Source organism: Streptomyces albipurpureus, assembly GCF_023701525.1.
GTDB classification, from domain to species: domain Bacteria; phylum Actinomycetota; class Actinomycetes; order Streptomycetales; family Streptomycetaceae; genus Streptomyces; species Streptomyces albipurpureus.
The window spans coordinates 460,830-507,830 of sequence record NZ_JAMQAW010000010.1; the positions used below are offsets into that span (position 1 = coordinate 460,830).

General features: G+C 68.7%; 26 protein-coding genes and 1 pseudogene (1 of these 27 cut by a window edge). 9 read left to right on the forward strand and 18 right to left on the reverse strand.

Annotated features, from left to right (window positions below):
* From NBG84_RS14080 to guaA, 3 genes are all read right to left on the reverse strand, one after another.
* Window positions 1-219: the start of a DoxX family protein gene (locus NBG84_RS14080; protein WP_250919723.1), read on the reverse strand. The gene continues 291 nt to the left of window position 1, outside the view; the window shows 219 of its 510 coding nt (coding positions 1-219); the start codon lies at window positions 217-219; its stop codon lies beyond the left edge, outside the window.
* A 173-nt stretch (window positions 220-392) separates the two neighbouring features.
* On the reverse strand, window positions 393-1,016 hold the full coding sequence (locus NBG84_RS14085; RefSeq protein ID WP_250919724.1) for a Uma2 family endonuclease: 624 nt from the start codon (window positions 1,014-1,016) through the stop codon (window positions 393-395).
* A 135-nt stretch (window positions 1,017-1,151) separates the two neighbouring features.
* Window positions 1,152-2,738 (reverse strand): glutamine-hydrolyzing GMP synthase, encoded by a 1,587-nt coding sequence (gene guaA / locus NBG84_RS14090; protein WP_250919725.1) that lies wholly within the window; start codon window positions 2,736-2,738, stop codon window positions 1,152-1,154.
* A 341-nt stretch (window positions 2,739-3,079) separates the two neighbouring features.
* On the opposite strand from guaA, the gene NBG84_RS14095 reads away from it, so the two are divergent.
* Window positions 3,080-3,376, forward strand: coding sequence for a chorismate mutase (locus NBG84_RS14095; protein ID WP_250919726.1), 297 nt, complete (start codon window positions 3,080-3,082; stop codon window positions 3,374-3,376).
* A 571-nt stretch (window positions 3,377-3,947) separates the two neighbouring features.
* Here the strand turns inward: NBG84_RS14095 and NBG84_RS14100 are convergent.
* The 3 genes from NBG84_RS14100 to NBG84_RS41100 all read right to left on the reverse strand — a co-directional run bounded on the left by NBG84_RS14100 (window position 3,948) and on the right by NBG84_RS41100 (window position 15,987).
* Window positions 3,948-4,541, reverse strand: a complete 594-nt coding sequence (locus NBG84_RS14100) for an SMI1/KNR4 family protein (RefSeq protein WP_250919727.1) — start codon at window positions 4,539-4,541, stop codon at window positions 3,948-3,950.
* 13 nt (window positions 4,542-4,554) lie between these two features.
* Window positions 4,555-14,895 carry a LamG-like jellyroll fold domain-containing protein gene (locus tag NBG84_RS40625; protein WP_425608635.1) on the reverse strand — a complete coding sequence of 3,447 codons (10,341 nt, stop codon included), beginning with the start codon at window positions 14,893-14,895 and terminating at the stop codon, window positions 4,555-4,557.
* Window positions 14,896-15,480: 585 nt separating this feature from the next.
* Window positions 15,481-15,987: a hypothetical protein gene (locus NBG84_RS41100; RefSeq protein WP_308312062.1), complete on the reverse strand. Its 507-nt coding sequence runs from the start codon at window positions 15,985-15,987 to the stop codon at window positions 15,481-15,483.
* On the opposite strand from NBG84_RS41100, the gene NBG84_RS41105 reads away from it, so the two are divergent.
* On the forward strand, window positions 15,962-16,549 hold the full coding sequence (locus NBG84_RS41105; protein ID WP_308312063.1) for an LPXTG cell wall anchor domain-containing protein: 588 nt from the start codon (window positions 15,962-15,964) through the stop codon (window positions 16,547-16,549). The genes NBG84_RS41100 and NBG84_RS41105 overlap by 26 nt on opposite strands.
* Window positions 16,550-16,915: 366 nt before the next feature.
* Here the strand turns inward: NBG84_RS41105 and NBG84_RS14120 are convergent, their stop codons facing one another.
* From NBG84_RS14120 to NBG84_RS14150, 7 genes are all read right to left on the reverse strand, one after another.
* Window positions 16,916-18,775 (reverse strand): GMC family oxidoreductase N-terminal domain-containing protein, encoded by a 1,860-nt coding sequence (locus NBG84_RS14120; RefSeq protein ID WP_250919729.1) that lies wholly within the window; start codon window positions 18,773-18,775, stop codon window positions 16,916-16,918.
* A gap of 71 nt (window positions 18,776-18,846) precedes the next feature.
* Complete coding sequence (locus NBG84_RS14125; protein WP_250919730.1) at window positions 18,847-20,451, reverse strand: succinic semialdehyde dehydrogenase; 1,605 nt, start codon at window positions 20,449-20,451, stop codon at window positions 18,847-18,849.
* Window positions 20,452-20,660: 209 nt separating this feature from the next.
* Window positions 20,661-22,430, reverse strand: coding sequence for a serine/threonine-protein kinase (locus NBG84_RS14130; protein WP_250919731.1), 1,770 nt, complete (start codon window positions 22,428-22,430; stop codon window positions 20,661-20,663).
* A 102-nt stretch (window positions 22,431-22,532) separates the two neighbouring features.
* A complete protein-coding gene (locus tag NBG84_RS14135) occupies window positions 22,533-24,362 on the reverse strand; it encodes a serine/threonine-protein kinase (protein ID WP_308312064.1) in 1,830 nt (609 codons plus the stop codon).
* Between the two features lie 199 nt (window positions 24,363-24,561).
* Entirely contained in the window at window positions 24,562-27,639 is a 3,078-nt protein-coding gene (locus NBG84_RS14140; protein WP_250919732.1) for a protein kinase, read from the reverse strand.
* A gap of 171 nt (window positions 27,640-27,810) precedes the next feature.
* Window positions 27,811-30,639, reverse strand: a complete 2,829-nt coding sequence (locus NBG84_RS14145; RefSeq protein WP_250919733.1) for a protein kinase domain-containing protein — start codon at window positions 30,637-30,639, stop codon at window positions 27,811-27,813.
* Window positions 30,640-30,899: 260 nt separating this feature from the next.
* Window positions 30,900-32,606: a glycerol-3-phosphate dehydrogenase/oxidase gene (locus NBG84_RS14150; RefSeq protein ID WP_250919734.1), complete on the reverse strand. Its 1,707-nt coding sequence runs from the start codon at window positions 32,604-32,606 to the stop codon at window positions 30,900-30,902.
* A gap of 460 nt (window positions 32,607-33,066) precedes the next feature.
* Here NBG84_RS14150 and NBG84_RS14155 point away from each other — a divergent pair, with 460 nt between their 5' ends.
* Complete coding sequence (locus tag NBG84_RS14155) at window positions 33,067-34,308, forward strand: nucleotide sugar dehydrogenase (RefSeq protein WP_250919735.1); 1,242 nt, start codon at window positions 33,067-33,069, stop codon at window positions 34,306-34,308.
* A gap of 220 nt (window positions 34,309-34,528) precedes the next feature.
* Here NBG84_RS14155 and NBG84_RS14160 read toward each other — a convergent pair whose 3' ends face one another.
* The 4 genes from NBG84_RS14160 to NBG84_RS14175 all read right to left on the reverse strand — a co-directional run bounded on the left by NBG84_RS14160 (window position 34,529) and on the right by NBG84_RS14175 (window position 39,260).
* A complete protein-coding gene (locus NBG84_RS14160; protein ID WP_250919736.1) occupies window positions 34,529-35,653 on the reverse strand; it encodes a GuaB3 family IMP dehydrogenase-related protein in 1,125 nt (374 codons plus the stop codon).
* Window positions 35,654-35,829: 176 nt separating this feature from the next.
* A complete protein-coding gene (gene guaB, locus NBG84_RS14165; protein WP_250919737.1) occupies window positions 35,830-37,332 on the reverse strand; it encodes an IMP dehydrogenase in 1,503 nt (500 codons plus the stop codon).
* Window positions 37,333-37,820: 488 nt separating this feature from the next.
* A complete protein-coding gene (locus NBG84_RS14170) occupies window positions 37,821-38,396 on the reverse strand; it encodes a sigma-70 family RNA polymerase sigma factor (RefSeq protein ID WP_250919738.1) in 576 nt (191 codons plus the stop codon).
* 252 nt (window positions 38,397-38,648) lie between these two features.
* Window positions 38,649-39,260: a response regulator transcription factor gene (locus NBG84_RS14175; protein ID WP_003948568.1), complete on the reverse strand. Its 612-nt coding sequence runs from the start codon at window positions 39,258-39,260 to the stop codon at window positions 38,649-38,651.
* Between the two features lie 429 nt (window positions 39,261-39,689).
* On the opposite strand from NBG84_RS14175, the pseudogene NBG84_RS14180 reads away from it, so the two are divergent.
* Window positions 39,690-40,019 (forward strand): annotated as a pseudogene (locus NBG84_RS14180) (WhiB family transcriptional regulator); the annotation flags it as partial.
* A 423-nt stretch (window positions 40,020-40,442) separates the two neighbouring features.
* On the opposite strand, the gene NBG84_RS14185 reads toward NBG84_RS14180, so the two are convergent.
* Window positions 40,443-41,366 carry a LysR family transcriptional regulator gene (locus NBG84_RS14185; RefSeq protein ID WP_250919739.1) on the reverse strand — a complete coding sequence of 308 codons (924 nt, stop codon included), beginning with the start codon at window positions 41,364-41,366 and terminating at the stop codon, window positions 40,443-40,445.
* Window positions 41,367-41,446: 80 nt separating this feature from the next.
* Between NBG84_RS14185 and NBG84_RS14190 the strand changes: the two genes are divergently transcribed.
* From NBG84_RS14190 to NBG84_RS14210, 5 genes are all read left to right on the forward strand, one after another.
* Window positions 41,447-42,139 carry an MOSC domain-containing protein gene (locus NBG84_RS14190; RefSeq protein ID WP_250919740.1) on the forward strand — a complete coding sequence of 231 codons (693 nt, stop codon included), beginning with the start codon at window positions 41,447-41,449 and terminating at the stop codon, window positions 42,137-42,139.
* Window positions 42,140-42,409: 270 nt separating this feature from the next.
* Window positions 42,410-43,921, forward strand: coding sequence for a multicopper oxidase family protein (locus NBG84_RS14195; protein ID WP_250919741.1), 1,512 nt, complete (start codon window positions 42,410-42,412; stop codon window positions 43,919-43,921).
* A gap of 9 nt (window positions 43,922-43,930) precedes the next feature.
* Entirely contained in the window at window positions 43,931-44,704 is a 774-nt protein-coding gene (locus NBG84_RS14200; protein WP_250919742.1) for an SDR family NAD(P)-dependent oxidoreductase, read from the forward strand.
* 195 nt (window positions 44,705-44,899) lie between these two features.
* Window positions 44,900-45,928 (forward strand): hydroxyacid dehydrogenase, encoded by a 1,029-nt coding sequence (locus NBG84_RS14205; protein WP_250919743.1) that lies wholly within the window; start codon window positions 44,900-44,902, stop codon window positions 45,926-45,928.
* Window positions 45,929-46,053: 125 nt separating this feature from the next.
* Window positions 46,054-46,935, forward strand: a complete 882-nt coding sequence (locus NBG84_RS14210) for a sigma-70 family RNA polymerase sigma factor (protein ID WP_250919744.1) — start codon at window positions 46,054-46,056, stop codon at window positions 46,933-46,935.
* The last annotated feature ends 66 nt before the right edge of the window (window positions 46,936-47,001 follow it).

Consider the following 47,001-nt stretch of genomic DNA (forward strand, 5'->3'; position numbering starts at 1 on the left):
GGGCACGGCAGAGGTGTCCCGGACGTTGCGCATCAGGTCACCGATGGAGCCGGTACCGCTGTCGGCGAGGAACCGACTGTCGGTGAGCTTGTCCAGCCCGGCGTAGACAAAGGTGACCCCGAGGAAGATCCGCAACGGCAGCAGGGCGTACTGGTTCGCCCGCCCCCGCCACCCTTCAGGGGCGCCGTAGCCGGCTGTCGTCCGATGGCTCGCCCTCATGGCTGACTCCACCTCCCGTTGACCCGTCACCTGACATTACGTTCACCCGGGCGGAAAAGCTCACCAGGCGTTCGATTTACGTCGAGAGTTCGGGTGTACGGGTGGGGCGGCGCCGAAGGCGATCCAGCTGGGCGGGTACGGCTTGGACCATGACGTCACCGGACCCGTACCGACTACAGGTGGTCGATCTCGGTGAGGTCGATGTCGACGGTGAAGGGGACCGAGAGCTTGAGCCGGTCGTGGTGGATGCCGGTGAGGGCGTAGGTCCGGGTCACCTCGGAGCGCTCGAAGACCCGGACGACCGGGTGGTGGTCCGCTCCGCCCATCTCCACCAGCCAGAAGTGCGGGATTCCGGCGGCGGCGTACTTGCGCGGCTTGGTGTCGCGGTCCCGGTACTCCGAGTCCGGGGAGACCACCTCGACGGCGAGCACCACATCGGCGACCGAGTAGGAGGTCACCTGGCGACCGGTGACCGCCTCCGAACGGATCACGGAGACATCCGGCTCGGGGGCATTGCCCTTATCGATCACCACGGTCATGTCGCGGGTCGCTCTCAGCTCAGGGGGAGCCGTACGGCGCAGACCGCTCACCAGCACGTCGACCGCAACGCTGTGGAACGAGCTCTGCGGACTGGCGAAGACCAGACCCCCGTCGATCAACTCGGTGCGGGGTGGGAGGCCGGGCAGCGTCAGCAGGTCGTCCACGGTCCAGCCTTCCCGAGGCGGCACCGGCCAACGGGCACCTGACTCCACCGGTCCCGTCGACGGCGTCGACCCGGCGATCGGTTCCGCGGTCATGGTTCCTCCCATGCACGGCATCCTGGTCTGCAATCGAGCTTGGCGAGGCCACACGGCAATGCCGTCGCCCAAAGGAATGAGCGACGGCATCGGGGTTGACCGCGGGGAGGCTCGAAGAGCCTCAGCGGTGGGAGATCACTCCCACTCGATGGTGCCCGGCGGCTTGCTGGTCACATCCAGCACCACCCGGTTGACGTCGGCGACCTCATTGGTGATCCGGGTGGAGATCTTCGCCAGCACGTCGTACGGCATCCGCGTCCAGTCCGCGGTCATCGCGTCCTCGGACGAGACCGGGCGCAGCACGATGGGGTGCCCGTAGGTGCGTCCATCGCCCTGGACACCGACGCTGCGGACATCGGCGAGCAGTACCACCGGGCACTGCCAGATCTCGCGGTCGAGGCCGGCCGCGGTCAGTTCCTCGCGGGCGATGGCATCGGCATGGCGCAGCAGGTCAAGGCGCTCGCGCGTGACGTCGCCGACGATGCGGATGCCGAGGCCCGGGCCGGGGAACGGTTGGCGCTGGACGATCTCGTCGGGCAGGCCCAGCTCTTGGCCGACCATCCGGACCTCGTCCTTGAACAGCTTGCGCAGCGGTTCCACCAGCGCGAACTCAAGGTCCTCGGGGAGGCCGCCCACATTGTGGTGGGACTTGATGTTGGCGGTGCCGCTGCCGCCGCCGGACTCGACGACGTCCGGGTAGAGGGTGCCCTGGACGAGGAAGGCGACGTCCTCGCCGTCAGCCGCGCCCTCGGCCACGATCTCGGCCTGTGCCTGCTCGAAGACGCGGATGAACTCACGACCGATGATCTTGCGCTTCTGCTCGGGGTCGGAGACTCCGGCGAGTGCGTCCAGGAACCGGTCCTGGGCGTCGACCACCTTGAGCTGGACGCCGGTGGCGGCGACGAAGTCCTTCTCGACCTGCTCGGTCTCGCCCTGACGCATCAGCCCGTGATCGACATAGACACAGGTCAGCTGGGAGCCGATGGCCTTCTGGACGAGGGCGGCGGCGACCGCGGAGTCCACTCCACCGGAGAGACCGCAGATGGCCCGCTTGGTGCCGACCTGCTCGCGGATGATCGCGATCTGCTCCTCGATGACATTGCCGGTCGTCCAGACCGGATCGATGCCCGCACCTCGGTAGAGGAAGTGCTCAAGGACCTGCTGGCCGTGCGTGGAGTGCATGACCTCGGGGTGGTACTGGACGCCGTACAGCTTCTTCTCGTCGTTCTCGAAGGCGGCGACCGGTACGACGTCGGTGGACGCGGTGACGGTGAAGCCTTCGGGCGCGGCCGAGCAGGCGTCGCCGTGGGACATCCACACCGGCTGCTCGGCCGGGGTGCCCTCGAAGAGGGTCGAGCCCGGCTTGCTGACGTGCAGCGGCGTCCGTCCGTACTCACGCGAGCCCGTGTTGTCGACGGTGCCGCCGAGGGCGGTCGCCATCAGCTGGAAGCCGTAGCACATGCCGAAGACGGGAACCCCGGCCTCGAAGATGGCGCGGTCCAGGCTGGGTGCGCCCTCGGCGTAGACGGATGAGGGGCCGCCGGAGAGGATGATCCCCTTGGGGTTCTTGGCCAGCATCTCGGCGACGGGCATCGTCGACGGGACGATCTCGCTGTAGACCCGTGCCTCACGGACGCGGCGGGCGATGAGCTGGGCGTACTGCGCGCCGAAGTCGACTACGAGTACGACATCGGGCTCGGCAGCGGGAGACGCTGATGACACTGGCGGCCTTCCGGCGGAACGGGTTTCGGTTCTGCCGATTCTACCGGGGCGCGGAGGGCCGTCCGGCGTCCTCCCACGTTACGGAGGCTCTCGCTCCGTCTCACCATCCGAACCCGGCGTTGGCCTCGCCCTGACGCCGGTCCATACTGTTTTCATGCTTCAGCAGCTGACCTCCGTCTTTACCTATGGCACCGGCCCGTCCGGCTGCCATGGTCGTGCTGTTTGAGCTAGTGACAAACGACTTCCGAGGCGCCCCGGGCCGATATGGCTCGGGGCGTTCTGTCATTCCCGGGCCATTGCCGCCCCGGGGCAGCCCCCTTTCATCAGAGGAGCCCCGCACGATGACCACCACGGCGAAGACGATCACGGAGCAGACCGGCGCCCGCACCGAGGAGGCGGCCGGACTGATCACCGACGCACGGGAGCGGATCGACGCGCTCGACGACCGGATCATCGGTCTCGTTCAGGAACGGATGGCGGTGTCGGCGGTGATCCAGGAGGCTCGGATCACCTCGGGCGGGCGACGGGTGAACCTGTCGCGCGAGATGGAGGTACTGGGCCACTTCCGGGACGCGCTCGGCAAGCCGGGGACGGCACTGGCGATGACGCTCCTTGAACTGTGTCGAGGCCGCGTCTGAGAAGGCCGGCTGCTGCCCGGCAAGGTGGCGTGGCGTATCTGAGTTCGGGTCCGCTCTCACCCGTACGGCGCGTGACCAGTGCCGAGCGGGCTTCGTTTTAACCGGTGTCCGTGCCATCCAGGGGCGGGCCTGGAAGGAAAACCACGCGTGGCTCCGCTGGAGCGTGTGACGTACCGATGGTACGTCGTGGGACCTCGCACCAGCACACGTGACCGGTCGGCAGGGGACAGCAGCCCGGTCACCCCTAGGCGGTCGGCTCCGAGGACGCTCGGGGCCGACCGCAATCCGGTCCAAACGGTTGCGCAAGCCGCACTCCGTACACCACGATGCCAAAAGAAGCGCAACCCACCTCTGCGCAACCCTCCCGCGCGCCCCCACTGCGCCGGGCATCAGACCTTCCTCCCTGCGGCGCACCCCCCGGCGCCGCACCGTCGGCACCGCCGCCGCGCTGACGCCGGCGCCGACGAACAAGGGCCCCGCGGACAGTGTCCGCGGGGCCCTTGGTGCCGTACCGGACTCATTCGTCCAGCACGTTCCACATCACCGTCCGATAATTACACGGACTCACCCATCAGCCGAAGGACATTCCGGCGTAGGGATCAGGCTCTCCTGTCCACGGGTCCAGACCGAGAGCGCGCAGACGCGTTTCCTCACGATCACCCAGGTACATTACCGGCGCGGAATCCCATATGTCGTTTCCACTGAGCGGTGATTCCGCAAGCTCGCCGGAAATGACCGCTCGGAGAAACTCAACCATTCCGCAATCGTAGGTGGCCCAGTGCGGTGAAGAGTGCCTGCCCCAGACCACCACCGGCCATTTATCCGGGTCTTCCCCAGAGATGAGCCAACAGAGAATGTCTCCATCGCTGTCCACGCCCCAGGCGATCACGTCACCATCGGTGCGCAAAGGCTCGGAACCACGGGCGTTCTCGGTCTCCTCCTCCATGGCATCGATCAAGCCGCCAGCTTGGTCGACTTGAGGGCTGAGGACCCGGAGGTACTTCACAAATACACCCGTTCCGTATCTGTGCAGAAAATCGACATAGTCCGCTGGAAAGCGAACCCCCCACTTCTGGCAGGCTGCCGACCAATCCACCGCGTCTCCACCAACCCCAGCAGGAGCGATCAGACCATGGAGCGCTTCAGCTCCGGACGATTGGCTCATCTCCTCATTCCACCTATCTCATGCCACCGACTGGAACGGGCCCAATGTTGGGTGGCCGATCGCTGGTTACCATGCCGATATTCTTCCAGACCCCCGCAGAGCTCAGGAGAGAATTCGGCACGACTTCATTGACGATGGAGAGGCCGGGCCTTCCATCAGCGGTCACTCCGTGAGCGTTCATCAGGAAGGCGACGGGTGCTGTTCGCGCTCCGTTGTACTGTGGCGTGACTCGATAGTGGACGATCTCACCAGCGTCGGTGGCGTCCTTCACCTGTTCCTCGAAGAACACCATGCTCTCGTCGATCCGGCCGGGACCCCTCGCATTGGTGTTGGCCTGCCGGGTGCAGGTGGCCAGATTGTCAAGGTCTGTACCGGAACCACCCAACTGCTTTCCGATCAGATGGCAGTTGTTGATTGCTCGATCCGGGGACAATCCGAGGAATCCGGCATAGCGTCCCGCCCATTCGTACCCCGGAGGCCGGATGTGGCTTTCCGTCTTCGAACCGGGGTTGTCCGCTATGTAGGCACTGTCCAAGCAGGCTTCCCCCTCCACAGCCCTACTGCCGTTGCCGGAGTCCCTGGGCGTCAGATCGATCCACCCTCGACCATCCCGGCGGCAGTCCCGACGGCGTTGGTCGTCATTCCCCTGCCCCGATCCCGGGTCCACACCCGGTGCGGGGTGTGTTTCCGGAGCCTGGGCGGGGTTGAAGTCCAGCCCGTCGATGAGGTCCAGCATCTCCAGCGCACCGACGACCATCTTGAGACCGTCGCCGGGCTGCCAGCCGCCGCCCTTCGGATTCCAGTCCGGCCTCGGGGCCGGACGCACCGGAGCAGGGATCGGGCTACGGCCGTTGTTGGGGTTCTGGTCGATCACCGGGCGGGGCGGGCGGACCGCGGCGCGGACGGACTGGGCGATGCCGCTGCCGGTGCCGGGCCGGGTGAAGACCCGCGGTTGCGAGACGCTCCCGCCATTGCCGCCACCACGTCCGGTCGACTTACTGGTGGAACTGCTGCTACTGCTACTCGCCCCCTTGCTCAGGGCGTTGACCTGGGCCTGGATAAGGCTGGCCACCGCACTGGTCCCCAGCGCGCCGCTGAGGGGGTAGGCGGCATCGGGGGACGAAGAGGGTTCGTAACTGTTCTCCTTGTAGGCCTGGTAAGCCTTGTCTGCCTCTGTCAGGACATAGCCGGCCCCGGCCGTTATGGCTACCCCGGCGCCGACCGCCTTCCAGGCTGCCGCCGCCCCGATGACCACTGGAACGAAGACGATGTGCCCACTGGGGTCAGTCCCGTTCATCGGCGAACCGCCCGCGTACGAATAGCGGTTGGACTGCTGGGTGACCGGGTCCAACTGCCAGGTGTCCCTCGATGCGAACCCGCCCGTGCCCGGCTGGTACCAGCGGGAGGCCATGTTCACATCGCCCGACGCCGGGTCCGTCCAGCCCGACTGGTAGCCCAGCGAGCTTCCCGTACCCGAGGAGGCCGTCACCTCGCCGAAGGGCGAGTAGGCGGTGGAGTTGGTGACGGTGAGGCCGTTCGGTGTCAGGCCCGCCACCAGGTCGGTGTGGTTGTCCGTGACGGACCACCGCTTCGTGGTGCCGGTCTCCATCGCCTGGAGACCGCCCCCGGGCTTGCGGGTGAAGTGGTTGGTGCCGTCGCTCATCAGGTTGTTGGAGCCGCCGTCGTAGGAGAACGACGTCGAGCCGTGCCCGCGCACCCGGTCCAGCGAGTCATAGGCGAAGGACGCCGACCCGTCGCTGATCTTGCGCTCAAAGGCGTCGAAGGTCAGATTGCGGGCCGGTGATCCGGTCGCGGTGACCGAGGAGAGGGTGCCGCGAGGGCTGTAGCTGTAGGTCGATGTGCCGTCCGTCAGCAGCCGGTTGCGCTCGTCGTAGGTGGCGGTCGAGGTGCCTTCCTTGGTTCGGTTGCCGGCCGCGTCCCACTCGTAGGCCGTGGCCGTCGTCCCCTTGGTCCAGGACGTCATCCGGCCGGCCTTGTCATAGGCGTAGGCGTTGGTGCCGGCTCCGGCGGTGCCCGCGGTGTTCTTCTGGGTCACCCGGTCTTCGTGGTCGTAGCCGTAGGTGGTGGACGCCTTCTCCACCAGTTCGGCGGCGTCGGTGATCCGGTCGGTGGTGAGTCGGCCGAGGTCGTCGTAGCCGTACTTCCTGCGCGCCTCCGAGGTCCAGCCCTGGGCGCCGCCGAGGTTGGTGGCGTACTGCTCGATCAGCGGTCGGCCGGCGGCGTCGAAGTCGTGCCAGACCTGTCCGCCGGTGATCGAGTCCCAGGTGTGGTCCAGGCGTCCGGCGGCGTCATAGCCGAAGGTCGCCTGCTTGCCGCCGGAGTCGCGGCTGGTCATCAGGGAGTCGCCGTTGTAGGCGTAGGCCGAACTGCCGCTGGGGCCGGTGCTGGAGAGCAGTTGTCCCCGGTCGTTGTAGCTGTACACATTGCGGCCGGTGGTGCCGTCGGTCCCGGCGGCGGTCATCCGGCCGGCGAGGTCGTACTCCAGCTTGCGCGCCGTGGTCGCGGCCGCTGAGCCGGTGCCGGTCTCGCCGGTGAGCTTGCCGAGCGCGTTGTACGTGCGGTCGCGCCGCACCCCGCCCGGCAGCAGGTCGGCCACGCTCTGGCCGGCCGCGTCGTACGCGGTCTGCCAGGTGCGGTCGGCCGCGTTCGGATGGGCCGTGGTCGCCGGTTCGATGGTGGAGTCGGGCAGTTCCCAGGCGGTGAAGGTGTAGGAGGTGGACTTGCCCCGACCGTCCGTCAGCCGGGTCCGGCTGCCCAGGGCGTTGTAGCCGGATGCGGTGGTGATGGTCGAGGTCGCCGTCACGGGTTCGACCATCTGGGTCACCCGGCCGAGGGCGTCGACCGTGTACTCGGTACGGCTGCCCGACGCCGAGACGGAGGCCGTCTTGTGGCCGTCCGCGTTGTACTCGGCGGAGACCGAGCGGTGTGCGGTCGAGCCGGTGCCGAAGTCGCTCCCTCCGGTCAGATTGCCCAGTGCGTCGTAGCTCATCGTCGAGGTACGGCCGGTGGCGTCGGTGGTCTCGATCTTGCGGCCGAGGCCGTCGTACACGGTCCGGCTGATCCCGCCCAGCGGGTCGGTCACCGCCTTGACCTCGCCCACCGCGTTGTGCTGGGCGGTGGTGGTGTGTCCGCCGGGAGTGGTCGAAGCCGTCTGGTGGCTCGCGTCGTCCCAGACATAGCGGGTGATCAGGTTCTGGAGCGTGGGATGGCGCTCGACCGCGGTCGTGGACACCTGACGGCCCAGTTCGTCGTAGGTGGCCTCCGTCTTGGCCCCGATCTGGTCGGTCACCGAGAGCTGGAGCCCGGTGGGCGTCCAGGTGTGGCGGGTCACTCCCGCGCCGTCCAGATTGACCTGTGCGGTGTTCAGCGGGTTGGGGGCCCGCAGGCCGGGGCCGGCCAGCAGGGGTGTCGTGAGCGGGTCGGTCTTGGTGAGGAGGTTGCCGAGTTGGTCGTAGACGAAGCTGGTCCTGCGACCCAGCGGGTCGACCGACGCCTTGACCTGGCCCGCCTTGTCGTACTCGGTACGGGCCACCGCGTTGATCATGGTGCCACCGGGTGGGACGTATCCCGGCAGGTGGACCGCGGTGGGACGGCCGGTCTTGTCGTACTCGGTACGGGTCAGCTTGCCGCGTGCGTTGCGGACATAGGTCGGCTCGCCGGCGTTGTTGTAGCCGGTGAGGGTGGTGGGCCGAACGGTCTCCGCCGTACCGCCTACCTCCTCGGTCACCACCGGGGGCTCCTTGGTCTCCACCAGGCGGCCCAACGCGTCGAAGCGCTGGCTGGTGGTGAAGGCGGCCGCGTCGGCGCCGGCGACATTGCCGCGCGGGCTGACGGTGGTGAGCCGAAGGCCCCGGTCGTCATAGGTGCTGGTGGTGACCCGCGGGGAGCCGGTGCCATCGGTCAGCGACGCCCGGGTGGGGTTGCCCGCCAGGTCGTACTCGGTGGTGGTGGTGAGCTTCTTGCCCGCGCTGTCGATGGACCGGGTCGACTCGGTCACCAGGTCATCGGCGTTGTAGGCGAAGGTGGAGACGCGGTTGACACCGGCCGGATCGACGACCGTGCGCGTGGTGCGTCCGGTGGCGTCGATGGTGTGGACGGCCGTGGTGCGACCCCCGCCCGTCACCTGCTGGGTCAGATGCCCGGCCGGGTCATAGGAGTTGGACTCCAGGACGATGTTCCGTTTGGTCGCGTCGGCCTGGGTGATCTGGCGGGCCGTCCTGGTCGCCAGGAGGCCGTCGTCGTAGTAGGTGAACGCGGTGGTCGCTCCCATCGCGTCGGTGGAGGAGGCGAGCCGGCCCGCCGGGTCATAGGCGTTGGAGGTGACGACCAGATCACGCGGGGTGCCCGAGGGGTCCCCGGTCCAGTTCTTCAGTGTGGTCTCGGCGAGCTTGCCGAGGGTGGTGAAGCGGTGGGTGAAGTTGGTGCCCACCTCGTTGGTCTCGCTGATCACCCGGCCGAATCCGTCGTAGACGGTGGCGATGGTGCCGCCCTCGGGGTCGGTGACCAGGTTCTGTCGACCGAACGCGTCATATCCGAAGGTGGTGGTACGGGCCGCGTCGGCGCCGGTGGTGTCTTCCAGCGACTCGGTGAGGATCGCGCCGTCCGCGTCGAAGGTACGGGCGATCTTTGTGGTGTGGACGGTGCTGACCAGCTCGTTCTGTACCCCTGGACCGGCCTCCCGGACCACCTTGGACAGGGAGTTGTAGCTGTAGGACGTGGTCACACCGGCCGGGAAGGTGTCCGAGACCTGGGTCTCGGTGATCTTGCGGCCCAGTCCGTCGTACGTGTAGCGGGTGATCAGCCCGGACGGGGAGGTGACCTGGGCCGGGTCACCGCTGGCGTAGTAGCCGTAGGAGGTGACGGCGCCGGCCGCGCTGGTCTTGGTCTTGAGCAGTCCGGCGGGGGTGGTGCCGCCACCGGTCGCGGGCTCGGTCCCCGCGGTGTAGGTGGCCGTGCTGGTACGGCTGTCCGCCTGTCTGCTCGAAGTGGGCAGGCCGAGGGTGTTGTATTCGTGGGTGGTGCGGAAGCGTGTGTCCGAACTGCTGGTGGAACGGGCGTCGGACTCGGTGAGCTTCTTGCCGTTGCGCTGGTCCAGCGGGTCCGCCGCGTTGTTGTGGTAGGTGGCGAACGACGTCCAGCAGGAGTTGGGGTCCCGGCATGTGGTGCGGGAGATCGGATCGCCCGACGCGTCATGCCCGGTGATGACGGAGTGCCCGTTGGGGTTGGTGACCGTGTGCGGGAAACCACCGGTGTCATACGCGTAGGTGGTGAGCCCACCGTCGGCGTCCGTCACCGAGAGCGGACGCTTGCCCCGCAGTGCGTCATAGCTGGTCCTGGTCGCCTTCCCGGCCGGGTCGGTGACGGTGACCGTGGAGGCGAGCGCCGAGCCGCTGCTGTACTCCCGCGCCCGGAAGTGGGTCGCGACCTGCTCGGCCGTCAGCGGGGTGTCGTAGATGGCTGCTTCGTCGAGCTCACCGGTGAGGCGGTAGGTGCCCGAGGGGACGCCCATCCAACCGGAGCTGGCGTATCCCGCGCCCAGGTAGGCGTGGCCCACGGCCTGGTTGGCGATGGTGCCGGTCAGTGAGCCGATCTGGGCACCGTCGAGATAGAGCTGCTGCGTGGTGCCCGAACCACTGAGGACCACATGGTGCCACTCGTTGTCGTTGACGGCGGCCGGGGAGACGATCGGGGTGGCCCCGGCGGCTCCGCTCACCCAGAACTGGCCGCGTAGCCTCCCCGCCTGGTCGATGTTGAGGACGGGTCGCCAGGAGGTCGGTGTGGTGCCGATCGGCTGGTTCTGGAAGCCGAGCAGTACGCCCGATCCGGTGGTGCGGAACCAGAGTTCGGCCGCCAGGGAGGTGTCCCCGGAGACGATCTCGTCGGGAATGGAGACACTGCCGTTCCCCGCGAGGCGGACGGCACCGCCGTCACCCGTACCGAAGATTCCGGTGCGATCCAGAACGGCCTGCTCGTAGCTGCCGTTCGCCCGACCGCCGGCGCTCTGGCTCCGGGCGGTGGTGCCTGAGGTCTCGTCCATCCGCCAGTAGCCCACCGGTGCGTCACCGACGACCGTGCCCCGGTACTGGACGCTGTCACCGCCGACCATGGCGTTGCGCGCCTTGAAGTGGCGCACGACGGCAGCGGCGCTCAGCGGTGCCTGGTAGACGGCGACCTCATCGATCTGACCGGGGAAGTAGCTGACATCGGCGGGTGAACTGGGCCAGGTTCCGCCGGCGAAACCGGCACCCACATAGGTGCGCTTGTTGCCCTGGTGGTTCACCGCTCCGGTCAGCGTTCCCTGCCGGACACCGTCCAGATACAGCGTCTGGGTGGTGCCGGACGCGGAGATCACCGCATGGTGCCACTTGTTGTCGGTGACGGTGTCCGTCGAGCCGAGCCGCACCGGGGTGTTGGCGGTGGTGGAGAAGAACTTGCCGTGGAGTTTGTTGTCGGCGCCGACATAGAGGACAGGGGTACGGGCGCCCGTGGCGGTCGTGGCGTCCTCGATGGAATTGACCTGGTCGCCGACGAGCACCCCGGGTTTCGCGGTGCGGAACCAGAGCTCGACGGCGAGGTCGGTGGAGTGGTGGAGGACGTCCTCCGGTATCTCGGCGTAGTTGCCCTGGCCGAAGGCCGCGGAGGTGTCATCGCCGTCGGCGAAGGCTCCGGCGAGGCCGAGGTCCACATTGCCGTGGTACGAGCCGTCCGTGCCGTCGCCGGTCTGGCTGTGGGCGGTGCCGCCGCCGCGCTCCCCCAGCCGCCAGTATCCGCCCGGGTTCGATGCCCGTACGGAGTCGGAGTAGGCGGCGGAGCCGCTGCTGAACTGCTCGGCGGAGACCTGCCAGACGCCACCGTCCTTGTCGGTGGTGCTGGTGACACGGCTGCTGACCGGGTCGTACTGGACGGTGGCGTGGGTGCGGCCCGAGGGCAGCACGGTCTTGGTCATCCGGCTGGCGACGGTGCGCGCGTCATAGTGCTCGCGGACCGTGCCGGGGTCGAGGTCGTGCCGGTAGACGGCCACCTCGTCGATGGAGCCCTGGAAGTGGTGGGCGCCGGTGGTGGTGCCCGTCCAGCCGGAGTTGCCCCAGCCGCCGCCGACGTAGGCGTGCTGGTCGTCCCGCATCTGGACGGTGCCGGTGAGGCTGCCGACCGCGACGCCGTCGAGGTAGAGCGTCTGGGTGGTGCCGGCGCTGCTGAGGACGGCGTGGTGCCACTGGTTGTCGGTGACGGTCTGGGTGGAGGTGATGGGCTGGGCACCCGTGTGCTCGGCCGTGTAGAACTGCCCCCGCAGCTTGCCCGCCGCGTCCACGCTCAGATAGGGGCTGAAGCGGGTGGGTTTCTGGCCCGGCTCGGAGTCCTGGAGCGTGGCGAGGACGCCACCCGCCTTGGTCGTCTTGAACCACAGTTCGACCGAGACCAGGGCGGAGGTCCGGAAGGTGTTGTCGGGCAGTTCCAGGACGGAGTCGGTGCCGTCGAAGGTGGCGGCGGTGTCCGTGGTCCCGGCGACCGCTGACGGGGAACCGAGGCCGACATCGCGGTAGACGGCCTCGTTGAGGCCGGTGCGCGAGGGGGCCTCACTGCTCGCGGTGGACCCTTCCGACTCGCCCAGACGCCAGTAGGAGACGGGGTTGGAGTCCAGCACGCTGGCCCGGTAGAGCGAGCCGTTCTCATAGGTGTAGAGCGTGCAGGCGGTGGTGGACGCGGGCGGGCAGACCTTGGTCAGCCGATTGCCCGTGTAGCTGTAGGTCCAGGTGAGGCCGGGGGTCGTGCCGTCGATGGCGCTGGTGGTGACGGACGAGACCCGATCACCTGACCAGGTGAAGGAGATGCTGCGGCCGGAGACGGCGTCCGTGGCCCGGGTCAGTGGGCCACCGTCCTCCATGGTGCGCTGGAGGTTCTGCCCTCGGCCCGCGCTGTCGACGATACGGGCGAGGAATCCGGAGTGGGCGAAGTAGTAGGTGTGCCCGGATCTGTCCCGTAGCACCCAACCGTCCACCTTGCGGCTGAGCTTGGCGGTGGAGCCGGACGGTCCGGCGTAGCCGCCACCGGGGTTCTCTCCGTACCGGACCTGGGAACCGTCGGCCACCGTGATCAGCACGGACCTGGTCTTGGGCTCCTCACGCAACCGGGTGTCCCAGCGCGTGGTCCAGCCCGCGCCGAAGGCCCCATCGGTGCGGGGGTCGAGCGAGTTGTAGGTACGGGTCACCGCCAACTCGGGACCCACGGTGCTGATGGTGGCGTCGGTGGCGGCGGTGGTGTAGTTGCCGGTGCGCGCCCCGAGTTCGGCTCCGGTGTCGGCGCCCCCGAGATGGCTGGTGATACCCGGCTGCGGTACCTCGGTGGTGAACAGCGCGGGACCGGGACGGGCCGAGGTCGACGCGCCGTCATAGGCGTAGGGGTACCAGGCGTACGTCTTGCCCCAGGAGAGCCAGCTGGCGGGCACGGCCCACTGCTTGCTGCTGCTCCGGGTGCCGAGGCGGCAGTTCTTACGGGTGTTCTTGCCCTCGGTCTCACAGACCTCGAACTGGTACTGAAGGGCTCCCGGATAGCGGTCCTTGTCGGTGCCGGTGGCCCAGAGCGTGGGGGTGAGCGAGTCGAGGACCACACCGCTGGGCGGGGACGCGGCGGTGATCTGCGGTGGAATGTTGATCGCGGCGAAGTTCACGGCCGGGCCGGGAATGCCCACACTGGTGAAGCGGGTGACTCCGACGTCGTCCATCGTCCACTGGAGGGTGTAGGTGCCCGGTGTCAGTGGGGCGATCTTCGCGCTGAGGGTCACGCTCTCACCGGGTGAGACCGCGGTGGGCAGCGGGGTCCAAAGGATCTTCGCGCTGTCGGTGATCTCGTTGTCAGCGGAGTCGAAGAGGTTGTAGCGGAGCTTGATGTTGCCGCCGGCCGGCCAGGTGTTCTGCCCCCGGTTGGTGACGGTGACCTGCATCGCGCCTTCGGCGGTCGCGGTCACCGGGGTGGTGAACTCGCCGAGCTTGTAGGTCGCTCCGTACGGGGTCCAGGTGATGTCCAGGCTCGGCTTGCCTGCCGGGTAGTCATCGGAGCCGAACTGCTTCCAGCCCCTGGTGTCGGTGGCGGAGGCCTTGACCGCCAGGCCGTAGTTCTTCTTGCGGCCGTGGGTCCAGTCGTCCACCAGTTTCCGGCCGGCGCTGCCGAGCTTGATGCTCTCCCAGGCCGGGCCGCAGGTCCAGGGCGTGGTGCCAGGAGGCCGCCAGCCGTTGGCGAAGCTCTTGGAGGCGAGGGACGGTCCGGTGGCCGGGCCCGGATACCGGGTGGTGGTGCTCTCGGCCCAGTTGGAGGTGATCGGGTGGATGGTCACCGGACGGGCGGTGCAGGAGTACGACCAGGTGTTGTAGAGCGCCAGGTTGGCACTGAGCACCCAGGCGTTGTTGAGCGTGGTCTCCACCCCGCTGAACCTCAGGAAGGAGGCGGCCTTGTGGGTGCCGTCATGGGTGCCGGCCTTCAGCACGGTGTCCGTGGAGTAGTCGGCGTTGTACGGCTGCTGCACATACGTCCCCGAGGTGGCCTGGACCGTCAGCAGCGAGGGGTCGACCCGGACGGGATAGGCGCGCTCGGGGGCGTCGAGCCACTTCTCATCCAGGGTGACGGTGAGGACCTGACGTCCGTTCGACGTGCTCAGGCCGTAGCTGACCCGGTCGGACATGGCCCCCTGGTTGGCGTTGTGGTCGGTCTTGGAATCCTCCATCCAGCCACGGGGTATGCGAGCGCGCTCCTTGCCCGCGCCATCGGTGAAGACCACGGCACCCTGGGCGTCGAGAGCGGCGGTCAGCCCCCGCAGTGCGAGGGGGAAGCGCCACTGGGTGGGCGCCGCACGGTCCTTGAGGACCAGCGTCTCCTTCACCGAACCGGTGCCGGAGAGAAGTTCGAGATCGGCGGATGGGCGAACGTCGGGGTAGGTGACGGTGTTCCCGGCGGCCACACCACGGGCGCGGGCGGCGCCTTCGACTCCATACGCCAGGGAAACGTTGTCGCCGACCTGGATTCGGGCAAGTTCCGCCGCGTCGGAGTGCTCGGCGAAGGTGATTCCGGCCGGAGCGGAGCGTGGTTGCCAGGGTTGTCCGGCGCTGCTTCTGGCCTGGGGTCCACCGGCTCTGACCAGCGTGGTGTCGATCTTCTGCCAGTTGCCGTCGGCCTGACGGAAGTTCACCGGCTCGTTGTAGTACCGGGTGGTGAAGGAGCCGTCCTTGTTGCGGAAGGTGGCGGCCGTCTCGGCGCGCTTGCCGGGGACTTCCTTGCTGGTCTTGGCGTCGAACCCGGCGGGGTTGTCGGGTGCGGGCGGGGAGACCGAGGTGGCCTTGCCCATGGCGGGCGGCTTGGCCGGGTCGGGGAAGAGGCGTTCGGTGACAGCGGGTTCGCGGGGTAGTTGGCCCGGGGCGGCCAGTGCGCCGTCACGGCCCCCCTTCGCCGCCGCGTCCGTGGCCGCCCCGGGGGCCCGGTGGCTTCGACCGTCCGCGGACCCCCATCTCTGATCGGGTGCGTCAGCGGAGGTACTGCCTGGTGGTCCTAGGGGTTGGCCGACGGCTAACGCGGCCTGCTCCGTCCCGGTGATGACGGTCATGAGAAGCGCTGCGGACACGACTAACGGACGTATGGCACGCAAAGAAAAAGCCCCCTCAGAAAATCGTGGAGGCTTCCTTACTAACGACCTTCACAGATATCGCACAAGAAGGCCACAGCCAGTCACCCGTTCGAATGTGACCTGGGTCACGCGATTTTTGGGAACCAATCGCCACCAATCCATGTAGCCACCATGGATTATTACCGGGAAATCACATGTGGCGCACGCCACATAAAGTTTCTGTCAGACCGGGGGCAACCATTGCCCCATGTCGCGGGTCAATCATGCGTACCAACGGCCTCACCCGTGCACTGCAAAGCTCCGGAAGGCCTACCAGACTCGTGCCGCGTCCACGCGGCCCTCAGACATCGCCGAGGTCTTCATGAAGCTCCGCCGCGCTATGGCCATCGCTGCCGCGACCGCCGTCATAGCCCCCGCAACCTTCCTGGCCGCCCCGGCCGCATACGCCGAGCCGAGCCCGTCGTCGAGCGCCTCCGAGACCACGATCGAAAGCCCCTCGTCGAGCGCCTCCGAGAGCACCATCGAAAGCCCCTCGTCGAGCGCCTCCGAGAGCGTCTCCGAAGGCCCGTCCAACAGCGCCTCTGAAAGCGTCTCCGAAGACCCGTCCAACAGCGCCTCCGAGAGCGCCAGCGAAAGCCCGTCCGCCAGCAACACCCCGCCGGTGAAGCCGTCCCCGAGCGCCTCCGAGTCGGAGGAGCCCCCGGCTGAGTGCAACGACTCCGCGGTCGACGTCTCGATCTCCGGTCTCCCCGGCAAGATCGCGGCGGGCAGCGGCTGGCACAAGTTCTCCATGAACGTGCACAACACGTCGGACACCACCCTGAACGACCTGGCCTACTTCGCCGGGGCAGCGGGCGACGAGCTGGGCGAGGATCTCTTCACGAAGAAGCACGTCGAGCTTCAGGCCTACGACCCCGACACCAAGACCTGGGAGGGCCTGGAGGGCCCCGAGGGTGAGGCAGTCGGCTTCGTCGGTTGGAGCGATGAGCTGAAGCCTGACTACGAGGTCACCCTGCCGCTGCGGATCAACGTCAAGGCCGCCGCGCCGGTCGGTGCCGGCTTCTCGCTCGGCGCGAGCCTCTACTCCAGCGGTGACGGTGAGTGCGAGGGCTTCGGCGAGGTCGCCTACAAGTTCCAGATCGTGAAGGCGGGCACGGACACCGGCGGCTCCAAGCCGCAGGAGGGTGGCAAGGTCCCCGTCACCACGGAGAAGCCCTCCAAGGGCAGCAGCGGTGCCGTGGTTGAGGGCAGCCTGGCAGAGACCGGTTCCAGCTCCATCGTCCCGACCATCGGCATCATCGGTGGTATCGCGGTCGTCGCCGGTGCCGGTGTCGTCTTCACGATGAAGCGTCGCCGCGCGAACGGCGCCACCGCGTAACCGGTAACCCGGAACCCAGAGACACGGAGAGGTCGCTGCGCTTGGAGGGGGGCGCAGCGGCCTCTCCGTGTGTCCGGACGCGGGCGTTGCGGGGCGCGTAGGAGACGTAGGCGCTGCGGGCGGCGCGCGAACCGTGCGGGAGCCGCCCGTACACGATGCGTCAGAGCACGATGCGTCGGAGCACGATCCGCCCGCAGACGATCCGTCAGAACAGGATCCGCCCGCACCCGATCCCTCAGAACAAGACCGGGCTGGTCGCAATACCTCGCCGGCGGCTCAAGGCGAGGTGGCGGGTACCGCTGGGCCGCCGGCCCCGGAGGTCATCGGGGGTAGGGCTCCAGGGGCGAGTGCGGCACGGCAACCGCCTCAGCCCTCCCGATCCTCGGGGAGCCCCCGGTCTGCGAGAGGCCCCTTGGACCGCGGGATCGTCGGCATCCCCAGAAAGGGCAGCCGTAGTTCGCCGAACGCCCCTGCCGGCACCGCGGGCGACCTCGGGCGCACCGGAGCCACCCGGGTGTAGACCGCGCCCGGCACTGGACGCGGGTCCTCATCGCCCTTGTTCGGCCACATCGACATCGCCCGTTCCGCCTGGGCTGTGATCGTCAGCGACGGGTTGACACCCAGATTCGCGGTGACCGCGGCACCGTCCACCACCGATACCCCCGGGTGCCCGTACAGCCGGTGGTACGGATCGATCACCCCGGATTCGGCCGTTGCGCCGATCGGGCAGCCACCGAGGAAGTGGGCGGTCAGCGGAGTGCCCATCAGTTCACCGATGTTGGAGCCGGCGAAGCCGTTGATCTCCTTGGCGAGGAGGGACGCGGCACGGGTCGCCGCCGCGAGTTGGCCCGGGTTGGGAGCGCCATGGCCCTGGCGCGCGGTGAGCAGTCCCTTCCCCACGCCATGGGGCTTTCGATAGGTCGTGAGTGAATTGTCCAGGGACTGCATCACCAGTCCGATGATGGTCCGCTCCGACCAGCGCCGGTTGGAGAGCGAGCGGACAGCCCGTAGCGGATGCCGCGCCAGCTGACCGAGCCAGCCCAGCACCCGTGCCCGGGTTCGATACGGCACCTGAAGGATGGTCAGAGCGCCCATGGCGTTGGAGCCCCTGCCGTAGCGCACCGGCTCGATATGGGTGTGGGGGTCCGGGTGGATCGAAGAGGTGATGGCGACCCCGCGGGTGAAGTCCACCTGCCGGGCGCCATGGCGTCGGCGATAGCGCCGGTCGTCGGTCTGAGCGCCCACCAACGCCTCGGAGTTCGTACGGGTGAGTTCCCCGAGCCGCGCCGAGATTCTGGGCAGTCGTCCGGTGTCCTTCATCCGGTGGAGCAGGGTCTGGGTGCCATAGGTACCCGCCGCGACGATCACCCGAGACGCGGTGAACGTACGCCGGACCCCATGGCGCCGTTGGTCGCTCGGCGCGGTTGTGACGGCGAATCCGCCCTGCGGTTCCTCGGTGATGGTGAGTGCCGTCGTCATCGGGTGGACCACGGCACCGGCCCGTTCGGCGAGGTGGAGATAGTTCTCGTTGAGGGTGTTCTTGGCACCGTGCCGGCAGCCGGTCATGCACTCGCCGCACTCCCGACAGGCGCTGCGGGATGGGCCGGCGCCCCCGAAGTAGGGGTCGGGCACCTCGGTACCGGGAGCCGTCTTCGCCGTGCCGTCGGCATCCGCCCCATCGCCGAAGAACACTCCGACCGGCGCCAGGTGGAAGGTGTCGCCGACGCCCATCGCCTCGGCGGTCGCCCGGAGATGGACATCGGACGCGGTCATGGTCGGATTGATCCGGACGCCAAGCATCCGCCTCGCCTGGTCGTAGAAGGGCTTCAACTCCTGCTGCCAGTCGGTGATGTCCTTCCACTGCGGGTCCTGGAAGAAGGGCTCGGGCGGTACGTAGAGGGTGTTGGCGTAGTTCAGCGAGCCGCCACCCACCCCGGCGCCCGCCAGGACCATCACCTTGCCGAGCAGATGGATGCGCTGGATGCCGAAGAGGCCGAGCGCCGGGGCCCAGAGGAAGTTCCGCAGATCCCAGGAGTTCTTGGGCAGGGTCTCCCGGGTGAAGCGCCGGCCCGCCTCCAGCACACCGACCCGGTAGCCCTTCTCGGTGAGCCGCAGTGCCGAGACCGAGCCGCCGAAGCCCGAACCGATCACTATCACGTCGTAATCGTCTTCACCGCCGACGGGAGGGGACGATGGGCGTTTCCGGGCAGGGGGGACCTCGGGCATGGCTCTCCTCGGGCAGAAAGAGATGCTTGATACGGGTGGGTGGCGGCCCTCTTCAGAGCGCTGACCGGCGGTCAGCTCAGGCGCAGGGCCTTCAGTGCGCGCAGTGCGTGGCTCATCACGACCGCGTACTTCTCGTCATCCATGCCCAGCGAGGGTGCCAGCGGCAGCAGTCGTTGCTGGGCGACCGTCTGCGCCTGGGTGAACTTGAGAATCCCCTCCGAGCCGTGCCGCCGCCCCAGACCGGATTCCTTCATCCCGCCCATGGGGGACCGCACGCTTCCGTAGGTCGCCGCATACCCCTCGTTGATGCTGACCGTGCCGGTGCGCAGCCGGACGGCGAGCGCGTGGGCCCGCTTGCCGTCGCGGGTCCAGATACTGGCGTTCAGCCCGAACGCGGTGGCGTTGGCCGCCTCGATGACCTCGTCCTCGTCCGTGAACCGGTAGAGCGAGACCACGGGGCCGAAGGTCTCTTCGGCGCAGACGGCCATCGGCGGCTCGACCCCGTCCAGGATGGTCGGCTCGTAGAAGTAGGGGCCGATGTCGGGCCGGGCCACCCCGCCCGCGACCACGGTGGCGCCCTTCGCCACCGCGTCCTCGACGTGTTGGGTGACGGTCGCGAGTTGGCGTGCACCGGCGAGGGAGCCCATGTCGGCCCCGTACGCGAGCCCGTTGCCCAGCCGCATCGCCCGGGTGCGCTCCGCGAACCGCTCGATGAACCGGTCGGCGATCGAGTCATGGACATAGAGCCGCTCTATGGCCACGCAGAGCTGGCCGGCCGATGAGAAGCAGGACCGGACGGCTCCGGCGGCGGCCTGCTCGATGTCCGCGTCACGCAGCACCAGCATCGGGTTCTTGCCGCCGAGTTCGAGGGAGACTCCGATCAGCCGGGCCGCAGCGCCCTGGGCGACCTCACGTCCGGTCCGGGTGGAGCCGGTGAAGGAGACGTAGTCGGCGTGCCGAACGATCTCAGGGCCTACGACCGGGCCATCGCCGAGGACGACGGGGAAGACCTCAGCCGGCAGGCCCGCCTCGACGAGCAGATCGCGGGCCCACAGGGCGGTCAGCGCGGTCTCGGTGTCTGGTTTCATCACCACGGCGTTCCCCGCGACGAAGGCGGGGAGCGCGTCGCCGATGGAGAGTTCCAGCGGGTAGTTCCAGGGCGCGATCTGCCCGATGACCCCGCGCGGCTGACGGAACTCGGTGACCTTGGTCAGGACGGGAACCACCCCGGTGTGCCGGCGGGGGCGCAGATAGGCCATGGCCCTGCGGCCGTAGTGGCGGGCGGCGACCGCGACGGCCTGCACCTCCTCATGGGCGTGCAGACGTGCCTTGCCGGTCTCCAGCTGGATGAGGTCGAGCACCTCGGCCTGGCGCTCCAGGAGCAGGTCGTGGAAGCGCAGCAGTACGGCTGCCCGGGTGCGGATCGAGGTCGCGGCCCAGCTGGGCTGGGCCGCGCGGGCCCGGGTGAAGGCGAGGGCGACGTCCTCGGGGGTGGCTTCGGGCAGATCGGCCAGCTTGGCCCCGGTGAAGGGGCTGTGGTTGGCGGTACGCCGGGAGCCGATGACGCCACGGATGAGCTGGGCGACCACCTCGGGCGTGACCACGTCTTCGGCGGTGCGCGCACCGGCCGGTGCGGGGGCGGTGGGGTTGGTCCCGAGGGGTTTCGACTCCGTCATGAGGCCGAGGGTACGAGGCGCCGAACACTTTGGGTACCCACGGGTAACAGCTTTGCCCCCGTCCGGCCACCTCGCCAGCGTTCGCTGGCAGATAAGCCCTGATCAGCGGGTTACACCTGCTCGGGCGCCATGGTGAGGACAGGTGAACGGCTCGATCGTCCACTGTCCACCAGCGCCGTGGTGGCACCCGCGCCCCCGCTCCGCAGCCCTCATAGCTCCTGGATGCTCAGATGCCGGACCACCCGGTCGAACAGCTCGCTGCCTTCCTTCGCCGCCCAGCCGTCCGCGGGTCCGGAGACCCGTAGCCGCCAGTACACCTCGGCCGCGCCCTCGCCCGTGGTCACCATCCGCTCCTGCCAGCGCATCCGTGGCTTGTTGTCGCCGTAGGCGTTGGCCGGCAGATAGACGACGGTCGTGTCGAATGCCTTCTTCCCCTGCTGCTCGGCCGCCGTCACCGTCACCTTGGGCTCGTCGATCTCCGTGCCGTTCTCGCCGCCCTTTTCGTAGTGATCGCGCCAGGCGGCCTCGGACGGCGGTAGCTCCTTCTCCACCTTGGCGGTCTCCACCCGCTCCAGATAGATCTGGAAGACCCCGCTGGGGTCGTAGTAGACGACGCTGCTGCCCCGGATACTGCTGCCCTGGTTCTCCTCGACCCGCTTGTACTCGGACGGCACCGCCATGTTCGCGGCCACCACCTCGCGGTCGGAACGGACCTCCCAGCCCGCCGGCATCGCGTCATCCGCCCCGCCGAAGGGGTTGGCGATGACCAGGACGAGGGCGATCGCGGCTGCCAGCAGCCCGCCGCCGAGCCCGTACCGCGCGCCCTTGCTCTGCTGGAGCACCGGCGGCACCCAACGGTTTTCGCTGGTCCCCGGGGACTGCGGAACCCCCGGGTGCGACTGGGTGGGGTCATAGCTGATCTGCGGCGGCCGGGCCACGGTCTCCAACGTCCCCCGGATCTCCGCCGCATCGGGCCGCATGGCCGGATCCTTACGCAGCAGCCGCATCACCAGGGTGCCGAGCGCTCCCGAGCCACGGGCGGGCATCTGCGGCTCTGCGGAGAGCACGGCCTGGAGGGTGGCGGGGATGTGGGAGCGCCGGTAGGGGGACATCCCCTCCACCGCCGCGTACAGCACCACACCGAGCGACCAGAGGTCCGACTCGGGTCCCGGGCGCTGCCCCAGCACCCGCTCGGGTGCGATGAACTCGGGAGAGCCGACGAACGCCCCGGTCTCCGTCAGCCCCTGCTCGCCTTCGACCTGGGCGATGCCGAAATCCGTGAGGACAACGCGCTCGCCCCGCCCCAACAGGACGTTGTCCGGTTTGACATCGCGGTGCAGTACCCCGGCCTCATGGGCGGCCGCGAGGGCGCCGAGCACGGCGAGTCCGATCCGGGCGGCCTCCCGGACATCGAGGGTGCCCTCCTGGAGGCGAGCGGCGAGCGACTGTCCGTGCACCAGCTCCATGACGATCCACGGCTTGCCGTCCTCGATCACCACATCGTGCATGGTGACCACGGCGGGGTGCTCGATCCGGGCGGCGGCGCGGGCCTCGCGCTGCATCCGGAGGTAGACCTTCTCCCGCTCGCCGGCGTTCACATGGTCGGGTACCCGGGGCTCCTTGACCGCCACCTCACGGTCCACCACCTCGTCGTGCGCCCGCCAGACCGTGCCCATCCCGCCATGACCCAGCTTGCCGACGAGCCGATAGCGGCCACCGATCCGACGCCCCATGCCAGGCTCGCCCAGAGGTGCCTGGCCCGTCATCGGTAGGCCAGCGGGCTGCGGAGGCACCGGGGCGCTGGCGCCCGGGGGCGTGGTGGAGTACGGGGGCAGTGGCATACCGGCCGGTGGTGGCACCGGTGTGCCGGGGTACGGCGGAGCTGACCGCGGTGGGGTGGGCGGCGGTGTCTGCGGTGCGTGCGGTGGCCTGAGGTCGTAGCTGGTGGGCTCGTTCCCCTGGCCCCGGTTGTTCGTCATGGACACATCCTGGTCACTTTTCGGCCGCGGATGCTACTCACGTCCTCCAGCGGATGCAGACCCGTGACAGTCCTGGCGAAGGGACAACCGAGGAGGGCCAGGTCAGTTGGGGGGCTGCCAACTGCGCAGCATGATGTCGAACTGCCCGCTGGTCACCGACCAGTCTTCGGCCGGACCGGACATGTAGAGCGCGTACTCGGTGCCGTCGTCGCCGAAGTACATCTGGTCGATGGCGCGCCGAGGACCGGGGAAGGTCTCCCGCTCCGTCCAGCTGAACTCCCAGAGCGCGGCCTTCGCCCGATCCCGGAAGACATTGGGCTCCAGCCTCAGCCGCTGGTACTCAGGGAGCTTCTCCAGCACCTTCTCCAGGTCCACCAGATGGGCATGCGGATTCTCGTAGTCCGGTGCGGGGTCTATCCCGATGCGCAGGAGATGGCGGCCGTTGTCGGGTGTGTAGTCGATCTGGCCGCCCTTCACCCGTCGCTGCCAACCCTGCGGCACCAGCAGGCTGAAGCCCGCCGGGTCCGACACCCGACGCCAGCCCGCCGGCACCTCTTCGGAGCTCTGGGGCGTGTTGGAGACCGCGATGCGCGGGGCTGGATCAGAGGCAGCGGGGCTCGGGGAGGCAGCACCAGCGGCATCGGTGGACGCACCGGGCCCACCAGATGCGGAAGGCGCGGCGGACGCGGTGACCTGCGTCCCTCCCGCTGAGGCCGCGTGATCACCGGGGCGATCATCCTCACCCTTGAGGTAGGCGAAGCCCGCGACCCCGGCCCCGGTCCCCACGATCGCGGCGAGCACCGCAACGACCAGAGCGGTGCGCAGCCGTCCATCGCGCTGCTGAGGTGCCGGTGGGGCCGGCTGCGCGTACGGGGGATACGAAGCGGCCGGGGTCGGCGTGGCAGACGGCGCATAGGGGGGATAGGAAGCGGCAGGCGTCGGAGTGGCAGGCGTCGGCGTGGCAGACGGCGCGTTCGTCGGCGCGGGATAGAGCGGTGCGGGGTGGGCCGGTGCGGGTGGTGGGAGCTGCGGTTGCTGCTGTGACTGGGTCACCGTCCGGGTCGGTGACTGGGCGAACACCGCTGCGGGGTCCCGGCCCTCCAGCGCCGCCTGAAGCATCTGCTCGGCTTCCCGCGCCGATGGTCGGGCCAACGGGTCCTTCCGCAGCAGGGCCATGATCACGGGCCCCAGCGGGCCGGCCTGCCGGGGATAGGCCGGATCTTCGTCTATCACCGCCTGCATGGTCGTCAGCGCCGATGTGCGGCGAAACGGTGACAAGCCCTCCACCGCGGAGTAGAGCGTCGCGCCCAACGACCAGAGGTCGGACGCGGGTCCGGGGTCGGCTCCGCGTACCCGCTCGGGAGCCAGGTAGTCGATCGACCCGACGATCTCACCGGTCCTGGTGATCGTGGAGTCGCCCTCGATGGCGGCGATGCCGAAGTCGGTTATCAGCGCCCGCCCATCCGGTCCCAACAGGATGTTCGCCGGCTTCACATCCCGGTGGAGCACCCCGGCCCCATGGGCGGCGCCGAGCGCCCGAAGCACCTCAAGCCCGATCCGCGCCACCTCCGGGACCGGCATCCGTCCCTCTGGACCATGTTCCGTGATGGCATCGGCAAGTGAGGGTCCGTCAACGTACTGCATGACGATCCAGGGCCGACTGTCGTGGTCAAGCACATCATGGACGGTGACCACACCGGGATGGCTGATTCGAGCCGCGGCTCGTGCCTCTGTCTGGGTACGGGCATGCAGCACGCTGCGGTCCGCCTGGGAGACGAACATGCTCCCGGTGAGTTCCTTGATCGCAACGACGCGATGCAGCACCTCATCGTGTGCGCGCCACACCTGCCCCATACCGCCTCGGCCGATGACCTCCGCCAGCCGATAGCGCCCTGCGAGTACCTGACCTGTGCCGATGCTCTGAGAGTGCACAGCGTCACCGGTGTTGTGAGTGTTTTCCACAGTTCCCCCGACCCGTTCCTAAGAGGCCAGGTTACGGAAGAAGTGCGGCAGTGTGGACAGGCGGGTCACACCCAACTCAGCGTCTTGGCAAGGGCGTCCACCGAGCGAGGCACCGTCACCGGAGGGCCATGGCCCATCGAGGGGGTATCGCTGCACACTCCATCAGTTCTCAGCCAGCGGGACGGTAGCTGTCAGCGGCCTCTCGGTAGGCCTCGTTCACCTTGTCGCGCTGCTCCTCGGGACCGATCACCTGGACGACGTGATAGCGGCCCTTGTGGATCATCGCGAGATTGCGGACGAACACCTGACGGCCGTTGGAGTCCTCCCAGAAGTACTGCCCCTCGGCCATGACCCGCTGACCGACTTCGATCCGCCTCAGCCCGCTGGAGTCGGTCCAGGAAGAGTCGCGGAACGGCTGGAGCTCACGCTCCTTGTCCTGCTGGTACAGAAGCGGGTCATCGCCGTTGGCCTGCACGCTGTCCCGGCCGGGGACCACGATCAGGGTGAAGTCGCCGTTGCTGTAGCGGACCTGGCCGATGTCGTTGATGGGCCGGCGCTGCCAGCTCTTGTCCACGACCACCTGGAAGTCTTCGGAGTCCTTGCGCAGGACATGGCCGGCCGGGAGATCACCGGCGGTGGCGGAGGTCTGGGGCTGCTGGGAACGGGGACTGCCGGAAGGCTCCGGCGCCGTGGAGGCCTTCGTACCGCTCGGCTCCGGGCTCTGCCCGGAAGCACTCGGCTGCGGAGCGGTGCTGCCTGGTGGCGCGCCGCGATCCTGCTCATCGGCCTTCGGCAGGAAGAACAGGGCGTACGCGATGGCCCCGGCCAGCAGCAGGAATATGAGCAGGAGCAGCATCCGGCCGAGCGTCCGAGGGCCGCGCCGCTGCTTCTTCTGCTTCTTGTGGCGGTGGCGGCCGTGGACCATGTCCGAGTTGGTACGGCGCCGACGGACCAACTCACCACGGCGACGCAGGACGGGGAGCCTGCTGCTGTCCGGCTTCATCGGCGGTGCGGCCGGTATCTGGACCACATCCACTCCGGCCTCGGGCTCGGGCGCGGAGCGCACCAGCGAACGCAACCAGCCGCGGAGCTCTTCGAAGTCCGGCCGCTCGGTGGGGTCCTGACGCAGCAGGGATTCCACTACCGGGCGGAGCGGACCGCACTCCTCGGCATAGGCCGGCGGTTCGGAGCAGACCAGCTGAACGAGCTCGGCGGCGTTCTCCTCCGGGTAGGGGGCATGCCCCTGGACCGAGCGGTAGAGCAGCGCACCGAGCGCCCAGAGATCGGTGGCGGGGCCCACCGGCGCGGCCAGTTGCCAGTTCTCATGGACGGGGCCGGCCTGTTCGGGGGCCCAGCGCTCGGTGACGGGGCCCACGACGGCGATCCTGGCCTGGCGGGCGCGCTCGGCCGCGAGCGGGGTGGCGGGGCCCCGGTGGACGGGTGCGTCGGCACCAGCGCGGACCTCGTCCCAGCCCACCGGGGCCGGCGGGGCCACGGCGGGGACGGACTGCCGCTGAGCGTCGGCGCGCAGCGCCTCATGGCCTGCTCCCCCGCTGTCCCAACCCCCGGTGGCCGGCCGGGCGGGGGTGCTGGGCGTACGAGGTGCGGGCAGGGCACGGGCAGTCGAGCCCGCGTCGGAACCATGGCCGCCGCCGTGCCCCCGGCCGTCGCCCGCTGCCTGGCCTGGGGCGCTCTGCGCCGTGCCCTGGGCGGGGAACTCCTCGGGGGGCAGCTGCCGGACGCCGTAGGGGTCGCTGTCGCGATGGGGGTTGTGGCGTGGTTCAAAGCCGCCGCCGGCGGGCAGCGGCGGCGGGCCGTCCTGTCCGGGGAAGGCGTTGTCCTGCCAGCTGCCGATGAGACGGACCTGCCCGGGGCCGCCCGTGCCGTACCCATCGCGGTCATCACCGTACGGGGCGTCGCCAAGGGAGTCGTCGTGGTCGCCCGCGTCGGTGTCGTCCGGATGGCGCTGGGTGAAGCCGGGGACGGGCTCGCCCGGCTTCCGCGCCCACCAGTCGGGGTCATTGCCCGTCTGCACCGGAGGGCCCCCGCGCTGCTGCTCCTCCGAGATGCGGGCGGCTGCCCGCGCACCCGCGCGGTAGGCGGCTATCGCACCGGCCCGGGCCGCCCGGGCGTCTGGCAGCCCACCCGCCGGGCCGGGTTCGGTCCTCGGCGCATAGGGACGCACCAGGCCGGGGTCAGGAGCCATCTCATGGGCGTCCGACCGGCCGACGGGGCGGACCTCGCCGTGCGCGCCGTACTCGCCGTATCCAGCGAGACCGTCCTGGCCGCTGCGACCGCCCTGGTCTTCGCTGTCGTCGCCGTCGTAGCCACTGCCGTGGCCGCCGTCATAGCCGCCGGACTGGTCGTATCCGCCGTACGTCCCGTCGCCACCGACGGTGCCGTAGCCATCCTGGTCGGCGTGGTCGTCAGCGCCCGGGCGGCCTATGTGGTCGACGTACCCGGTGTACCCGGTGTATTCGCCGGGGTCCGGGTACGGAAGGCGCTCGGAGCTCTCGATGGCCTCGACGGGTTCACCGGGCTCGCCCTCTTCGTCGTGGCCGTAGTCGTCGTGGCTGTCATGGCCCTCGTGGTCTTCGTGGTCCTCGTAGGCGTCAGCGGACTCCAGGGCCAGTTGCTCCGGCAGCTCCTGGGGCACCGGCGAGTAGCCGCAGAGCGCCTCCTCTGCGGCTCCGGCCGCAAGCCCGGTGAGCACCACCCGACCGTCTTCGCAGACCAGCACCGTGCGGACGGTGATGTTCCGGTGGGTCCAGCCGTGCGCGTGCAGGACCATCAGGGCGGTCAGTACATCGGATGCGACCTCGGCCGCTCGATAGGGGCTGAGGGGCCTTTCCGCGAGCAGGGCCGCCAGCGGCCGGGCGGCAACGCGCTCGCTCACTATCCACAGGGAGCCGGCTTCGGCAAAGACATCGAAGACCTGGTCCAGGCGCGGGTGATCGGGGATCTGCGCGGCGGCCTGCGCCGCCTCCATGGCCCGCAGCACCGAGGGATCAGCGGGGCTGCGGGCGGCCCGACCCGGGACGCCCCGGCGGGAGGCGGGGGCGCCCAAGGAGCCGTCGGCATCGACGACCTCGGCCTCCACGATCTCCGGCAGCGGTACCTGACGGACCAGGACCTCCTGCCCGCTGTAGGTGTCAAACGCCCGCGTTTCCGCTAGCTCGTACTCATCCGACGGCAGGAGGGGCAGGCGATACCGGTCGGCGAGCACCCTGCCCGCGTACTCGTCCATGTCGCCTCCCCGCAAGCATGCCGCACTGTCTTCGGCTGTCCTTCAACGTGCTTCCGGGAACTGCGACCAAACCCCGGATCCGTCAGATGGTCAATACCCGTCAATTCCGGTCATTCAACGGGATATTACGGCTGCGTACCGTCCGTGCATTCTCACGATACGTGTCCTGGCTCAGTCCTTGGGGGCGAATGTGGCGAACGCCGTCTTACGGAGCGTGTCGCACTCGGCACCGTCCCACTCGTCCTTCTTGCAGGTGATCATGATGGAGTAGCCGTGCGTGGCATCCACCCTGAAACCACGGTTGAGGATACGAACCCGCTCCCCCTTCTGGTTCCGTTCAAACTCCCAGTCGGCGACGGTCGGATAGCCGTTGTACTCGACCGGCTTTATGCCCAGGTGCTTGTAGCCGCTGCTCGTGGCACTGACGATCGCGACCGCGGCGGTCCAGGCAGCGGCGGCGTCGGCCTTGGGGCTGCTGTTGAAGTCGACCTGAAGCTGGGGGAATCCACCGTCCGTGCTGAATATCGCCCCTGAGTTCCTTCCCGCGGTGCCCGTGCGCTTAAAGCCCTTGGGCATGGCGATGGTGAACTTGAACTGGTCGTTGGAGACCTTGGCGTATCCAGCGGGGATGCCGTTGTCCACCGGGGCCGGTGGGGTGGTCTTCGCGGAGGGCTTGGCGCTGCTGCCCTTGTCCGCGGGGCTCTGGCTGTTGCCCTTGGGCTGATCCTTGCCGTCGGTACCCGGCGTCTCCTTCGAGCCCGCGTCGGGGGCCTTCTTGTCCTCGCCTCCGGTGGCTCCGGCTGAGGTACTGGTGTCCTGCTTGCCCTGGTTGTTCTCGCTGTCATCGTCGCCGCCGACGATCGCGTACACCACACCGGCGATCACGGCGAGCGCCACCACCACAGCGATGATCACCAGGGTCCGACGGGGGACGACATCGGTGAGCGAGGCCCGCCCCGCGCCGGCCCGCCGCACCGGCGGGGTGGACGGCTTCGGCGGCTGGGTCGCCGCGGTCTGCTGCTCGGGGGCGGCGGTCTCCGGCTTCACCGCGGCGGCCGCGGCGCTCCTGACCGCCTGGAGCGCTCCGCGCATCCGCTCGGCCGCCGGCTCGGAGGGCTTGGGCGGCGTCGGCTGCGCGGAGGGGGGCGGCGGCACCGATGGAAGAGCCATCGCGCGGGTCGAGTCCTGCGGCGGCTCGGGCACCGGCTCCGGCGCGTACAACACCTTGGTGAGCAGGGCTCGCGCGCCTGCGTCGTCAAGGCGCTGCTCCGGGTCCTTGGCCAGCAGACCGTAGATGACCTCACCCAGCGGGCCCGCGTTCTTCGGTGGGTCCAGCGGCTCGGTCATCACGGCGGTCAGCGTCGCGATCGCCGAGCCCTTGTCGTACGGGGGGCAGCCTTCGACGCTCGCGTAGATCAGTCCACCGAGCGACCAGAGGTCGGCTGCCGGGCCCGGCCGATGACCGCGCGCGCGTTCCGGCGAGATGTAGGAGGGCGCGCCGACGAGCATTCCGGTGGAGGTGATCGAGGGGTCGCCCTCCACCTGTGCGATACCGAAGTCCGTGAGCACCACGCGGCCGTCCTCGGCGATCAGCACATTGGACGGCTTCACATCCCGGTGCAGAATGCCTTCGCGGTGTGCGGAACGCAGAACGTCAAGGATGGCGAGTCCGACCTCGGCGGCCCGGCGCGGGGTCAGAGTGCCGTCCTCACGCACCGCTTCGGCGAGGGACTTGCCCTCGACCAACTCCATCACGATCCAGGGCCGGTCGTCCTCTTCGACGACGTCGTAGACCGTCACCGCGTTGTTGTTGCGGATACGGGCGATGGCCTTGGCCTCGCGGAGGGTGCGGGTGATCAGCCGGCGCTTCTCCTCCTCGTCGATGCTGTTGGGGAAGCGCAGTTCCTTCACCGCGACGGTACGGCCAAGGGTCTCGTCCTCGGCCCGCCAGACCGTGCCCATGCCACCGCGTCCCAGCACCCCTCCGAGGCGGTACCGCCCGGCGAGCAGCCGTCCTTCGGAGTCCTGCCGACCCGAGCCCGGTGCGGAGTCCCGGCCGGAACCCGCCCGGCCGGACCGTCCACCCGGCGCGGCAGCTTCCCTTTCGGGCTTCTCATCCTGTCCTGGCTGCCCACCCGACGCGGATCCAACGGCCTTGGCCGCTGCCCCGCCCGCCGCCGCTGCCCCGCTCTTGGTTGCCGTTGCACCCTCGACCGGCTGGCCATCCCTCGCCTCAGCCCCGTCATCCATGACCGAGGCCCCATCCGTGACCAAAGCTCCGCCGTCCTCGGCCGAGATCCTGTTCTTGGCCAGGGCTACGCCCTTGGCCGGTGACTCGCTCTTTGCCAACGCCGCATCATTTCCGGGCTCATCGGTCCGCTCAGCGGTCATGACGCCCGCGTGTCCGGACCCACCATGGTCAGCTGCCCCGCTCCGACCGGCTACCGCTGTCTCATTCCGCTCGGACGCCAGCGGGGAACCGCTCGCGGCCTCCCGCTCATCGGGGGTGGTTGTGGCGGGCTTCTGCCCCGTCGACTGCCGCGGCACCCGTGCGGACTCCGCCGAACCGGCGGCTACCTGCGAGGGCTTGACACCGGCCGCTGACTCAGCGGCCGGTCCGGGCTGCGGAACGACCGCGTCCGTGACTCCTTGGACAGCGCTGTCGGCTGGGCCGGTCCCACGCTTCCCCGTCGACGACACATCAGCTTCCACTTCCGCACCGGCCTTGGCGCCAGAGCCCGTAACCACATCGGGGTCGGCCGCTTCCCTGCCCGGCGCATCGCCCGCGGTCTTCGCTTCCGGCCGCGCATCAGACCCCGTGCCGGAACCGCCGCCCAGCAGCTCTCGCGGATCCGTGGTGTTGGTCGCCCCCGACGCCGCGTCCCCCCGCTCGCTGGAACCGCTGTCCGAACGCCCCGACGCACCCTGCACCTGGGTGGACGTCTGGGGCTCCTTCGGCTTGTCCCGCTGGGGCTTTCGCGACTGTTCCGCCTCCGACATGCGTCCCCTCTGCGATCCCTGATCTTCGCCCGCGCCTGCCGCTCCCGCGCGATGCGGTAACACGCCCTGGCAGAGGCACCATTGTCCCTCACTCCGGGCTGGGCGTCTCTCCCGGGTCCGCGGAGCACCGGCGCGCAACCCGAACTCGGAGCCACCCGCAGGTTCAACGCTCAACCCATGTCCCAGGGTTCGGACGGTTGCGTCACTGACTCCGCGCGGACCGGGATCGCCGGAACAACAGGATCACAAAGGGGGCGCAATCACAAGGGCACGATGTCCGGCGCCCCCAACCTCGCCGCGTCAGCCGTCAGATCGTCCGGCTGCCGCTGCGATTCCCGCTCCGCCTCAACCCTCTTCTCGTAGTGGGCGACTTCCTTGTCTATCTGCCCCTTGTTCCACCCCAGGACCGATGCCATCAACTCGGCGCACTCACGCGCGCTGCGCATCCCCCGGTCAAAGGTCTCGATGGAGATCCGCGTACGACGAGTGAGCACATCGTCCAGATGCCTGGCCCCTTCGGAGGAGGCGGCGTAGACGATCTCTGCGCGCAGATAGTCATCGGCACCGGTGAGCGGCTCTCCGAGGGAAGGGTCGTCGGCTACGAGGGCCAACACCTCCTCCGTCAATGAGCCGAACCTGTTGAGCAGATGCTCGATCCGGACCACATGGAGACCCGTGCGCGCGGCTATCCTGGCCCGCGCGTTCCACAGCGCGGTGTAGCCCTCGGCGCCGACCAGGGGCACGTTCTCGGTGACGCAGTCGGCGACCCGCTGGTCCAGGCCGTGCACCGCCGCGTCCACCGCGTCCTTGGCCATCACCCGGTACGTCGTGTACTTGCCGCCGGCGACCACGACGAGTCCGGGCACCGGATGGGCCACGGTGTGCTCACGGGAGAGCTTGCTGGTCGCGTCCGACTCCCCGGCGAGCAGCGGCCGGAGCCCGGCGTACACCCCTTCCACGTCATCGCGGGTCAGCGGCACGGCGAGCACCGAGTTGACGTGCTCCAGCAGGTAGTCGATATCGGCGCTGGAGGCGGCGGGATGCGCCTTGTCCAGATCCCAGTCCGTGTCCGTCGTACCGACGATCCAGTGACGGCCCCAGGGGATGACGAAGAGCACCGACTTCTCGGTGCGCAGGATCAGACCGGTGGCGGAGTGGATGCGGTCCTTGGGAACCACCAGGTGGATTCCCTTGGACGCGCGCACATGGAACTGTCCGCGCTCCCCGATCAGGGCCTGGGTGTCATCGGTCCACACTCCGGTGGCGTTGACGATCTGCTTGGCCCGGATCTCGTACTCCTCACCGGACTCGACGTCCTCCACCCGAGCGCCGACGACCCGCTCACCCTCACGGAGAAAGCCGATGACCCGCGCCCTGCTGGCGACCTGCGCCCCATAGCTGGCGGCCGTACGCACCAAGGTCGCCACATACCGGGCGTCGTCCATCTGAGCGTCGTAGTACTGCAACGCCCCGACCAGCGCGTCCTTGCGCAGACAGGGGGCGACTTGCAGCGCGTGACGGCGGGAGAGATGGCGATGGGTGGGCAGGCCCCGGCCATGCCCGGAAGAGATCGACATCGCGTCGTACAGCGCCACACCCGAACCGGCGTAGAGCCGCTCCCAGCCCTTGTGCTGCAACGGATAGAGGAAGGGCACCGGTTTCACCAGATGCGGCGCGAGGCGCTCCAGCAGCAGCCCCCGCTCCTTCAGCGCCTCGCGAACGAGGGCGAAGTCCAGCATCTCCAGATAGCGCAGGCCACCGTGGATGAGCTTGCTGGAGCGACTCGATGTGCCCGACGCCCAGTCACGGGCTTCGACGAGCCCGGTGGAGAGTCCTCTCGTCGCCGCGTCCAGCGCGGTGCCCGCACCGACCACGCCGGCGCCGACCACCAACACATCCAGCTCTCGCTCGGCCATGCCGGCGAGCGCTTGGAAACGCTCTTCAGGTCCCAGTCTCGCTGTCCTCACTGCGATTGCCTCCCGTCGCCCCCGCGTACCCCTGTCGGGGTCTTGTGGCCCCGCGGCCGGACCCCGCTCCGACCGTCTGCCCACGGACATCCGGTCCATGGGCCTGCCCGGCGGGGCGAGAACCCGTGCGGCCGGACGCCATACGCCCGGACCGGCCCGACCCACCGGGCCGGGACCCGCGCACCTGGCCGCCCAAGGCCCCGCGCACGGCCCACGGACCCATGGGCCCATGAGCGCCGGCCGCCGGGTCGAAGGTGCCCCGCGACCAGCCTCACAACATCGATTCTGTCCGCAGTCTCCGACTTCAGCCACCGGCTGTGGATAACACTCCGTCCACCACAGGCCGACAATGCGGCATATCGGTCATATTTACGCCTAGTCTGACATTGCGCACCGCCCGTTCTGCCCACAGGGCTTGCGTCAACGCTCCCCTCCGGTTATGGGAAGGACGGCCAACGCCATGCCCGCAGACCTCGCCGTCATCGGACTCGGACACCACGGCCTACCCCTCGCCCAGGCCGCCGTCGCCGCCGGGATCGAAACCATCGGCTACGACCCCGACCCACGGCATCTCACCGAGCCGGCGGCGGGCCGCACCCCCGCCGATATCCGCAGAATGCTCTCCGGGGGCTTCAGAACCGTCACCGACCCCGCTGAACTGGGCCGGGTGCGCACCGCGGCCATCTGTGTGCCCACCCCACTCGGCGCCGACGGCGACCTCGATCTCAGCGCGCTCGGCGACGCCGCCCGAGCCCTCGCCTCCCGGCTGCGCCCCCACACCACCGTCCTGCTGGAATCCGCCGTTCAGCCCGGCACGACCGAGACATTCCTGCGCCAACTCCTCGAAGAGGGCTCAGGGCTACGCGCCGGCCGTGACTTCCACCTCGCGTACTCCCCCGGCCGAACCGACCCCGGCAGCCGCACCCACGACTACGCCAACACACCCAAGGTCATCGGCGGACTCACCCCCGCCTGCACCGAGTCCGCCGCCGCCTTCTACAGCCGGCTGACCGACAAGGTCGTACGCGCCCGAGGCCCGCGCGAGGCCGAGACCGTACAAGTCCTGGAAACCAACTTCCGACACGTCAACATCGCGCTCGCCAATGAGATGGCGGTGCTCTGCCATGACCTGGGAGTCGATCTGTGGGACGTCATCCGTTGCGCCGAGACCAAGCCGTACGGCTTCCTGGCGTTCCGCCCGGGCCCCGGTGTCGGCGGCCACGGCGTCCCGCTGGACCCCGGGACCCTGCCGCAGGCGGGACGCACCGCGGGCCGGCCGCTGCGCATGGTCGGCCTCGCCCAGGAGATCAACACGCGTATGCCGCAGTACGTCAGCCAGCGTTGCGCCACCCTGCTGAACGAACACGGAAAATCGGCCCGTGGTGCGCGCGTCCTGCTCCTCGGCGTCACCTACAAGCCCGATCTGGCCGACCTCCAGGGCTCCCCCGCCACCGAGATCGCCCGCCGGCTGATGGATCTGGGTGCCTCCGTCAGCTACCACGACCCCTATGTCCACGACTGGCGGGTACGGGAGCGACCCGTACCCCGCGCGGACTCGCTGTACGAGGCGGCCGCCGGCGCCGATCTGACCGTACTGCTCCAGCAGCACCGCACCTACGACCTCCAGGGCCTCGCGGTCAAGGCCCAACTGCTGCTGGACACCCGTGGAGCCACCCCGGTGGGCTCCGCGCACCGGCTCTGAGCCGTGGCGGGGACGCACAGCCGCCCTTGGGACACCTCTGCCCACCGGTCTTGGCACAGCAGAAAGCCCCAGCAGTAGGGCCCAGCACCCCCTGAGGATGCCGGGCCCTACCAACAGTCTGTTCGCGCCATGAAGCTCCCCGGGTGACTCACCCCGGGAAAGAGCTACCGCGGTATCCGGTGGCTGCCGTGATCGGCCTTCAAGAGGGCGCGACAGCTGGTCAGCGCTTGTGCTGCGCGTCCGCCACCGTCACCTCGACGCGCTGGAACTCCTTGAGCTCGCTGTAGCCCGTCGTCGCCATCGCGCGCCGCAGCGCCCCGAAGAAGTTCATCGAACCGTCCGGGATGTGCGAGGGCCCGGTGAGGACCTCCTCCGTGGTGCCCACGATGCCGAGATCCACGAGCTTGCCGCGCGGTACGTCCTCATGGACCGCTTCCATGCCCCAGTGGCGGCCACGGCCCGGCGCGTCCGTCGCACGGGCCAGCGGAGAGCCGATCATCACCGCGTCGGCACCACAGGCAATGGCCTTCGGCAGATCGCCGGACCAGCCCACTCCACCGTCCGCGATGACATGCACATAGCGGCCGCCGGACTCGTCCATGTAGTCCCGACGCGCCGCGGCGACATCGGCCACCGCCGTCGCCATCGGCACCTGGATGCCCAGGACGTTGCGGGTGGTGTGCGCGGCCCCGCCGCCGAAGCCGACCAGGACGCCGGCAGCGCCCGTACGCATCAGATGCAGCGCGGCCGTGTAGGTGGCGCAGCCACCGACGATGACCGGAACATCGAGCTCATAGATGAACTGCTTCAGGTTGAGCGGTTCGGCGGCGCCGGAGACATGCTCGGCGGAGACCGTCGTACCGCGGATGACGAAGATGTCCACACCCGCGTCAACGACGGCCTTCGAGAACTGCGCGGTCCGCTGCGGGGAGAGCGCCGCGGCCGTCACCACACCCGAATCGCGCACCTCCTTGATGCGCTGCCCGATCAGCTCTTCCTTGATCGGGGCTTCGTAGATCTCCTGGAGCCGACGGGTCGCGGTCTCGACCGGCAGTTCGGCGATCTCGTCGAGCAGCGACTGCGGGTCCTCGTACCGCGTCCACAGGCCCTCAAGGTTCAGTACGCCGAGGCCACCCATCTCGCCGATGCGGATCGCGGTGCTCGGGGAGACCACGGAGTCCATGGGAGCGGCGAGAAAAGGCAGCTCGAAGCGGTAGGCGTCGATCTGCCAGGCGATCGAGACCTCCTTCGGGTCGCGCGTGCGCCGACTCGGTACGACGGCGATGTCATCGAATGCGTACGCCCTACGACCGCGCTTGCCGCGCCCGATCTCGATCTCAGTCACCTTGTGTGGCCTTTCCCTCTACGTCTGCGCCTACCAGTATCCCCGACGCATACGACAGGGGCGGTTCCGGAGCTCGGACACCGCTGGCGGACCTTCGCCAACAGCCTCCGGCTGGGAATCGCCCCTGCGCGCGTAAGGGTTTCCTGCCTACTTCTTGCCGGTCTCTTCTTGCCGGTCTACTTCTTGCTGTAGTTCGGCGCCTCGACCGTCATCTGAATGTCATGGGGGTGGCTCTCTTTGAGCCCCGCCGAGGTGATTCGCACAAATCGACCGTTGTTCTGTAGCTCGGGTACCGTACGCCCGCCGACGTAGAACATCGACTGGCGCAGCCCGCCGACCAGCTGATGGACGACGGCCGAGAGCGGACCGCGATAGGGCACCTGGCCCTCGATGCCCTCGGGCACCAGCTTCTCGTCGGAGGCCACGCCCTCCTGGAAGTAGCGGTCCTTGGAGAAGGAACGCTGGTCACCACGGGTCTGCATGGCTCCGAGCGAGCCCATGCCCCGGTAGGACTTGAACTGCTTGCCGTTGATGAACAGCAGCTCACCCGGTGACTCTTCACACCCGGCGAGCAGCGAGCCGAGCATCACGGTGTCCGCGCCGGCGACCAGGGCCTTGGCGATATCGCCGGAGTACTGGAGACCACCGTCGCCGATCACCGGAACACCGGCTTCCTTGGCGGCGAGTGAGGCCTCGTAGATCGCCGTGACCTGCGGCACTCCAATGCCGGCGACCACCCGGGTGGTGCAGATGGAGCCCGGTCCCACACCGACCTTGATGCCGTCGACACCGGAGTCGATCAACGCCTGGGCGCCATCGCGGGTGGCGATGTTGCCACCGATGACATCCACGCCCGAGGCATTGGACTTGATCTTGGCGACCATGTCGCCGACCAGCCGGGAGTGGCCGTGGGCGGTGTCGACGACGATGAAGTCGACCCCCGCTTCGACCAGGGCCTGGGCCCGCTCGAAAGCATCTCCCGCAACACCGACGGCGGCACCGACGAGGAGGCGGCCTTCCTTGTCCTTGGCCGCCATGGGGTACTTCTCGGCCTTGACGAAGTCCTTGACGGTGATCAGGCCCTTGAGAACCCCGACCTCGTCGACCAGCGGCAGCTTCTCGATCTTGTGGCGGCGCAGCAGTTCCATGGCGTCAACGCCGGAGATCCCGACCTTGCCGGTGACCAGCGGCATGGGAGTCATGACCTCGCGCACCTGGCGGCTTCGGTCGGACTCGAAGGCCATGTCCCGGTTGGTGACGATGCCGAGCAGCTTGCCGGCCCGGTCCGTCACCGGCACACCGCTGATGCGGAACTTCGCACAGAGCCGGTCGGCATCGGCGAGCGTCGCGTCCGGGTGCACCGTAATCGGGTCGGTGACCATGCCGGACTCGGAACGCTTCACCAGATCGACCTGATTGGCTTGGTCAGCGATGGAGAGATTGCGGTGGAGGACACCCGCGCCGCCCTGCCTGGCCATGGCGATGGCCATCCGGGACTCCGTGACCTTATCCATCGCCGCCGAGAGCAGCGGGATGTTCACCCGCACGTTCTTCGAAAGATACGAGGCGGTGTCGATCTGGTCCGGGGCCATGTTGGACGAGCCCGGCAGCAGCAGTACATCGTCGTAGGTCAGCCCGAGTGTCGCGAATTTCTCGGGCACTCCGTCGACGTTGGTCATGACACCTTCCCCAAATGGCCTTGATCGGTGCGGATGTCCATGCTAACGGCCTGAAACACCGTCCCATTCCACGATCAAGATCACCCAGCCACTTTGTGCGTTCATACGTACGAACGACATCGTGTGAAGTCATACGGAAAGGGGGCCGTGATGACTCATTCCCAGGCTCTGCCGGGTGACCGGGTGGCGATGGTCACTCCGAAGCACCGGGATCGCACCCGCCCCGACACCTCGTACAGGCCGCCGTAGAGGAAGCGACACCGGCCGCGGGGATAGGAGCGACCGCGTGGGCAGGACGGGCCGTGCTGCGCAGCCGGGCGCAACCGCCGCGTTCGTCCCGGACGGTGGACATCGCCGGGCGGCGCGTCACCGAAGGGGCGACCTGGGACGCGGGTCCGGCTGAAGAGCCGGGCGACCACGAGCCGACCCGGGCGGATACAGGGCGCTGAGCTGCCCTGATCCCCCTAGATCGAACCTCGGAACGGCTTCTACTGCTCGGCCAGGGCGCGCAGCCGGCTGAGCGCTCGATGCTGCGCCACCCGTACCGCGCCGGGGGACATCCCCAGCATCTGGCCGGTCTCCTCAGCGGTCAGACCGACCGCGACCCGCAGCACCAGCAGCTCTCGCTGGTTCTCCGGAAGGTTGGCGAGCAGTCTCTTGGCCCACTCCGCGTCATCGCTGAGCAGGGCCCGCTCCTCGGGCCCCAGCGAGTCGTCGGGGCGCTCGGGCATCTCATCGGAGGGAACGGCCGTCGATCCCGGATGGCGCATGGCCGCCCGCTGCAGATCGGCGACCTTGTGCGAGGCGATCGCAAAAACAAACGCCTCAAAGGGTTTTCCGGTATCTCGATAGCGCGGCAAGGCCATCAACACCGCGACACAGACCTCTTGAGCGAGGTCCTCCACAAAGTGGCGCGCATCGCCGGGCAACCGGTTGAGCCGGGTGCGGCAATAGCGCAGCGCCAGCGGATGGACACGTGCGAGTAGATCGTGCGTGGCTTGCTCGTCTCCGTCGACAGCACGGTGAACGAGCGCGCCGATCACCGTGGTCTGGTCGTCACGCATCGGTCCATGGTGCCTTGGCGGCCGCTGATCCGTGGCACCGCGCCCCATGTTGTGCACCGAAGCGTTATGAGCAGGTGCGCCGGAACTCATTGCCTGCGCCCTCCCCTTCCGCTCGCTGGACTCGTCCCCGAGGAACTCCACACCTCAAGGATGCGGCATCGCGAGGGAAACGGGCGCCCGTGCGGGCCGTTTCCCCGCCCACCGTACGGCGGGCGGGGCTGTTCGCACCCCTCGGGCACCCCATGTCGAGGTCTAGCGGACCAGACCCCAGCGGAATCCGAGCGCCACCGCGTGCGCCCGGTCCGAGGCTCCCAGCTTCTTGAACAACCTGCGGGCGTGGGTCTTGACCGTGTCCTCCGAGAGGAACAGCTCGCGGCCGATCTCCGCGTTGGAGCGGCCGTGGCTCATGCCCTCAAGAACCTGGATCTCCCGCGCGGTGAGCGTGGGCGCGGCACCCATCTCGGCCGAGCGCAGCCGCCGCGGGGCGAGCCGCCAGGTCGGGTCGGCGAGCGCCTGGGTGACCGTGGCCCGCAGTTCAGCGCGCGAGGCGTCCTTGTGGAGATAGCCACGGGCCCCGGCGGCGACCGCGAGCGCGACCCCGTCGAGATCCTCGGCGACCGTGAGCATGATGATCCGGGCGCCGGGGTCAGCCGACAACAGACGGCGCACGGTCTCCACGCCGCCCAGACCGGGCATCCGAACATCCATCAGAATCAGGTCCGAGCGGTCCGCACCCCAGCGGCGAAGAACTTCCTCACCGTTGGCCGCGGTCGTCACACGCTCGACGCCGGGCACGGTCGCAACCGCGCGGCGGAGCGCCTCTCGGGCAAGCGGGGAGTCGTCGCAGACGAGGACGGAAGTCATGGCCGCCCTCCGCAGCTGATGCGCGTCACCTTGTGCCTCCAGGCTGGGTACGTTTCGTCACCTGTGCGGTTGAACGCACTCGGACATGTGCCCGAGCGCCTCTTCCTTCAACCGCCTCAGCCTTACCAACGATGGTCACTCGAAAGAGTTACGGGTCGGCCAGCCCTCTTCGGCACCCTATGTGAGGGGTCGCGCACAGCGACACGCGAACCGCGGGAACGGTTCTCCATTCAAGCTTTATGCCCCATTTGGCGCTATTTCTTCACTTTAGATGCCCTATATTCATATATTTCCAATGAGTCATATTTACATCTACTTAGATAGTAGATGTACGGTCGTGGGGCATGGTGCGGTGTCGGATACGACTCGTATCCCCCACTCGTGCGCCAACCGACCGATCACTCAGCACGGTTTCAAGGGGCAAGCGCTATGGCAGATTTCTCCCGCCTTCCCGGACCCAACGCCGATCTGTGGGACTGGCAGCTCCTCGCGGCCTGCCGCGGGGTGGACAGCTCGCTCTTCTTCCATCCCGAAGGAGAGCGGGGCGCCGCACGGAGCGCGCGCGAGAACTCGGCGAAAGAGGTGTGCATGAGATGCCCGGTCCGCGCGGAATGCGCGGCACACGCGCTGGCGGTACGGGAGCCGTACGGCGTCTGGGGCGGGCTCACCGAGGACGAACGCGAAGAGCTGATGGGGCGCGCCCGGCACCGCCTGGTGCCGGCGACAAGCCCTTCCCACGCGACGGGCAGCACCCATGGGACGGCCCACACCCATGAGAACCGCGACACACAGGGGACGAACGAAACGCAGGGAACCAGCGCGACCGGTGCGGCAGCCGGGGCGAGCCGGGGCTGACACCCCCACCCGCCAAGACATCGCAGAAACGTTTCTTCGCCTCTGTCCTGTGTGGTGTACCCAGCTGCCCTGTGTGGTGTACCCATGCGTCGGGCTCCCCCAGGGGGCAGTGGTCCCGGCCTGGGAGCCTCGTGGGATGGGCGCCCACAGGGCTGTGCCCTCCCCTGCGGCAGGCGCGGGCCGAGTGCGCCTGTCCAGGCACTGACCTGCTCGAACAGGCATAGCCCCGGCAGGTGGATCAGGGCGCCACCGACCTATCGGCCTCCAGCTGCGCAGAGGTCCCGCGGACTTCCTCGCGCTCGGGTGACCGGGGTGCCGGCGCGCTCGCTAGCGAGCGGCGGCCAGCGCCAGCCGGTCCAGGGTGGCGGCGACCGCCGGGACACGGGAGAGGTCCGGCAGGGTGAGAGCGACGATCTCCCGCACCACCGGGGGGTCCAGCATGATCGTGCGGGTGCCCTTGGGGCGTACGGATTCCAGCGCGAGCTCCGGCAGCACCGCGACCCCCAGCCCCGCCGCCACCAGGCCGATCACGGCCGGATAGTCATCGGTGGCGAAGTCGATGCGGGGAGTGAAACCGGCCCCTTCGCAGACCTCGACCAACTGACGTCTACAGCGCGGACAGCCCGCGATCCAGGGCTCTTCAGCGAGATCGCCGATGGTGACCGTGCCGGCTTCGGCGAGCCGGTGGCCCTCGGGAACCAGACCGACCAGATGGTCCGTGAGGAGCGGACGGACGACCAGGTCATCCCATTCGGCCGAATCCCCTCCGCTTTCGTCATCCCGCCCGTCGGACGCCCCGCCGTACCGGAAGGCGAGCGCCACATCGCAGTCACCGTCGCGCAGCATCTCCACCGAGCGCGGGGGCTCGGCATCGACCAGTGATACCTGGGTGCCGGGATGGGCGGCGCGCAGTGCGGCCAGCGCGGCGGGGACGAGGGTGGAACTACCGCTGGGAAAGGACACCAGCCGCACCCGGCCGGCCCGAAGCCCGGCGATGGCCGCGATCTCCTCCTCGGCCGCGGTCAGCCCGGCGAGGATGCCGGCCGCATGGCGGACCAGTGCTTCCCCGGCCTGGGTCAGCCGCATCTCACGCCCCGTACGGATGAGCAGCGGGGTTCCGGCCGAGGTCTCCAGCGCCTTCATCTGCTGGCTGACGGCGGGCTGGGTGCAGCCCAGGGTGCGGGCCGCGGCGGAGAAGGAGCCGGTCGTGGCCACCGCGCGCAGCACTCGAAGATGTCGGGCCTCGATCATCCTTTGAATATAAGTGATACTTGGGTGTATCGGCAATTATCCGATGGTTTCTTTGGGATTCAAGCGATTAACGTGTCCTTGTGAAACTGCTGACCGTGAATACGGGCCGTCCCAAGGCCGTGGATTACACCGACAATCCCGGCGGTGCCACCGGAATCGACAAACGTCCGACCGATGGGGCCGTGCTGGTGCGGGACCCGGGTCCGGAGGGAGTCGGCGGTAGCGGTGTCGCCGGGGACGCGGTCTGCGATCTGCGCCATCACGGTGGAAGCGATCAGGCCGTGTATGCGTTTGCCCGCGAGGACCTGGACTTCTGGGAGAGGGAATTGGGGCGCCCCCTCTCCAATGGCTCCTTCGGGGAGAACCTCACCACGGCGGGCGTCGATGTGAACGGCGCGCTGATCGGTGAGCGCTGGCTCATCGGCGAACGGCTGGTGCTGGAGGTGACGAGCGGTCGGGTCCCCTGTCGTACGTTCGCGTCCTGGCTTGGTGCGAACGGTTGGGTCAAGCGCTTCACCCAGCGGGCGGCGCCGGGGGCCTATCTGCGGGTCATCGAGCCCGGGGAGATCCGTGCCGGCGACGCGTTGGAGATCGTGCACCGGCCGGACCATGAGGTCACCGTCGCTCTGGCGTTCCGAGCGGGGACGATCGAGCGCGCCCTGCTGCCCCGGGTGTTGGCGGCGGGCGATGCGCTCCATCCGGTTCTGCGCGGGAAGGCACAGGACTACCTGGCGAGGAACGCGATCACCTCAGGACTGTCCCGCAACCCCTGACGCGCGCGATGGCGGCTGCGGCCCGGGCCCGTACCAGCGGGAAGCGGAACAGCCCGCTCGGGCGCCACCGGGGTGGAGCCGCTGCCGGGTGCGAGGCCTCTCGGGTAGGGGTGGGATCCGCGCCGGTCACGCGTCTTCGAGGCAGGTGGCGGCTGTCTGCGGGGCATTGGCGCATGGGGGAGATCCCTGAGTGGGCGCGGGAGATGGTTCGGGGGCGGCTAGGGGCCACCCCCGATGTTGCCGACGGCCCTGTTTCGCAACGCTCCTGGTATGCCCCGGCTCAAGCGCGTCCTCGTCGTCACCGCATCGGTCAGCGCCGTACTGGCCGTCCTCCTGGGCAGCGGCGCCCTCTGGCTCTACACCAGCGCCGATGTCTCCACCACCGGTGACCGCTTCAGCCGGGAACTCGCGATACCTCCGCTGGCCAAGCCGACCGTGGAAGCCGATGGCACCAAGGTCTTCGATCTGACCATGCAGTCGGGTCAGAAGGAGTTCACAGCCGGGAAGAAGACTCGGACCTGGGGCTTCAACGGCGATCATCTCGGGCCCACCCTCCGTGCCCAGCGCGGTGACAAGGTGAAGGTCAGAATCAGGAACACCCTGGGCGAGGCATCGACCGTCCACTGGCACGGGATGCATCTGCCCGCGAAGATGGACGGCGGGCCCCATCAGATGGTCGCCTCCGGCGCCACCTGGAGCCCGCGGTGGACGGTCGATCAGCCCGCCGCTTCCCTCTGGTACCACCCGCATCCGCACGGCAGGACCGAGAAACATGTACAGCGCGGCCTGGCCGGAATGTTTCTGCTGGACGACGATGCCTCGAATCGGCTGGCACTGCCCAGGGAATACGGGATAAACGACCTCCCGGTCATGGTCCAAGACGTGACATTCGACGGTGCCGAACTCGATTTCGACCGCGGCTTCTTGCGCGACACCGGATTCCTGGGCGAGCGGACCATGGTGAACGGCACTCTCAACCCCTATCGAACCGTCAGCGATGAACTCGTCAGGCTGCGGCTGCTCAATGCCTCCACCGCTCGGATCTATGACTTCGGATTCTCCGACGATCGCTCTTTCACCATGGTCGCCACGGATGGCGGACTGCTGGAGAAGCCACTGCGGCAGGACCGCGTCAAGTTGTCGCCCGGTGAGCGCGCGGAGATTGTCGTACGGATGAAGCCGGGCGAACGCACGGAGCTCCGCAGCTTTCCCCACGGCGGCTACGGAAGCGCCTGGGAAAAGCGGCTCGCGGGCGGCGACGACAGCTTGAGCGTTCTTCAACTGCGGGCGGCGAACACCCTGCGCCCCTCCCCCGCGCTGCCCAGCGAGCTCGCCACCCTGGAGGTACCCGATGGCTCCGACTCGGTGCGGGAGCGGTACTTCGGTCTGACAACCCCTGGGATCAACGGCAGGGAGATGAAGATGGACCGGGTCGATCTGACCGTCACCCGGGGCACGGCCGAGACCTGGGTCGTCCGCAATGAGCACGGCACCCCCCACAACTTCCATGTACACGATGTGCAGTTCCGCGTCCTGGAAGTGAATGGCAAGGAGCCTCCCCCGCAGTTGCGGGGTGCCAAGGACACCGTCTATGTCGCGCCCAACACAACGGTGAAGCTGGCGATGCGCTTCGACGGGCCGGCCGACCCCAACAGCCCCTACATGTATCACTGCCATCTGCTCTACCACGAGGACCTGGGAATGATGGGCCAGTTCGTGGTCGTCGAGAAGGGGCAGAAAGCGGGGACCGTGGGTGCGCGCGACGCCCACGCGGGGCACTAACGTGCGCCTATGACAACTGCACTGATCACGGGAGCCACCGCGGGCATCGGCGCCGCCTTTGCCCGGCGGCTCGCCGCGGATGGACACAATCTGGTACTGGTGGCCCGCGATACCAAACGGTTGCAGGAGCAGGCGACCGAACTCCATGACCGCCATGGCATCGAGGCCGAGGTGCTCACCGCCGACCTGTCGACGGAGGCGGGAATCTCCGCGGTGGAGAAGCGGCTCGGCAATCGAAAGAACCCGGTGGACCTGTTGGTCAACAACGCCGGCTTTGCCAACAAGGGGGGCTTTCTCCAGGTCTCCATGGCCGATGAACTGATGATGTTGAAGGTCCACTGCGAGGCGGTGCTTCGACTCACCGCGGCCGCGGCCGAGCCCATGCGGGAACGCGGCAGGGGCGGGGTGGTCAATGTGGCCTCGGTCGCGGCCTTCGTACCGCGCGGCACCTACGGCGCGTCCAAGGCGTGGGTGGTGCAGTTCACCCAGGGCGCCGCTCGGGACCTGGCCGGATCGGGGGTGCGGCTGATGGCGCTCTGCCCGGGGTTCGTGCGGACCGAGTTCCACCAGCGGGCCGGGATGGGGACGGACAGCATCCCCGGGTGGATGTGGCTGGACGCGGACAAACTGGTGGAGGCAGCGCTGTCGGACCTGGCCCGGGGCAAGACGGTCTCGATCCCCGACCCCCGGTACAAGGCGCTGATGGGACTGGTGAAGCTGGCGCCCCGCGGTGTGCTGGGTGGACTCACCTCCAAGACAGGGCGCAAGTACGGTCCGCAGTAGCGCGGGCGCCGCGCACTCACCTCTCGCACCCTCCCGGTTGGGCCCTCGCACCCTCTCCCCGGGTCATCGCCGGTTTCCCTGGCGGCGGCCGTACCGGGTCAGCGGTCCGTCCCTCGGTTCCCTGCCCTCTCCCTCAGCGCGCCGTCCGCTTTCGGTACGGGTCCGCTCCGTCAGCAGCAGGAAGTTCGCATCCCCATGCACCACACCAGCGACAATCGCCCCGAGGTTCTGCTCGCCATGGGACCGGGGGTGGCCGAGCGGCTCCTCACCGAGCGGCATCTGGAGCGGCTCACCGCCATCGCCCGCACCGAACCGACACTCATCGCCCATGACCTGGCCCGGCCGACGCCCGCGGTTCTGGCCGCGCTCGGCACCGCCGATGTCCTGCTGACCTGTTGGGGAGCTCCCCCGCTCACCGCCTCGGCGCTCGCCCGCGCACCCCGGCTACGGGCGGTCGTCCATGCGGCGGGTTCGGTGAAACACCACATCACCCACGCCTGCTGGGAGCGGGGTATCGCCGTGTCATCCGCGGCGTCCGCCAACGCGCTGCCCGTCGCCGAGTACACCCTCGCCGTGATCCTCCTCGCGGGAAAGGGCGTGCTGCGCGCCGCCCATCGGCTTGGAGAGCTGCGCGCCCCCCACGACTGGGGACGGGAACTCTCCGACGCGGGCAACTACCGCCGTACGGTCGGGATCATCGGCGCTTCGCGGATCGGCCGGCGGGTGATCGAGTTGCTCCGCCCCTTCGATCTGTCCGTACTGCTGCACGACCCCTATGTCACCGAAGCCGAGGCCAGCGCCCTCGGTGCCGCACGGACCGAACTCGATGAGCTGTGCCGCCGCAGTGACATCGTGTCCGTACACGCGCCGGAGTTGGCAGGGACCCATCACATGATCGACGGCCGACGGCTGGCCCTGATGCGGGACGGCGCCACACTGGTCAACACCTCCCGCGGTTCCCTCATCGATGAGCCCGCGCTCCTCGCTGAGCTGATCACGGGCCGGCTGCACGCGGTCCTCGATGTGACCGAGCCCGAGCCACCGCCCGCCGACTCGCCCCTCTACGCCCTGCCGAATGTGCTGCTCACGCCCCATGTGGCGGGTTCACTCGGCAATGAGCTGCACCGGATGGCGGATGCGGCCATCGACGAGTTGGAGCGGTTTAGCCAGGGGCTGCCGTTCTTGGAGCCGGTGCCGATGACGGCGCTCGATCGTTCCGCGTAACGCCCCACCCTGATTCCCGCACGGCACCCGTGGTCAGAAGTGTTCGACAGGGGCTGTCACATTCTTCCCGACAGGTTCGTCATACCGATGGGAACGACCGTAGGAACGGGTTCAGGAGCAGACGCGTGGATGAGAACGATTTTCTGGCGGAGCGCTTCACCGCGGACCGGCCCCGGCTGAAGGCGGTCGCCTATCGGATGCTCGGTTCGTTGAGCGAGGCGGATGACGCCGTGCAGGAGGCCTGGCTGAAGTTACACCGCTCCGAGGCGAGCGAGATCGAGAACCTCAGCGGCTGGTTGACCACCGTGGTGGGGCGGGTCTGCCTCGACATGCTGCGTTCGCGCACCGCACGCCGTGAGGACTCGCTCGAAGTCCGCGTACCCGATCCGGTCGTCCAGGGCGAAGGGGTGCTGGACCCGGAGCAGGAGGTGTTGATGGCCGACTCCGTCGGGCTCGCGCTCCTGGTGGTACTGGAGACACTGGGCCCGGCAGAGCGACTTGCCTTTGTCCTCCACGACATGTTCGGCATGCCCTTCGATGAGCTCTCCCCCATCGTGGGGCGGACCCCGGCGGCCACCCGTCAGCTCGCCAGCCGCGCTCGGCGCCGGGTTCGGGACACCACCGCGGTACCCGATGATCTGCCACGGCAGCGCGAGGTGTTGGACGCCTTCATCGCGGCGTCGCGCGGTGGTGACTTCGAGGCGCTGGTGGCCGTGCTCGACCCCGATGTGGTGCTGCGGGCGGATGTCGGTGGCGCGCCGATGATGGCGTCGAAGGAGGTTCGCGGTGCCCGCCAGGTGGCCGGTCAGGCGATGCTGTTCCGGCAGTACGCGCGGTTCGCCCGGCCGGTACTGGTCAATGGCGGGGTCGGGATCCTCACCGCGCCCGGTGGGCGGCCACTGTCGGTCATGGGCTTCACCGTCGTGGGCGGGAAGGTCGTCGAGATCGACGTCCTCGCCGATCCCGAGCGGCTGAGCAGGCTGGAGCTGGCGTTCCCCGCCGGGTGAGACAGGACCGGTGAGACAAGGCGGGTGAGACAAGACAGCCGGGCCCGGTGCTCCCGCGACGGGAGC

Excerpts from the sequence above, each read along its gene's own strand:
- NBG84_RS14100 (WP_250919727.1), bottom strand. The coding sequence starts at position 4,541 with ATGAGCCAATCGTCCGGAGCTGAAGCGCTCCATGGTCTGATCGCTCCT.
- NBG84_RS14175 (WP_003948568.1), bottom strand. The coding sequence starts at position 39,260 with ATGACTTCCGTCCTCGTCTGCGACGACTCCCCGCTTGCCCGAGAGGCG.
- NBG84_RS14200 (WP_250919742.1), top strand. The coding sequence starts at position 43,931 with ATGACAACTGCACTGATCACGGGAGCCACCGCGGGCATCGGCGCCGCC.
- guaB (WP_250919737.1), bottom strand. The coding sequence starts at position 37,332 with ATGACCAACGTCGACGGAGTGCCCGAGAAATTCGCGACACTCGGGCTG.
- NBG84_RS14185 (WP_250919739.1), bottom strand. The coding sequence starts at position 41,366 with ATGATCGAGGCCCGACATCTTCGAGTGCTGCGCGCGGTGGCCACGACC.
- NBG84_RS14085 (WP_250919724.1), bottom strand. The coding sequence starts at position 1,016 with ATGACCGCGGAACCGATCGCCGGGTCGACGCCGTCGACGGGACCGGTG.
- NBG84_RS14170 (WP_250919738.1), bottom strand. The coding sequence starts at position 38,396 with ATGCGTGACGACCAGACCACGGTGATCGGCGCGCTCGTTCACCGTGCT.
- NBG84_RS14155 (WP_250919735.1), top strand. The coding sequence starts at position 33,067 with ATGCCCGCAGACCTCGCCGTCATCGGACTCGGACACCACGGCCTACCC.
- NBG84_RS40625 (WP_425608635.1), bottom strand. The coding sequence starts at position 14,895 with ATGGGCAAGGCCACCTCGGTCTCCCCGCCCGCACCCGACAACCCCGCC.
- NBG84_RS14120 (WP_250919729.1), bottom strand. The coding sequence starts at position 18,775 with ATGCCCGAGGTCCCCCCTGCCCGGAAACGCCCATCGTCCCCTCCCGTC.
- NBG84_RS14095 (WP_250919726.1), top strand. The coding sequence starts at position 3,080 with ATGACCACCACGGCGAAGACGATCACGGAGCAGACCGGCGCCCGCACC.
- NBG84_RS41105 (WP_308312063.1), top strand. The coding sequence starts at position 15,962 with ATGAACGTGCACAACACGTCGGACACCACCCTGAACGACCTGGCCTAC.
- NBG84_RS14195 (WP_250919741.1), top strand. The coding sequence starts at position 42,410 with ATGCCCCGGCTCAAGCGCGTCCTCGTCGTCACCGCATCGGTCAGCGCC.
- NBG84_RS14125 (WP_250919730.1), bottom strand. The coding sequence starts at position 20,451 with ATGACGGAGTCGAAACCCCTCGGGACCAACCCCACCGCCCCCGCACCG.
- NBG84_RS14140 (WP_250919732.1), bottom strand. The coding sequence starts at position 27,639 with ATGGACGAGTACGCGGGCAGGGTGCTCGCCGACCGGTATCGCCTGCCC.
- NBG84_RS14145 (WP_250919733.1), bottom strand. The coding sequence starts at position 30,639 with ATGTCGGAGGCGGAACAGTCGCGAAAGCCCCAGCGGGACAAGCCGAAG.
- NBG84_RS14205 (WP_250919743.1), top strand. The coding sequence starts at position 44,900 with ATGCACCACACCAGCGACAATCGCCCCGAGGTTCTGCTCGCCATGGGA.
- NBG84_RS14130 (WP_250919731.1), bottom strand. The coding sequence starts at position 22,430 with ATGACGAACAACCGGGGCCAGGGGAACGAGCCCACCAGCTACGACCTC.